This is a genomic window from Amycolatopsis sp. NPDC045836 (assembly GCF_056431745.1).
In genome coordinates this window covers 450381-500281 of sequence record NZ_JBWKKF010000004.1, presented here as the reverse complement: position 1 = coordinate 500281, position 49901 = coordinate 450381, and the positions used below count along the sequence as shown (strand labels likewise).

At 73.0% G+C, this 49901-nt stretch carries 47 protein-coding genes (1 of these 47 only partly in view); 24 read left to right on the top strand and 23 right to left on the bottom strand.

The genetic code is table 11. The features are described 5' to 3' along the window. The 4 genes from AC07EG_RS09720 to AC07EG_RS09705 all read left to right on the top strand — a co-directional run. On the top strand, positions 1-635 hold a 635-nt coding region (locus AC07EG_RS09720; protein ID WP_478252602.1), incomplete at its 5' end, for an FtsX-like permease family protein. 85 nt (positions 636-720) lie between these two features. Beyond that, entirely contained in the window at positions 721-1506 is a 786-nt protein-coding gene (locus AC07EG_RS09715; protein ID WP_478252601.1) for a DUF899 family protein, read from the top strand. Beyond that, the gene (locus tag AC07EG_RS09710) at positions 1503-1889 is read left to right on the top strand and encodes a hypothetical protein (RefSeq protein WP_478252600.1); all 387 of its coding nucleotides are present in this window, start codon (positions 1503-1505) and stop codon (positions 1887-1889) included. The genes AC07EG_RS09715 and AC07EG_RS09710 overlap by 4 nt, the downstream gene beginning before the upstream one ends. A 58-nt stretch (positions 1890-1947) precedes the next feature. Further along, the gene (locus AC07EG_RS09705) at positions 1948-2355 is read left to right on the top strand and encodes a contact-dependent growth inhibition system immunity protein (RefSeq protein ID WP_478252599.1); all 408 of its coding nucleotides are present in this window, start codon (positions 1948-1950) and stop codon (positions 2353-2355) included. Between the two features lie 56 nt (positions 2356-2411). Here the strand turns inward: AC07EG_RS09705 and AC07EG_RS09700 are convergent, their stop codons facing one another. From AC07EG_RS09700 to AC07EG_RS09680, 5 genes are all read right to left on the bottom strand, one after another. Further along, complete coding sequence (locus AC07EG_RS09700; RefSeq protein WP_478252598.1) at positions 2412-2732, bottom strand: hypothetical protein; 321 nt, start codon at positions 2730-2732, stop codon at positions 2412-2414. A gap of 231 nt (positions 2733-2963) precedes the next feature. After that, the gene (locus AC07EG_RS09695; protein WP_478252597.1) at positions 2964-3218 is read right to left on the bottom strand and encodes a hypothetical protein; all 255 of its coding nucleotides are present in this window, start codon (positions 3216-3218) and stop codon (positions 2964-2966) included. A 127-nt stretch (positions 3219-3345) separates the two neighbouring features. After that, positions 3346-5133: an RCC1 domain-containing protein gene (locus tag AC07EG_RS09690; protein ID WP_478252596.1), complete on the bottom strand. Its 1788-nt coding sequence runs from the start codon at positions 5131-5133 to the stop codon at positions 3346-3348. Between the two features lie 254 nt (positions 5134-5387). Further along, entirely contained in the window at positions 5388-5960 is a 573-nt protein-coding gene (locus AC07EG_RS09685) for a hypothetical protein (RefSeq protein WP_478252595.1), read from the bottom strand. 145 nt (positions 5961-6105) lie between these two features. Beyond that, positions 6106-6618, bottom strand: coding sequence for a TetR/AcrR family transcriptional regulator (locus tag AC07EG_RS09680; protein ID WP_478252594.1), 513 nt, complete (start codon positions 6616-6618; stop codon positions 6106-6108). A 52-nt stretch (positions 6619-6670) separates the two neighbouring features. Between AC07EG_RS09680 and AC07EG_RS09675 the strand changes: the two genes are divergently transcribed. From AC07EG_RS09675 to AC07EG_RS09640, 8 genes are all read left to right on the top strand, one after another. Beyond that, positions 6671-7021 (top strand): VOC family protein, encoded by a 351-nt coding sequence (locus tag AC07EG_RS09675; RefSeq protein ID WP_478252593.1) that lies wholly within the window; start codon positions 6671-6673, stop codon positions 7019-7021. A 252-nt stretch (positions 7022-7273) separates the two neighbouring features. Beyond that, positions 7274-7945, top strand: coding sequence for a DUF4190 domain-containing protein (locus AC07EG_RS09670; RefSeq protein ID WP_478252592.1), 672 nt, complete (start codon positions 7274-7276; stop codon positions 7943-7945). Between the two features lie 98 nt (positions 7946-8043). Then, positions 8044-9510, top strand: a complete 1467-nt coding sequence (locus tag AC07EG_RS09665) for a S1 family peptidase (protein ID WP_478252591.1) — start codon at positions 8044-8046, stop codon at positions 9508-9510. After that, entirely contained in the window at positions 9507-11537 is a 2031-nt protein-coding gene (locus AC07EG_RS09660; RefSeq protein ID WP_478252590.1) for a tetratricopeptide repeat protein, read from the top strand. Before AC07EG_RS09665 ends, AC07EG_RS09660 begins: the two co-directional genes overlap by 4 nt. Positions 11538-11545: 8 nt before the next feature. Further along, a complete protein-coding gene (locus tag AC07EG_RS09655; RefSeq protein ID WP_478252589.1) occupies positions 11546-12931 on the top strand; it encodes a VWA domain-containing protein in 1386 nt (461 codons plus the stop codon). After that, complete coding sequence (locus tag AC07EG_RS09650) at positions 12901-14019, top strand: hypothetical protein (RefSeq protein WP_478252588.1); 1119 nt, start codon at positions 12901-12903, stop codon at positions 14017-14019. Before AC07EG_RS09655 ends, AC07EG_RS09650 begins: the two co-directional genes overlap by 31 nt. Continuing rightward, positions 14016-15311, top strand: coding sequence for an ABC transporter substrate-binding protein (locus AC07EG_RS09645; protein WP_478252587.1), 1296 nt, complete (start codon positions 14016-14018; stop codon positions 15309-15311). The genes AC07EG_RS09650 and AC07EG_RS09645 overlap by 4 nt, the downstream gene beginning before the upstream one ends. A gap of 10 nt (positions 15312-15321) precedes the next feature. Next, positions 15322-15693: a CU044_2847 family protein gene (locus AC07EG_RS09640; RefSeq protein WP_478252586.1), complete on the top strand. Its 372-nt coding sequence runs from the start codon at positions 15322-15324 to the stop codon at positions 15691-15693. Between the two features lie 74 nt (positions 15694-15767). On the opposite strand, the gene AC07EG_RS09635 is transcribed toward AC07EG_RS09640, so the two are convergent. Next, the gene (locus tag AC07EG_RS09635) at positions 15768-16280 is read right to left on the bottom strand and encodes a 2'-5' RNA ligase family protein (RefSeq protein ID WP_478252585.1); all 513 of its coding nucleotides are present in this window, start codon (positions 16278-16280) and stop codon (positions 15768-15770) included. A 17-nt stretch (positions 16281-16297) separates the two neighbouring features. After that, positions 16298-17632, bottom strand: coding sequence for a serine/threonine protein kinase (locus AC07EG_RS09630; RefSeq protein ID WP_478252584.1), 1335 nt, complete (start codon positions 17630-17632; stop codon positions 16298-16300). Positions 17633-17779: 147 nt separating this feature from the next. On the opposite strand from AC07EG_RS09630, the gene eccD reads away from it, so the two are divergent. Together eccD and eccB are read left to right on the top strand one after the other, a co-directional pair. Next, entirely contained in the window at positions 17780-19159 is a 1380-nt protein-coding gene (gene eccD, locus AC07EG_RS09625) for a type VII secretion integral membrane protein EccD (protein WP_478252583.1), read from the top strand. Between the two features lie 4 nt (positions 19160-19163). Then, entirely contained in the window at positions 19164-20564 is a 1401-nt protein-coding gene (gene eccB, locus AC07EG_RS09620) for a type VII secretion protein EccB (protein WP_478252582.1), read from the top strand. A 10-nt stretch (positions 20565-20574) separates the two neighbouring features. Here the strand turns inward: eccB and mycP are convergent, their stop codons facing one another. Genes mycP through AC07EG_RS09595 form a run of 5 tightly spaced genes read right to left on the bottom strand, consistent with a single transcriptional unit; the run spans position 20575 to position 24801 of the window. After that, entirely contained in the window at positions 20575-21867 is a 1293-nt protein-coding gene (gene mycP / locus AC07EG_RS09615; RefSeq protein ID WP_478252581.1) for a type VII secretion-associated serine protease mycosin, read from the bottom strand. Positions 21868-21871: 4 nt separating this feature from the next. Further along, entirely contained in the window at positions 21872-22210 is a 339-nt protein-coding gene (locus tag AC07EG_RS09610) for a hypothetical protein (protein WP_478252580.1), read from the bottom strand. Next, complete coding sequence (locus tag AC07EG_RS09605; protein ID WP_478252628.1) at positions 22210-22578, bottom strand: YbaB/EbfC family nucleoid-associated protein; 369 nt, start codon at positions 22576-22578, stop codon at positions 22210-22212. Before AC07EG_RS09605 ends, AC07EG_RS09610 begins: the two co-directional genes overlap by 1 nt. Before the next feature lie 27 nt (positions 22579-22605). Beyond that, a complete protein-coding gene (locus AC07EG_RS09600; RefSeq protein ID WP_478252579.1) occupies positions 22606-23124 on the bottom strand; it encodes a hypothetical protein in 519 nt (172 codons plus the stop codon). Between the two features lie 12 nt (positions 23125-23136). Beyond that, positions 23137-24801 carry a hypothetical protein gene (locus tag AC07EG_RS09595; RefSeq protein ID WP_478252578.1) on the bottom strand — a complete coding sequence of 555 codons (1665 nt, stop codon included), beginning with the start codon at positions 24799-24801 and terminating at the stop codon, positions 23137-23139. Here AC07EG_RS09595 and AC07EG_RS09590 point away from each other — a divergent pair. After that, positions 24753-27056: an alpha/beta hydrolase gene (locus AC07EG_RS09590; protein ID WP_478252577.1), complete on the top strand. Its 2304-nt coding sequence runs from the start codon at positions 24753-24755 to the stop codon at positions 27054-27056. The genes AC07EG_RS09595 and AC07EG_RS09590 overlap by 49 nt on opposite strands. A 67-nt stretch (positions 27057-27123) precedes the next feature. Here AC07EG_RS09590 and AC07EG_RS09585 read toward each other — a convergent pair whose 3' ends face one another. From AC07EG_RS09585 to AC07EG_RS09570, 4 genes are all read right to left on the bottom strand, one after another. After that, positions 27124-27753: an SMI1/KNR4 family protein gene (locus AC07EG_RS09585; protein ID WP_478252576.1), complete on the bottom strand. Its 630-nt coding sequence runs from the start codon at positions 27751-27753 to the stop codon at positions 27124-27126. Next, on the bottom strand, positions 27750-29837 hold the full coding sequence (locus AC07EG_RS09580; RefSeq protein ID WP_478252575.1) for a hypothetical protein: 2088 nt from the start codon (positions 29835-29837) through the stop codon (positions 27750-27752). Before AC07EG_RS09580 ends, AC07EG_RS09585 begins: the two co-directional genes overlap by 4 nt. A 146-nt stretch (positions 29838-29983) precedes the next feature. After that, the gene (locus tag AC07EG_RS09575) at positions 29984-30274 is read right to left on the bottom strand and encodes a hypothetical protein (RefSeq protein ID WP_478252574.1); all 291 of its coding nucleotides are present in this window, start codon (positions 30272-30274) and stop codon (positions 29984-29986) included. Between the two features lie 46 nt (positions 30275-30320). After that, entirely contained in the window at positions 30321-30920 is a 600-nt protein-coding gene (locus AC07EG_RS09570; RefSeq protein WP_478252573.1) for a hypothetical protein, read from the bottom strand. A gap of 193 nt (positions 30921-31113) precedes the next feature. Between AC07EG_RS09570 and eccCa the strand changes: the two genes are divergently transcribed. Genes eccCa through AC07EG_RS09555 form a run of 3 tightly spaced genes read left to right on the top strand, consistent with a single transcriptional unit; the run spans position 31114 to position 36577 of the window. Further along, positions 31114-35097, top strand: coding sequence for a type VII secretion protein EccCa (gene eccCa / locus AC07EG_RS09565; RefSeq protein WP_478252572.1), 3984 nt, complete (start codon positions 31114-31116; stop codon positions 35095-35097). After that, positions 35090-35407: a hypothetical protein gene (locus tag AC07EG_RS09560; protein WP_478252571.1), complete on the top strand. Its 318-nt coding sequence runs from the start codon at positions 35090-35092 to the stop codon at positions 35405-35407. The genes eccCa and AC07EG_RS09560 overlap by 8 nt, the downstream gene beginning before the upstream one ends. A gap of 27 nt (positions 35408-35434) precedes the next feature. Further along, entirely contained in the window at positions 35435-36577 is a 1143-nt protein-coding gene (locus AC07EG_RS09555) for a hypothetical protein (RefSeq protein WP_478252570.1), read from the top strand. 868 nt (positions 36578-37445) lie between these two features. Here the strand turns inward: AC07EG_RS09555 and AC07EG_RS09550 are convergent. Together AC07EG_RS09550 and AC07EG_RS09545 are read right to left on the bottom strand one after the other, a co-directional pair. Further along, positions 37446-39341 carry a fibronectin type III domain-containing protein gene (locus AC07EG_RS09550; RefSeq protein WP_478252569.1) on the bottom strand — a complete coding sequence of 632 codons (1896 nt, stop codon included), beginning with the start codon at positions 39339-39341 and terminating at the stop codon, positions 37446-37448. A 54-nt stretch (positions 39342-39395) separates the two neighbouring features. After that, entirely contained in the window at positions 39396-40664 is a 1269-nt protein-coding gene (locus tag AC07EG_RS09545; RefSeq protein ID WP_478252568.1) for a sensor histidine kinase, read from the bottom strand. A gap of 35 nt (positions 40665-40699) precedes the next feature. On the opposite strand from AC07EG_RS09545, the gene AC07EG_RS09540 reads away from it, so the two are divergent. Genes AC07EG_RS09540 through AC07EG_RS09515 form a run of 6 tightly spaced genes read left to right on the top strand, consistent with a single transcriptional unit; the run spans position 40700 to position 46873 of the window. Continuing rightward, positions 40700-42391: an AfsR/SARP family transcriptional regulator gene (locus AC07EG_RS09540; protein WP_478252567.1), complete on the top strand. Its 1692-nt coding sequence runs from the start codon at positions 40700-40702 to the stop codon at positions 42389-42391. A gap of 10 nt (positions 42392-42401) precedes the next feature. Further along, a complete protein-coding gene (locus tag AC07EG_RS09535) occupies positions 42402-43700 on the top strand; it encodes a hypothetical protein (RefSeq protein WP_478252566.1) in 1299 nt (432 codons plus the stop codon). Next, positions 43700-44329 carry a helix-turn-helix transcriptional regulator gene (locus AC07EG_RS09530; protein WP_478252565.1) on the top strand — a complete coding sequence of 210 codons (630 nt, stop codon included), beginning with the start codon at positions 43700-43702 and terminating at the stop codon, positions 44327-44329. The genes AC07EG_RS09535 and AC07EG_RS09530 overlap by 1 nt, the downstream gene beginning before the upstream one ends. Beyond that, positions 44326-45993 (top strand): right-handed parallel beta-helix repeat-containing protein, encoded by a 1668-nt coding sequence (locus AC07EG_RS09525; RefSeq protein WP_478252564.1) that lies wholly within the window; start codon positions 44326-44328, stop codon positions 45991-45993. The genes AC07EG_RS09530 and AC07EG_RS09525 overlap by 4 nt, the downstream gene beginning before the upstream one ends. Then, positions 45990-46637 (top strand): helix-turn-helix transcriptional regulator, encoded by a 648-nt coding sequence (locus tag AC07EG_RS09520; RefSeq protein ID WP_478252563.1) that lies wholly within the window; start codon positions 45990-45992, stop codon positions 46635-46637. The genes AC07EG_RS09525 and AC07EG_RS09520 overlap by 4 nt, the downstream gene beginning before the upstream one ends. Before the next feature lie 53 nt (positions 46638-46690). Further along, positions 46691-46873, top strand: coding sequence for a hypothetical protein (locus tag AC07EG_RS09515; protein ID WP_478252562.1), 183 nt, complete (start codon positions 46691-46693; stop codon positions 46871-46873). A gap of 15 nt (positions 46874-46888) precedes the next feature. Here the strand turns inward: AC07EG_RS09515 and AC07EG_RS09510 are convergent, their stop codons facing one another. From AC07EG_RS09510 to AC07EG_RS09490, 5 genes are all read right to left on the bottom strand, one after another. After that, on the bottom strand, positions 46889-47173 hold the full coding sequence (locus AC07EG_RS09510; protein ID WP_478252561.1) for a hypothetical protein: 285 nt from the start codon (positions 47171-47173) through the stop codon (positions 46889-46891). Continuing rightward, a complete protein-coding gene (locus AC07EG_RS09505) occupies positions 47115-47489 on the bottom strand; it encodes a DUF3040 domain-containing protein (RefSeq protein ID WP_478252560.1) in 375 nt (124 codons plus the stop codon). Before AC07EG_RS09505 ends, AC07EG_RS09510 begins: the two co-directional genes overlap by 59 nt. Then, a complete protein-coding gene (gene ctaD, locus AC07EG_RS09500; protein WP_478252559.1) occupies positions 47486-49267 on the bottom strand; it encodes an aa3-type cytochrome oxidase subunit I in 1782 nt (593 codons plus the stop codon). Before ctaD ends, AC07EG_RS09505 begins: the two co-directional genes overlap by 4 nt. A 91-nt stretch (positions 49268-49358) precedes the next feature. Continuing rightward, positions 49359-49892, bottom strand: a complete 534-nt coding sequence (locus AC07EG_RS09495) for a cupin domain-containing protein (protein WP_478252558.1) — start codon at positions 49890-49892, stop codon at positions 49359-49361. Then, a protein-coding gene (locus tag AC07EG_RS09490) for a DUF4383 domain-containing protein (protein WP_478252557.1) crosses the window boundary here: on the bottom strand, positions 49889-49901 show its 3' end. 443 nt of this gene lie beyond the right edge of the window; only the last 13 of its 456 coding nucleotides appear in the window; its start codon lies off the right edge, out of view; its stop codon occupies positions 49889-49891. Before AC07EG_RS09490 ends, AC07EG_RS09495 begins: the two co-directional genes overlap by 4 nt.

Sequence of the window (49901 nt, the reverse complement as noted above, 5' to 3'; positions counted from 1 at the left end):
TGGGCGTCGTGGCCACCTACGACGACCTGCCCGGCTACGAGCACCTGATCCTGCCCGCCGACCTGCTCGCCGCGCACACCACCGCCCGGGCACCCGCCACCCTGCTGGTCGCGGCGTCCGAAGGCACCTCCACCGACGCGCTCCTGGCGGCGGTGCAGGGCGTCGCCGGCAACGCGCAGGCCGGCCTGACCGTCGGGGACCGGGAGGCCCTGGAAACCGCATTGCAGGCGGGGCTCGACGTCAACGCCCTGATCAACACGCTCATGCTGCTGGTCGTGCTGGCCTACGCGATGATCGCGGTGATCAACACCGTCGCCGTCTCCACCCTCGGCCGCCGCCGGGAACTGGCCATGCTCCGCCTGGCCGGTGCCACCAGGGGCCAGGTCCGCGGGCTCCTGCTCACCGAGACCGCGATCGCCGCCGCCACCGGCCTCGGCGCCGGGCTCCTCGTCGCCTGCGCGGCGATCCTGCCCACCGCGGTCGTCGTCGGCGCCAACCCGGTCGGCACCGCCCCGCTGGCGATCCTGGCCGCCATCGGCCTGGCCGTCGCGCTCATCACGCTGCCGATCACCGCCACCGCGGCCCGCCGGGCCATGACCGGGCGGCCCGCCGACACCATCACGCGCACCGCCTGAGCGCCTTGACGCAACCAGTTGGTTGCCTTACTTTGGCAACCAACTGGTTGCTACACGGATGAAGCACGAGTTGGAGGCGGCAGAGATGACGGAGACCCACCCGCGGCCCCCGGTGGCCGACCGCGGCACCTGGCAGGCCGAGATCGACGAGCTCCGGCGCCGGGAGAAGGCGCACACCCGGGAAGGCGACGCGATCGCCGCGGCCCGGCGGCGCCTGCCCGTGGTCGAGCTGGACGCCGGTATCGAGTTGATCGGCCCCGGCGGACCGGTCAGCCTGCTCGACGCGTTCGACGGGCGACGCCAGCTGATCGCCTACTACTTCATGTGGCACCCGGGCCGGCCCGCGCCGGAGCAGTGTGAAGGGTGCACCTGGTGCGCCACCCAGGTCGCCGAACTGTCCTATCTGCACTCGCGTGACATCACCTACGCGGTGTTCTGCCAGGGCCCCTACGGCGAAAGCAGGCGCTACCGCGACTTCATGGGCTGGCGGATGCCGTGGTACTCCGCGCAGGATTCGCTCGGGGAACTGCTCGTCGGGCGGCAGATCGGCATGATGCACCTGGTCTGCTACCTGCGTGACGGCGACCGCGTCTTCGAGACCTACTGGACGACGCGCCGTGGCGTGGAAACGATGGACAACAGCTACGCCCTCATGGACCTCACCGTCTACGGACGCCAGGAGCCGTGGGAGGACTCGCCCAGCGGCTGGCCACAGCACTGGGGGACCGGTTCCGGGCACGTCACGCGCATCGGCGGGCGTCCCATCGCCCAGTGGCCCCGCCTCGAAGCCGGCCACTCCGACGACCTCGGCCGCACCCCGGCTGATCCCGCGGCGGCACCGCTCCACTGCTGCGGGCCGGAGCGGTCGTGACGGCCACGATCGGCACGGCCTGCCGAGGGGGTCTGCTCGGAGCCGCGGGAGCGTACGTGCGCGGTTTCGACCACGAGTCGCCGATGAGTCCCTGCGCGGCCGACGACGAGTCCGGAACGCCGTACGTCACGGTGTGCCTGTGGCGCCAGCACGCCGACACCGGCTGGCTGTTCGCCCTGCTGACCGACGGCACCCCCGAGGCGTACCGGGAGTGGGCGCAGGACTACTACGAAATGCCGGTCGGTCTCGACGCGGTGCGGCACGTCTACGCCGGGCAGCCGCTGACCGCGGACGTGGTGACCGCGCTCAACCCCGCCACCACCCTGGCGGAGATCGCTGACAGCGTTACCGCGACCGGTTTTCCGATCCGCCGGCGGCTGTAGGGCCGGGCTCGAGAAAATCTTGAGTGAGCGGGGTACCGGACAGTTGACACGAGGAGCCATGGACGGAGCGCGCACCCTCGAGCAAATCGAAAACCACCGCTGGGGCAACCCACCGGCCGGCGCCACCAGGTTGGTGGAAACCGTCTACGAACTGCGTCACAAGCCGATCGGGGCCATGGACGCCGAAGACCTCCGCGTCCTGCTGCTCCAGCAGGAAAGCCTCGACACGCTGGTCCCCGTCGCGCTGACCCACCTCGAGTCGGCCCCACTCGCCGAAGGCGCTTTCTACCGCGGTGACCTGCTCACCGCGGTGCTGAAGGTCCCGCAGGATTACTGGCAACGGCACACCGGCCAGCACCGCCGCGCCTCGGCCGTGATCGAAGCCGTCGAGGCCCTCGGCAACCTCGACGACCACGACGCCCCACACGACACCGTCTGGCAGCAGATCAACGCGTTCCGGAACTGATTCCCACCGCGTCGCTACGGTGGTCGGGGTGAGTTCCGAGTTGCTGCGCCGGGCGCTCACCGATCCCGGGGCTGCGGTTGTTGCCGGACCGGGCCGCCGGCCTGCTCGGAACCCTGCACGCCCCACCACGGTTGGCCGCGCACCTGCGTGCCGTGCACGACGTGGCGTGGCAGCTGGCCGACTGGGTGCAGGAGCACCACCCGGCAGCCGGGTTCGACCGGTCGTCCGTGTTGTTCGGCGCCGCGACGCACGACATCGGGAAGGTCGTCCACGTCGAGGAACTTTCCGGGCCGGGGAGCCGGCACGAGCAGGCGGGCTACGAGCCGCTGCTCGCTCAAGGCGTCGGCGAACGGCTGGCCCGGTTCGCCCGCACCCACGCGTCGTGGACCGCTGCGGACGTCACCTTCGTGGGCCACCTCGCCGCCCGGAGCGGACTCCCGCCCTGGCGGGTTTTCCTGACGCTGGACGACGAACTCGACCAGATCGCGGCGGACGCGCCCCGCAGACCCGCCTTCCAGGCGAGCCGCCCGTCACTTGAGCCATCCGGCACCGACCGCGCCGGCCACGGGCCGGTCGCCGGGCGGTCGGTGTCCGGAGTGGACAGAGAACTAGCGGAGCACGGACAGTACGACGTAGGCGTTGCCTTCGGTCTGGACGAACGTGCACCGGTGGTCGTCGGCGATGCCGATCTCCACGTAGTCGTGCCCGTCCTCATGGCATTCCCGCCAGCCGGAAGCGGTGGCTTCGTAGTAGGCCCACGTCTCCCAGTCGTGCTGCACGGCGGTCGCGGCGCCGGCCACGGCGGGGCAGACCAGCAGCAGGGCACCCGTGGCGAGCGCGGTGAAGATCCGACGGACGATCATTTTGCGTTACCTCCACGCCGCCGGGGCGGGTGCGCGGGTCGCACCCGGTTCACTCCGGGCGGCTCGTTCGACGGCTACCCGGTGCCCCCACGGCTACCGCACTCGTTCCGGTGAAACAAAAAAGGAATCAGGAGCGCAGGGGTGCCCACTTCTGGTTCGCGCCGTCGTGGCAGGTCCAGAGGATGACGTCGGTGCCGTCCTGGTTGCCCGAGCCGCGCACGTCCAGGCACTTCGACGTGCCGTCGAGCCGGATCCGGTAGCGGTTGTCCTGCCGGGGCTCGAGAACGAACTGGTTGCGGTCACCCGGCGAAGCGAATTCGTCCTGGTTCTGGCTCTGGCAGGGGGACTGGACCACGATGCCGCCGTTGCCGGCTTCCTGCTCCGGCACGCTCAGGCACCTGCCGCTGTGGGTGGCGACGATGTGGTACGAGCCGTTCGGCTGCTCGTCGAGGACGAACCGCTGGTTGCCTTCGCCGTGGCAGTGCCACTGCTGGAGGCGGGCCCCGTCGATGGTGGCGGCGTCACCCACGTCGAGGCACTTTCCACTGTGCTCGGACTGGAACTTCCAGCCCGCACCGTTGTTGGTGGGATCGTCGAGAACGGAGCCGGTGGAGGCGGCGCCCTGGATGGCCAGGAGGTGGTACACGCCGGTGCCGACCTCGGTGATGCCCCGCGGCACCTCCCCGTTTTCCCGCTTCACGACGGCGGGTGAGTAGGCCGGCGCCGTGGCGTCGCCCGTGAGCCTGGCCCCGTCGTTGCCGGTTCCCCAGACATAGGCGATGCCGCGGCTGATCGCGACCGTGTAGTACCCGTTGGCGTCGATCTTCTCGACATCGGTGAGCGGTTCCCGGTCGCACGAACCGGTGCCGTTCACCTCGCAGACCGTCGCCGCTTTGCCACTGGTGTTGTCGTAGGTGTTCTTCCCGTCACCCACCTGCCCGTGTTCGTCCGATCCCCAGGTCTTGACGGCCCCGGTTTCGAGCAGTGCCGCGCTGTGGCTCGCGCCGGCCGCGACGGCGATGACGGCGGGCTGGTTGCCCAGGACGCTGAGGGGCACCGGCTTGGTCACGCTGGCCGAACCGGGACCGAGCTGCTTGTCGCGGTTTTCGCCCCAGCCCCAGACGGTGCCGTCCTGCATGATCGCCAGGCTGTGCGAGTAACCGGTGGCGATGGCCTTCGCCTGGCACGGCGATTCGGACAGGTCGTAGTCGCACCACACCTTGCGGGGTTTCGACCGGCTGTCTGTGGTGCCGTCCCCGAGTTGCCCGTAGGAGTTGTTCCCGACGGCGAGCACCTCGTTGTTGTTCAGCAGGATCAGGCCGAAGGAGTCGCCTGCCGAGACGGCTTTCGCGCCGGACGCGCAGATGTGGTCCACGGTCACGTCGCACACGTAGCGGGGGTCGGAGCCGCCGCCCTCCAGCAGGCCCCAGACGACGACCGAGCCGTTGTCGAGGATGGCCAGAGTCGCGTCGTCCGATGAGGAGATGGCTTTCACCCCCCTGAGCGGCTGGCAGGTCTCCGACACCGGGCCGACGGTGCAGACGGGGGCGGGAACGCGCGTGTCCTTCCGGTACCGGCCGAGCTGCCCGGTGTCCGACTCGCCCCACGTCAGCACGATGTTGCCCCGGTCGCCGTCCCGGACCAGCGCGACGCTGTGCCCGCTGCCCCCTTCGACGTCGATGGCGCCGGTCAGCGGTGCCGAGCAGTTGCTGTCCCGGCAGACGGGTGTCGGGTTCACCTCGTAGCTGGAGGTGGTGTAGTGCCCCAGCTGCTGGGCTTTGCTGTCTCCCCAGGCCAGTACCTGGCCGTTCGGGGCGGGGGTGGCGTGGGCCACGGGGGCGGCGGCGGCTGCCAGCGACAGCGCCAGCGCCGCGGCCGCGGTGAACGCGGCTCGGGAGCGGTGTTCTGCTTTCATCGATGTCCTTGTCCTGGTGAACTGGAGGTGAGCCTGGTCGCAGGCGAAGGGAGGAACGGGCGAGCGGAGACGGGCTCGGAAGCCGTTTCTCGCCGCCCAGGAAAGTATCCACCGCGGTGACGGTTCCTCATGGGTGAACCGTCGTGTTTTTCGAGTGAAGAAGGTCGTTGCTCTTTCAAGGAATTGAACGCAGTCGCCCGTCGGTGGCACGGCTTGTCATCCGTGCCACCGACGGGCGAAGGTGTCTTGACGGGTTACTTGACCTCTTTGCAGTTGTTGTTCGAAGGCAGGTCGTCGTCGAACGCGACCGAACCGTAGCCGCCGTCGCTGTACTTCAGCGTGTCCTTCACTTTCTCGCCCGGGGGCACCGAGATGCAGATGCTGTGACCCGGGCCGGAGACGAAGTTCCACTCCAGGAAGTGGATGGTCCGCTGGGTGTTGTTGACCACCGAGAAGACCCGGTTGGTGGCGCTCGGCAGGAAGGGCTTGCCCGTATGGGGATCGAGGTCGAAGTGCTTCCACTCGTCGTTGTGCATCCAGACCTGCTTTTCCGCGCTGCCGACGTTGTAGTTGGTGGCGGCGTAGAAGCAGTAATAGAGTCGCGCGCACGCGGCGACGCCTTCTCCCTGGAACGCCATCGGCCCGCGTTCCGCGGCAGCCGCGGAACCGGGAGCGGCCAGGGCGAGAGCGGCCAGGCCGCCGAGTGCGAGAGCCAGCTTTCGATACATCGGAAACCCCATTCGATCGATCGGCCTGGTGCCGCACCTGGGCACCAGGTGTGCCGCGCGGTCGCGCCGCACCACGTCCGGATGGCCGCGGTCGATCAACGAAAACCCGGCTCCAGGCGAATTCACACCTCCGGGCGTCCCGGCGCTTCGGGTCTTTTTCGGGCGTGGCAGGGAAATCGGCGGTTCACGCATAGTGCCCGCCCGGGGAGCAGGGGGGTGACGGCGGTTCCTGAACGCGTTTCGCTTACTGGGGACCGAGGACGTAGTGCAGGGACGCCCGCGCCGCCGAGGAGGAGGTGCCGGTGGCGACGGTCAGGAGGGCGGCTCGCCAGGCCGCGGCCAGCATGTCCGCGGCGGGGGCCTTGTGCTGGGTCAGCAGCGGCCGCAACGCGCCGGCGACCGGATCGTCGCGATCCACCGGGGCGGGCTCGCCGAGGATGCGGCAGACGGTGAACCGCACGGCGGCGTCGAAGGCCACCAGGAGCGCGGCCCGCACCGCGGGGTGGCCTCGGCTGCCCGCCGCCGCGGCCGCGCCCTCCATCCGTTCGACGATCCGCTTCTCCATCTCCTCGCGGACGGTCAGGTACAGGCCGAGCTTCGAGTCGAAGTGGTGGTACAGCGAGCCGGTGGTGACGCTCGCCTTGGCGGCCACGTCGACGACGTTGGCGGCCTCGTAGCCGGAGAGTTCGAACTGGTGGATGGCCGCTTCGAGCAGGCGGGCCTTCGCCGAACCGGGGACCGGTACCCAATCACGCATGGGCCGAGCATAACCCGTTGACGGTCGAACATAAACCGTTTACGTTCGGCCCATGAAACTCACGTTCCTGTACCAGCCCGTGGCGGACCTCAAGGAGTCGGTCGCCCTCTACCGCGACACGCTCGGCTTCGAGGAAGCCTGGCGGGAGGGCGAATCGACCGCGGCGTTCCGGATCCCGGGTTCGGAGGTCGAGCTGATGCTCGACGTGCCGCCGGACGACGGGCCGCGCTGGGGCGCCGGCGGCTTCTACGCCGTCGACAGCGTGGACGACTTCCGCCGGGAGCACCCGGAACTCGACTGGCAGGGCGAGATCGCGATGCCGGACGGCAAGGGCGCCACCTTCCTGGACCCGGCCGGCAACGCCGTCCACCTGTTCGACCAGAGCGCGGCCGGACCCGAATAGCGCCTCTGGACTGGAGGAGGTTACGCCGTACGAGTGATATTGAAGTTTCAACTTCTAGCTCTGCGTAACGGGCGAGTTGAGGGTCTGACGGTCGGTCACCAGGCGAAAGATCGCGAGCTTGATCCCCTCGACCCCGGTCCGTTATCCCCGGACGCCCCGCCCCGCTGTGACGCGCACGGCCCACCGGACGACGGAGGGCGCAGAGCGCGACCGCGTTCGGTCGCGCTTTCGCTCCGTTGAAAGAGGAAACCCGTGTCCTACGCTCCCACGCCGCCGTCACCGGCGATGCAGATGCCGTCGCAGCACAAGAACGGGCTCGGTACCGCCGGGTTCGTGCTGGGGCTGGTCGGCCTGATCTTCGCGTTCATCCCGCTCATCGGGGTCATCGCCTGGCCGCTGACCATCCTGGGCCTGGTCTTCGGCATCGTCGGATTGCTGCGGGCCAACCGCGGGCAGGCGGGCAACAAGGGCATGGCCGTCGCCGGCCTCGTGCTCTCGGGCATCGGCCTGGTGATCTGCGTGATCTGGACGGCCGCGTTCGGCAAGGCCGTCAGCGACACCGCCGGCGGCCTGCCGACGCCGGTCGCCCCGCCCGCGGTCGTGGACGCGGGGGCCGCCCCCGCCGACGCGGCGGCGCCCGCGGCGTCAGGGCAGCACACGATCGTGCTCGAGGTCAGCACGGGCGCCAAGGCGAACGTGCGGTGGAGCAGCGGGTTCAGCGCGAACTCGCAGGAGGTCCTGGAAGAGGGCAAGACCTGGAGCCAGACCCTGACGACGGCGGACCCGGCCTTCACCTCGGTCACCGTCACCCCGGTCGAATTCGAACCGGGCAGCAAGGACAACACCTGCAAGATCACCGTCGACGGCAGAACGGTCGTGGAGCAGTCCAACAGCATCGGCGCGCTGTGCACCTACCAACCCTGACCGGCCATCCGCAGAACGGGTGATCTCACCCCGGTGCGCATTACGGATGCGTGAAGACAGCGGCAGGCCACCCCGCCACCGCCGTAGGGTGGCCTGCGGTGAGGGGGAACGAAGGCGCGACCCGAGGCACTGGAGCCGGGCCCGCGGGGGAGCCGTGGCGGATCAGCATCGTCGATCCGGCGGGCTGGACCCTGGGGGCCGGCATGTTCCTGGGCGAACACACCGCGCTGACCTGTGCCCACGTGCTCTCCCGCGACCCCGGCGCCGATCCCGCCGCGTTGTCCGCCGCGGTCCGGTTCGTCGGGCTGCCGGGGCAGCCGTCGGTGGCCGCGACCGTGGTGGCCTGGGTGCCGCCCGCCGCGGACGGCGGCGGTGACGTCGCTCTGCTGCGGCTGGCCGAATCGCCGCCGGTGCCGGGTGCGCCGCTCTGCTACACCTCGATCGTGCGTGACCGGCTGGTGCACACCTACGGTTTTCCCGAGCCGCACGAGCACGGGGTCTGGGTGAACGGCGCCGAACTGGCCGGTCCGGCCGGTGAGTGGGTGCAGCTGAACTCGCCGCTGCCCGGCGAGCGCGTGCGTGGCGGGTTCAGCGGGGCCGGGGTGATCGACAAGGCCAGCGGTGCGGTGCTCGGCATGGTGGTCACCGAGTACACCGATCAGAGCACCGGCCTGGCCTACATGGTCCCGGTCCGGGTGCTCACCGGGTACGTGCCCGAACTCGCCGAATTCGTCACCAGGGAACTGCCGGAATCGCCCGGCGCGCTGGCGGTGCTGATCAGCGACCGGGACACCGCGATGGACAGCGGGTTCAGCGAGGTGGCCGAAGAGGGCAACGGCGGCCGGATGGTCACCATCGACACCACCGGGATGAGCCCCGCCGAGGTGTCCGCCCGGATCGAGGAGGAACGCGGGCGGGCCGGGTGGCCGGGCACCGTGGCGCTGGCCGGGGTGGACGGGTCGAGCCAGCCGGAGCGGCTGCTGCGCGAAGTGGTGCTGCCGCTGCTCGGAGCGGGGGTGCAGGTGATCGTCCAGTTCAGCGCGGACAACGCGCCCGGCGCGCGGCTCGCCCGTGACTGGCAGCGCGAGGAGAACGCGGCCCGGCTGGACCGGCTGCGGTCGCTCGCCGCCACCTTCGAGTCCGAAGAGGACGGTGTGCGGACGCGGGTGCGGAGGCTGGGCAGGCGGATCCAGCCGCTGCCGGAGTACCGGCCGCGCAGCGCCGAACTGGCGTTGCTGCTCGGCGCGACCGGCTCGGCCGAGCCCACCCGGGTGAACCGCCGCCTGGTCTCGCTCGAGCGGTGGCTGCGGCGGCAGCGCGACCAGCTGACCGCCTACCGCCGCGAACTGGACGCCAGGGCCGAGCAGTTCGACGAACTGCGCGGGCAGCTGAGCGCCTACAACGCGATGGCCGTGCGGTACGGGCTGATGGAGGACGAGGAGCTGGCCGAGGTGTACCTGCCCGCCAAGGTGGCGCTGACCGCCCGGCCGTGCTCGCTGCCCGACGCGGTCCCGCTGGTGCACTCCTACGCCAGCGCGGTCCGGCGGAAGCTGGGGCGGGCATGAGCGCCGGGGTGCTGACCTGCCACGGCCGTCCCGTCGGGCCGGACGGTTTCTGCGACGTGTGCGGGCACCGGCGGGTCGCCCGCCCCGCCGAAGCGCCGGTGAGCTCCCGGCGGGACACCGACAGCGACCTGACCGGCGACCACGAGTTCTGGTCGCTGCCCGCCGTCGAGGCCCCCGACCCGGCCACGCTGGTGCTGGCCGACCCGCAGTACCCGGTGGACCACCAGTTCTGCGGCAGGTGCGGTAGCCCGGTCGGCCGTCCGTTCCGGGGTGAACCACCGCTGCGGCACGGGTTCTGCGAAGAGGACGGGGAGCCGTTCGACTTCCGGCCGAAGCTGGCCGCCGGCGAGCGCGTCGGCGGCCAGTACGACGTGCTCGGCTGCCTGGCGCACGGCGGGCTGGGCTGGGTCTACCTGGCCACCGACAGCCACCTGCCGGACAAGTACGTGGTGCTCAAGGGCGTGGTCGACCAGCACAACGCCAGGGCCCGCCGCCTCGCGCAGGTGGAGCGCGACGTGCTGACCCGGCTGGACCACCCGAACATCGTGCGGATCGTGGACTTCGTCGAGCACTCCGGCGACGAGTACATCGTGATGGACCACGTCGGCGGCCTGTCGCTGCAGGCCGTGCTGAAGCGGCCCGAACTGCTGCGGGTCGAGCACGTGATCACCTACGGCAGGGCCGTCCTCGCCGCGCTGGACTACCTCCACGGCGAGGGCCTGCTCTACGTGGACATGACGCCGAACAACGTCATCCACGGCGACAAGCGGGTCAAGGTGATCGACCTCGGGGCCACCAGGGCGATCGGCGACCACGAGAGCGTGGCCGTGACCACCGCCGGTTACCGGATCGACGACGACGAACGCCGCCAGCACGGGCTGACCGTGCGTTCCGACCTCTTCTCGGTCGGCCACACGCTGAAAACCCTGCTCAAGGCCACGCCGGGGGGATCAGCCGACGACGTGGGCACCGAATCGCTGCGCAAGGTGATCGAGCGCGCGACCGACACCTACGACCGCCGGTTCGCCAGCGCCGCCGAGATGTCCGAGCAGCTGGACGGGGTCCGGCGCGAGGTCCTGGGCAGGCGGCCGCGGCGGTCGGTGCGGTTCGAGAACACCCCGGAGCTGCTCGACGCCGGGCTCGGCGTGGTGCCGGGACTGGCCCACTGGACCGAGCCGGATCACGTGCTGGACAGCGGCAGGCCGTCACCGGAGGTGGCCGCGTCGAAGTTCCCCGTGCCGCAGCCGGACTCGCTGGACGACGCGGTGGAGGCCGAGCTGACCCGGGCCCGCGCCCGGATCGCCCTGCGTGACCCCGGCGCCGCCCGCGAAGCCATCGGCCGGGCCGAGGTGCTGCTGGGCGGCACCGCCGGGTACGACTGGCGGATCGCCTGGCACCGCGGGCTGCTCTGCCTGGCCAGGGGCGCGGCGGGGGAGGCGCGACGGCACTTCGGCGCGGTGCGGAAGGCGTGGCCCGCCGAGGACGCGCCCAAGCTCGCGCTCGCCTACTGCGCCGAGGACGCCGGCGAGCCGGAACAGGCTCAGCGCCTCTACCAGGCCGTGTGGGCGCGGGACGACGCCCAGGTGGGGGCCGGGTTCGGCCTGGCGAGGTGCCTGCTCGGGCTGGGGGACAAGGCGGGTGCGGTGGCCGCGCTCGACCGGGTGCCCGGCACCTCCCGCCACTACGACGCCGCCCGGATCGCCGCGGTGCGCATCCGGGTGGCGGGCCCGGTCGATCGGGCGGACCTGGCCGACGCCGTGCGGCGGCTGCCGGAGCTGTTCCTCGACGGCGAAGCGGCGGAACGGCTCAAGACCCTGGTCCGCCAGGCCGCGCTGGACCACGCCGGGGCCGTCTGCACCGGGGAGTGGGACGGCGGTGAACTGCTCGGGCACCCGGTGACCGAGCACGGCCTGCGGCGGAAGCTGGAAGCCTCCTTCCGCGTCATCGCCCGGCAGGCCCGCGACGAGATCCAGTACGGCGACCTGGTCGACCGTGCCAACGAAGTCCGCCCGATGACGCTGAGGTGAGCACGGCGATGACCACGGACCAGGCACCGGAGTTCGAAGTCGAACTGAGCCAGAACAAGTACCTGGCGGCCGGGGACGAGACCATGCACGTGGTGGTCACCGTGCGGGCGGTGGGCGGGCAGCCACCGGCCGAGGCCGCCGAGGTGCTGCTGGTGGACTGCTCGGCGTCGATGGACTGGCCGCCGACGAAGATCGCCGCCGCGCGCCAGGCCACCGCGGTCGCCATCGACGCCCTGCGCGACGGCGTGCACTTCGGCGTGGTGAGCGGCACCAGCCGCGCGTCGATGGTCTACCCGGCACACGGCCTGGTGCGGGCCAGCGGCGAAACCAGGGCCGCGGCGAAGGCGGCGCTGCCCGGACTGGTCGCGGGCGGCGGAACGGCGATGAGCACCTGGCTCACCCTGGCGGCGGAGTTGTTCGAAGCGCACCCGGACGCGGTGCGGCACGCGATCCTGCTCACCGACGGCAAGAACGAGTCCGAGCCGCCGGAACGGCTGGCGCAGGCCCTCGCCGCGTGCGAAGGCCGGTTCGACTGCGACGCACGCGGCATCGGCGACGACTGGCAGGCGGCGGAACTGGAGCGGATCTGCGGCGCGCTGCACGGCCAGGCCGACGCGGTGCTCGCCGAAGCCGAACTGGCCGCGGACTTCCGGCAGCTGATCGAGTCCGCGATGGGCCGGGTGCTCCCCGAACTGCGGCTGCGGATCACCACCATGCCCTACACCTCGCTGCGCTTCGCCAAGCAGGTCTACCCGTCCAAAGTGGACATGACAGCGCAGGTGCGGGCGCTCGGCGAGCACGCGCACGAACTGCCGACCGGCGGCTGGGGCGCCGAGCAGCGCGAGTACCACCTGTGCTTCGAAGTCGACACCGGCCGGCTGACGCTGGGCGAGGACCGGTTGCTCGGGCGGATCGCCCCGGACGGGACCGGGGTGAGCGGTTCCGTGCTCGGCCACCTCACCGAGGACCCCGCCCTGTCCAGCCGGGTGGACGAGCGGCTCAGCGGGCACGTCCGGCAGGCCGAACTGCGCACGCTGGTCGAACTGGGCTGGCGGGCGCACGACTCCGGGGCGCTGCCGGAGGCGGTCCGCCAGTGGGGTGGCGCGCTGCGGCTGGCGGCCGAGATCGGGGACGAGAACCTGCTCACCCGGCTGCGGCGGCTGGTCGAGGAGGACGGCCGCGGCGGCTTCCGGCTCCGGCCGGGCCTCCGCCCCGGCGAGGTGAACTCCGCGGTGCTCGGCTCGGGCATGTCGGTGGCCACCACGTCCCAGCCGGAGCCCGAACCCGACGGGGAAACGGGGGAGGCGGTGCGGTGCACCGGGTGCCAGCGGCAGCTGCGGGCCCGTGCGAAGGTGTGCGGCCGGTGCGGGACGCGGGTGGGCGCGGCCGGATGAGCACCCTGCGCTGGCTGACCCGGCTGCGCCTCGGGCTGGTCGCCGCCACCGTGGTGGCCGCGCTCGCGGCGCTGCTCACCTTCACCGGGGTGCAGGCCACCGTGGCCGACGTGCGGGCGAGGACCGCACCCGCGGTGCTGGCCGTGGTGGCCGCCCAGGACGCGCTGGTCAAGGCGGACAACGCGGTGGTGAGCAGTTTCGACACCGGCCAGGTCGAGCTGATCGGGCCGGGGGAGCGGCACCAGAGCGAGCTGGTGATCGCCCGCCAGAGCCTGGCGCGGGTCGCCGAGCACAACGCGGCCGGGGACGAGGGCAGTCTCGGGCTCCAGGTGGTCGAAGGACTGCTGGCCGGGTACACGAACTTCGTCGAGCAGGCCGACGCGCACTACCGGCAGGACGGTGGCCGGATGCTCGGCACCGCCGACCTCTGGTACGCCTCGCGGCTGATGCACGCGGCGGACAACGGCATCCTCGCCCGGCTCGGCGCGCTCGCCGACCTCCAGCACGGCGCCCTGCGCGCCCAGCTCTCGGACGGCTGGCTGGCCACCGCGGTGGCCTGGCTGTGGCTGCTGCCCGCGCTGCTGCTGGCCGGGCTGCTGGGCTGGGCGCAGCGGGGCCTGCGGCGGCGGTTCCGGCGGCGCTGGAACTTCTGGCTGCTCGGCGCGTCCGGGCTGCTGCTCGGCATGGTCGTGACCACCTGGTTCGCCTTCGGTTCGGCGGCGGGGGCGCGGGAGGCCGGTGGCACGGTGGACACGGCGGTGGCGCAGTGGCGTGCCGGGATGACCGCCGAGGCCGCCGCCGGGCGGCCGAAACTGGTCGGTCTGGTCCGGGAGCACTGCGCGGGTGCCTGCGGCCCGGTGGCCGACCAGCTGGCCGCCGGACTGCCCGCCGGTCCCGCGGCCCCGCCCGCGGTCGCCGGTGAACCCGCCGAGGAGGGCCGCCGGATCGACGACCAGCTCGCCGCCGCCGACGTGCCCGTCCTGTTCGAGTACCTGATCGCCGGGCTCGGCCTGGCGATCACCGGCCTGGTGCTGGCCGGTTTCCACGAGCGCATCGCCGAGTACCGCTTCGACCGGAGGTCCGCATGAGGTGGTTGAGGGGCCGGGCGCTGCTCGGGGTGCTGCTGCTCGGCCTGAGCGCCTGCTCGGCCGGGCCGCCGGGGACCGAGACGCTGACCGTGCTCGCCTCGTGGGAGGGCGCCGAGGGGGCCGCGTTCGAAACGGTGCTCCAGCGGTTCGAGGAGGAGAGCGGGATCGAGGTCGACTACCGCGGGACCCGCTCGGTCACCCAGGTGCTGCGCTCGGAGGTGCAGCAGGGCAAGCCGCCGGACATCGCGGTGCTGCCGAACCCCGGGGAACTGGCGGGGTACGCGGCCGGTGGCGACCTGCACCCGATCGAGGGGGACCGGGCCGGGGAGCAGGGCGGGGCGCAGTGGCTGCCGCTGCGGCGCCTCGGCACGCAGGCGGACTACGCGGTGGTGGTGAAGGCGGACCTGAAGAGCCTGGTCTGGTACCGCACCGGCACGCTGCCCGGCCCGCCCCCGCGCACCTGGGCCGGCCTGGTCGCGCTCGGCGACGAGCTGGGTGCGCGCGGGCGGACCCCGTGGTGCCTCGGCATGGAGTCGCAGAGCACCTCGGGCTGGCCGGGCACCGACTGGATCGAGGACATCCTGCTGCGGCGCTCCGGTCCGGAGGTCTACCGGCGGTGGGCGGCCGGTGAGCTGCCGTGGACCTCGCCGGAGGTCCGGCAGGCGTGGGCGGACTGGGGCAGGCTGGTCACCCCGGCCGGTGCGGTGCGCGGTGGCACGAACGGCGCGCTGCTGCTGGGGTTCGGGAACAGCGCCGAGCCGATGTTCGCCGAACCGCCGGGGTGCGTGCTGGACCACTTCGCCTCGTCCAGGATCAGCGGTTACCAGCAGTACCGGGCGAAACCGGCGGTGGGGCAGTTCGACTTCTTCCCGTTCCCGGTGGTGGACCCGCTCGCCGACCCGGCCGCGGAACCGGCCGTGGTGTCGGCGGACCTGGCCGGGATGTTCACCGACTCACCCGCCGCCCGGTCGCTGATGCGGTACCTGGCTTCGGACCGCGGGCAGGCGGTGTGGCCGTCCGAGGCGGCCAGTTCCAGCTTCTCGATCAACCCGAACCTGGTGGCCCAGGGGGTGTACCGGGATCCGCTGAGCGTGAAGGTGGCCGGACGGCTGACCTCGGGGGCGTGGTGCTTCGACGCTTCGGACATGATGCCCGCGACGATGAGCGACGCCTTCCACCGGGCGGTGCTGGACTACCTCGCCGATCCGGCGCAGCTGGAACGCTTGCTGGAGGTGCTCGAACGGGTCCGCCTCGCACCCGAGGACGGGCTCGACCTGCCGTGCGGCCGATAGGAGGGTGTCAGTGACGGAGTTCGTGCGGTTCCCGCTCGACGACGGGGGTTCGGTGCTGGTCGAAGTGGAGGTCCCGCATTCGGTCGAACGCGCCGGTCGCCCGAAGAACCTGCTCCGCGAGGCGGGGGTGTCGTTCGAACGCGCGCTGGACGAGGTGCGCGATGCGGCGGCGGCCGCGCTGGCGAAGTTCCGGGCGATGGGCCCGGACGAGGTGGAGCTGAAGTTCGGCGTGAAGCTGGACGCGCAGGCGGGCGCGGTGATCGCGAAGACCGGGCTGCAGGGGCAGTTCGAGGTGAAGCTGAAGTGGCTGCGTGATCCTTCGCAGGTGCGTCCGCCGGAGGAGACGGTGGAGGATGGCGGGTCTGCCGGGGAGCATGGTTGAGGGTCCGGACGTGGGGCCACCTCGCTCTTTCAGCGTGACTACGGCGGGTATCGGGGCGGGGCGGGGAGCGCTGCTCAGTGGGCGGTGAAGGGGAATGAGGCCAGCGGGCGCCAGGGGCCGCCCAGGTACTGCCAGAGGTCGAGGCCGGTGGCGGTGGCCTCGGCCGGGGTGAAATCGGCCAGCAGCAGGGTGAGGGTGTCGGCGGCGGCCTGCGGGCTCACCTTGTTCTGCACGGTGACGTGGGGCTTGAACGGCTGGGCGTCCTGGGCGGTCAGCCACGGGCGCCAGCGGCTCTGCAAGCTCTGGTGGAGTCGCGAAAGGACCGTCGACGAAACGGTCAGCGCGGTGCCCCGGCCGAGGGAGCGGATTCCGTCCACGGCGAGGGGGAAGGGCGAGGTGCCGGCGGCGGTTTCGGCGCAGGTGGTGGTGATCGCGCCGGTCCGGGTGCCCGGCAGGGCGTGGAAGAGGGTGAGGTGGGCCCCGACGAGCAGGCGGTCGGGCGGGAACCAGGTCCGGCGCAGCTCGTCCCAGGTGTGCTGGGTTCCCTCGTCCACGGCGAGGGTGAGCACCAGGGGTGGAGCGGTCACGAAACCTCCGCGTGGAGCTACTCGTCGGTGCAGGTGGCTTCCCGGATCGGTTTCGGCTGGCTCTGCACGAAGCCGGTGGAGGTGGCGCCCTGGACCAGGAAGCAGTACCGCAGCACCGGGTCGATCCGGTCTCGGTAGGTGGTGGCCCGCTCGACGAACTTCGACTGCGCTTCCTGCCCCTCCGGCGCGATGATAACCACGAAGTCCAGCGGTTCGCTGCTCCGCCACGACAGTTCGACGTAGTTGCCCTTGTCCACCGGATCGGCCAGTTCGAGGAGCACCGCCTGCGCGCCGGGCGGAGCGGGCGCCGGGGCGGCGACCCCGGCCGGGCCGATCGGCACGTCGAGCTTCGCGGGCCGGTTCAGCAGCAACAGCACCACCGCGACGGCCAGCACCGACAGCGCACCGGCGGCGGCGAGCGCGGCACCGGCCTTCGGCTTGCGCCGCGCCTCGTCGCCGGGCCCGTACTGCACCACCAGCTCTCCCCGGGGCTGGGGGGCGGGGACGGGCGGCTGCGGCGGCGGCTCGGCGGGACTCGCGAAGGCGTCACCGAAGTCGTCGAACACCGGCTGGGTCTGCGGTGGGCCCAGCCTGGCGGCCACCGTCGCCGCGTCCAGCGGTCGCGCGTCCGGGTTCTTGGCCAGCAGCGCGGACACCAGCTGGCTCAGCCCCGGCGGCAGGTCCGTGCGCTCCAGCACGGGCACCTCGCCGCTGAGCGTGCGCAGGAGCCGTTCGTCCACCGGTTCACCCAGCCGCCCCTGGTGCGGTGACGAACCAGCCAGCGCGAAGTACAGCACGGCACCGAGCCCGTACAGGTCCGTCCGCTCGTCCCTGGTGCCGTCCCGCACGGTCTCCGGTGCCAGGAAGTCCACCGCCGCGGCCACGTCCGGCGGGAAGGCGTGGCGCAGGGTGAGGCCGAAGTCGGCGAGCACCGGCTCCCCGGACGGCCGGAACAGCACGTTGCCGGGGGTGACCCCGCCGTGCACCACCCCCAGGGCGTGGGCGGCCGCGAGCGCCGCGGCCAGTGCGCTGCCCACGGCGAGCGCGTCCGGAACGGTCAGCGGGCCGACCGAGCCGATGAGCTCCGGCAGCGACTGGGTGCACAGCTCCATCCGCAGCGCGCACCGGCCGCCGGGCAGTTCCGCCACCTGGTCGGCCACCAGCACGTGCGCCCGCGTGCGCAACTCGCCCAGCCTGCGCAGTTCGGCCTCCAGCAGGCCGCGGGTCCGCCGGTCGATCGGCCCGGGGTAGACCTTGAGGGCGAATGCGGTGTCCCCGTCAACCCCGGCGAACACCGTGGCCACCGGGCCGTCGCCGAGGGGGACCAGTTCGTCGTCGCCGGGATTCGTCATCGTGTCCCCTGTGGAAATGGGTGTCCGGTAGCTGCCGTGGCCGTTCCCCCGGACCGTTCGCTCTCCCATCGTAGGAACGGGAAGTTCCACGGTGGCGCTCGCGGCAGGATGCTGCCGCGGCCCCGCGAGGCCAGGAGGACGACGCGGATGACGACGAACCTCGTCAGGGTGACCATCGACGCACCGGCTCGGCGGATCGACCTGGCGCTGCCGGAACGCGCGTCGGTGGCCGAGGTCCTGCCCGGCCTCCTGCGCCGCGCCGGGGAGAGCCTCGCCGACGACGGGGTGACCGACGGCGGCTGGCTGCTGCGCCGCACCGACGGCACCGCGCTCGACCTCGGCACCTCGCTCGGCACCTGCGGCATCCGCGACGGCGAGGTGCTGCACCTGGTGTCCCGCCGCCTGCACTGGCCCGAGCTGGAGTACGACGACCTCGCCGACACCATCGCGCAGGGCGCCGGGCGGACCGGCAGGCCGTGGGGGCCCGCGCACACCCGTGCCGCGGGACTGCTCACCGGCGCGTTCTCGGCGATCCTCGCCCTGGTGGCGCTGCTGCGAGCCGGGCCACCGTGGACGGCGGCGGCGTGGGCCGCCTTCTGCTGCTGCGTGGTCCTGCTCGCCGCCGGAACGGCGCTGGCCCGCGCGCTGGGGGACGCGGGGGCCGGCGCGGTCGTCGCCGCGCTGGGCTTGCCGTTCGCCTTCGCCGGTGGCGGGCTGCTGCTCGGCGGTGGCCCGCCGGGCGCCGGGTTCGGCGCACCGCACCTGCTCGCCGCGTGCTCGGCGCTCGTGGTGGCCTCCGCGCTGGGATACGCCGGGGTGGTCGAGCGCGCCGAACTGTTCATCGCGGGGGTCACCGCGGGCCTGCTGGGCGGGCTCGCGGCCTGGCTGGCCGGGCTGGACGCGCTGGACGGGGTGGACGGCGCCGCGGTCGCGGCCGCGGTGGTGCTGCTGTGCTCACCGCTGTTCGGCCCGCTGGCCACCCGGCTGGGCCGGGTTCCGATGCCGGTGCTGCCACGCAGCACCGCCGACCTGGTGCGGGACGACCCGCAGCCACCGCGGCACGCGGTGTACGCCGCGGTGCTGCGAGCCGACCAGCTGCTCACCGGCGCCATCGGCGGGGCCGCCACGGTCGCCGTGCTCGCCCAGTTCGCGGTGGCCGGGCAGGCGAGCGCCTCGGTCGTCGTGCTGCTCTGCGTGCTCTCGGTCGGCTTCTGCCTGCGGGCCCGGCTCTACCCGGCCGTGCGGCACCGGGCCCCGTTGCTGCTGACCGGTGTGGCGGGCGCGGGGGCGCTGGTCACCGGCCCGCTGATGGCCGAAGGGGACAGCCTGCTCGCGGTGACCACACCCGTGCTGATCGCCGTGGCCGGCCTGGCGATCCTGCTGGGCCTCGGCTACAGCAAGCGGTTGCCGAGCCCGTTCTTCGGCCGGTTCGCCGAACTGCTGGAAATCGGCATCGTGCTGGCGTGCGTGCCCGTGCTGTGCGCGGTGCTGGGCCTGTACGGGCTCGTGCGCGGACTGAGCGGCTGAGGCGATGGCGTCCAAACGCGACCTGCTGCAGGCGCACCAGTTCCTGGCTCAGCGGGCGATCTCGGCGCTGGTGACGCGCGAACCGGACCCGGAGCAGCCGCCGTTCCGCCGTCCCGGCGGCGCCGCGATCGGCAGTGTGGTCATCGGGGTGCTGGCACTGGTGGGGTTCTGGGTGTACGGGCTGGTCAACCCGGGCGGGAACACCTCGTGGCGGGAGCGGCCGTCGGTGATCGTGGCGCAGGAGTCCGGGGCGCGTTACCTCTACCTCGGCGGCGTGCTGCACCCGGTGACGAACTACGCCTCGGCGCTGCTCGCCCTCGGTGAGCACGCCGAAACGGTCTCGGTGGCCAGTGATTCGCTGGCGGGGGTGCCGCGCGGGCCGTGGATCGGCCTCGCGGACGCGCCGGACGCGCTGCCCGCCCCGGACCGGCTGCTCACCGGTGGCTGGAGCCTCTGCTCGCGGCCGGTACCCGACCCCAGCGGGTCCACCGTGGACGAATCGCTGCTGCTGGTGGGCACCGGCGCCCCCGGTGGCAGGCCGCTGGCCGACGCGGCGGTGCTCGCCGAGGTGCCCGCCAGCGGGGAGACCTACCTGATCGCCGGTGGCCACCGGCACCGCATCGAGCAGCCGGGCATCGTGTCGGCGGGGCTCGGGCTGGGCACCGAGCCGAGGACGCGGGCCGGGATGCCGCTGGTGGACATCCTGCCCGCGGGTGCGCCGATCGGGCCCCTCCGCCCGGCGGGCACCGGCTCGCCGTCCACGGCCGTGCCGGGCCTGACCGGCCTGCGGGTGGGTCAGCTGCTGGTCGTGCAGACCTCCGGCGGGCGGGAGCACTACCTGGCCGAGGCGGACCGCCTCCGGCCGATTTCCCCGCTCCAGTACGACATCCAGCGCGCCGATCCGGAAACCGCGCGTGCCTACGACGGCGGCCAGCCGGTGGACGTCCCGCTCGGCCCGGCCGCGGCCGCCGCGGCGCCCAAGGCGCCCCCGGTCCCGGCCGAGCCGGGCGCGGCACCCGTGGTGCGTCCCCGGTTCGCCGGCGGGGGCACGCTCTGCGCCACCTACCAGCCCGCCGCGGCGGTGCCCGAACTGCACGTCGACGTCCAGGTGCCCGGCGGCGCGACCATGGCCACCCCCGGCCGGGGTGCGCACGGGATGCCGATGGCCGACCGCATCCACGTGGAGCCGGGGCGGGCGGCGGTGGTCGAGGTGATGCCGAGCGCGGGGGCGTACGCGGGCACCCTCGTGCTGGTCACCGACCAGGGCCGGGCGTTCCCGCTGGCGAGCCGCGAGGTGCTGGCCATCCTGGGCTACGGCGAAGCGACGCCCGTCCGGCTGCCCGCCGGCCTGGTCGACCGGGTGCCGCTGGGCAGCGGCCTCGACCCGGCCGCGGTGCTCCGGTGAACCGTGCTGGTCAGCGTTCCGCCGGTGGGGGCGGCACCACGAACATCTCCTCCGGCAGGTCGTCGCGCCCGCCGTGCCGGGGCTCGGCGGGCGGGAGGACCGCGCGGCGGGGGCGCCAGCCGGTGCGGCGCCCCCGGCCGAGCACGAGCGCGGTGAGCGCGCCCAGCGCGGCCAGCGCGCCGGTGAGCACCGCGATGAGCCGTGCCGCCGAGGTGCTGCCGTCCCACCATTCGGCGAGGCGCACCTGCGCCGGGTCGGGCACGGGACGCCGCACGGCGGGCACCGCGGCCGGGCCCGCGGTCACCAGGCCGTCGGTCAGCGCCCGGTACGGGTTGACCAGCCCGGCCCCGTAGGCGGTGCTGTCCCGGCCACCCGGCGCCGGGCTCGCGGTGGCGAGGATCCGCCGCACCACCTCCGGGGCGGACAGCTCCGGCCGGGCCGATCGCACCAGCGCCGCGGTCGCCGACACGAACGGCGCCGCGAAACTGGTGCCGTCGCGGTACTGGTGCCCGCCCGCCCGCGCGGTGCTGAGCACCCCGGCCCCCGGGGCCACGAGGTCCACCTGCGGCCCGATCTGCGAACTCGGCAGCCGGGTGCCGGTCATGTCCACCGCACCGACCCCGAGCACCCCGTCGTAACCGGCGGGGTAGCTCGCGGGGCCGGGCGCGGCCCCCTGCTGGGCGTTGCCCGCGGCGGCCACCACGACCACGTCCTTCGACACCGCGTACCGGATCGCGTCGCGCACGTAGGTGTTGTCGAGTCCACCCGCGACGGACAGGTTGAGCACGTCGGCACCCTGGTCGGCCGCGTACCAGATGCCCCTGGCCAGCACCTCGGGATCGATGGCCTGGCTGGCGCCGTCGGTGGTGTCGCTCTCGCTGACCCGCACCGGCAGGATCGTGGCGTCCGGCGCCAGGCCGGTGAACCCGATGCCGGGGGCGGGGGCCGCCGCGATGAGGCCGGCCACCCCGGTGCCGTGCGAAACGCAGTCGAAGTCGCCCGGGAGGTCGCCGACGAGGAAGAAGTCCTGGCCGGGCGCGACCTTCCCGGGCTGGCGCAGCTGCGGGTGGTCGGCGTCCACCCCGGAGTCGACCACGGCGACCACCACCCCGGCGCCGGTGCCGTGCTCGTGCACGGCCTTCGTGTCGAGCGTCCGCTGGGCCCACGGCACCTCGGTGACGGTGGGGCTCGCCGGGTCGGCGTCACCGCAGGCACCCGGCGGCGGTGCCGCCGTGGCCACGCCGGGGTGGACCACCAGGGCCGCGGTGACCACGGCCGCCGCCGTCAGCCTGCTGCCGGTCATGGCGTCAGGCCGGTGTTTCCCGGCCGTCGGTGCCGGTGAGCCGGTCGACCGCGCCGGTGCCCTGTGCGTCCGCCGCGAGGTAGTCCGCCACGCAGCCCATCGCGTCGTCGCACAACCCGCGGTACGCGCCGGGGATGCCGTCGGCCTTCGCCGTCAGCTGCTCGGCGAGCGGCAGGTACTTCTCCAGGAACGCCTGGGCGAGGGTGTCCCCGCCGATGCCCGCCTGCCCGGCCTGGATGGCCCGCTTGTGCGTTTCCCACGCGCCCCCGAAGTCCTCGCCGACCGCACGCAGCCGGTTGATGCCGCGGGTCACCGCGTCCGGGTCCATGTCGTAGTCCGCCATCAGAACTCTCCCTTGATCTTCCGGTCCAGCTGGTGCAGGAAGGGGCCGGTGTGCACGTCGGTGTCCTCGAGCTTCGCGGTGGGCGGCAGGTACTGGCGGGTGATCTCGAACAGCTGCTCCTGCGACTGCGCCACCGCGTCCCTGATCGTGTCCACGATGGAGGCGGCGAGCGCCTTCGAATCGTGCGTCCGGTAGATCCTGGGGTCGAGGTAGAGCTCGCTCAGCTCACCGCGGCCGACCACCGTGGCGCTGACGAGGCCGTCCGGCGAGTCGGCCACGGCCTCGATGTCGGCGATCTTCTCCCGGATTTCGAGCAGGTCGTCGCGCAGCCGTTCGTAGTCCGCCTTCCGCGCGGCCGGGTCGATCATCGGCTTCACCGTGGGTTCTCCTCGGTCTCACTGGTTGTTCTCTTCGGGTGACGAACGGGTGTGCCGGGGGACCGGCTGCTCGAGCTCGGCCGCGCTCCCCGGCCTCAGGCGAACGGTGTCGAGGAACTGCTGGAAGTCGCCCACCAGGCCCCCGGCCTCCTGCCTGGTCGTGGCCAGCACGAACCGCAGCACCACGCGCACGCCGCTGCCGCCGCCGTCGAGCACCGCGAGGAACGCCTGGCACTGCACCACCTGCCCGCCGGGGCCCAGCAGCAGGATCTGCGCGAGCCCCGGTGAAGCGGAACCACCGACCTCCGTCCGGCTCAGCACGTCGACGTGCGTGCCGGACTCGCGCAGCGTGGCGACGGCCTCGTCGGCGATCTCGGGCAACCCCGTGTCGTCCGCCCGGAACTCGCCGGTCGAGGCGATGGTCGCGGTCAGCCCGGGTCGCACGGCGACGACCGCGCCCGCGGCCTCCTGCGGCAGCGGGGGCCGCCAGCCGGGTGGCATGGTGAACTCGATCGGGAAGGACAGGCTCGCCGGCACCGTGGCTCTCCACTAGAAGTAGGTGGTGTGGGGGATCGCGGGACCCGGGTTCCGGAAGCCGTCGACGATGGCCGATCCGAGGTCCCGCAGGGTCTGGCCCGCCTTGTCCGGGTCGATGACGAGCTGGCCCTCCAGCTTCCCGCCGAGGCCGAGTGCGGCGCCGATCTTGCCGCCGATCACCCAGTCCCCGTCCTTCTTGCCGAAGGTCACCCCCGCGTCGAGCCCGATGCCGAACCGGGCTTCGGCCCTGCCACCCGCACCGAAGCCACCGACTTCGGTGAAGCCGCCCGCGCTCACCTTGGCCCCGGCGAAGCCACCGGCCCCGGCACCGAAGAACTGCGAGCCGACGTCGAGCTTGGCCTCGGCTTCGGCACCGGCCAGCGCTTCGAGTCTCGCCCGCCCGGAGACGTCGCCGACGTCGGCACGCACGTCCGCCGACCCGCCCAAGCCCCAGGCCGCCTTCCCGTCGAACCGGCCGCCCTTCGGGGTGGGCGTGTCCAGGAACTCGGTGTAGAGCGAACCCTGGTGCGGCAACGAGTCGCTGCGCCACCCGGTGACGTCGGCGGTGAGCCGGGCAGGCACGTCGTTGCCCGCCAGTTCCAGGTTGCGCAGCCCGGAGTCGACCTGGAACGACGCGTCCCGCACCGCGTCGTAGTTGCGCACCAGCGACGGGTCGCTCAGCTTGCTGCGCTCGACCTGGTCGTCGGTTTTGTTGGCACCGAAGAGCTTCTCGTGGTTCCGGCCGCCCTTTTTCTTCCCGGTTTCCACTTCGAGCCGGTGTCCGGTCACCACGGGAGCGCGTTCGTGCTGGATCGGGGTGACCTGCCAGCCGTCGAAGGTGTCGCGCACCTGCTGGGCGGCCTGGTCGGTCGCGTTCCGGCCGCGCTGGACGAGGTCGTTCACCAGGCGGTCGGCGACGAAGTTGCCTTCCGCCGGGGGCATCGTCTGGCTCACCGCGTGGATCGGACGGCCGTCATCGATGTCGGCCAGCCGCTCCCGGGTGAGCGTGTCCACGGTGTCGGCGCCGCGGGAGAGCCCTTCGCCGAGCCTGACCATGTCCTCACCGGCCGCCCTGGTCCGTTCGGCCTCGGCGGTCGTCTGCTCGCCGAACTGCTCGCCGGGACGGCCACGCCAGTCCTGCTCGGTTGCGTACGCGACGCTGAGCGCCTGATCGGCGGCGTCCCGCCCGCGGGCGCCGGTCTCACGCAGCCCGTCGGCGGCGGTGCGGATCACCCCGGTGTCGGTTTCGGGCAGGGGTGCCTCGGCGAGCACCCGCTGGGTGAGTTCGTCGGTTCTGTCTTCCGGTGCCGTGGACCGTTGCTCCTGACCGGCACCTTCGCCGCCGGTGCGCCCGTCGCCCGGCGGCCCTTGGCCCGGGGCCGGCGTTCCGGCGGCGTCTTCGTTCCCGGTGGTTTCGCCCCGCGCTTCGGTGCGGTCCCCGTTCGGCTCCTGAGCGGAGGCGGTGTTCTCGTTCCCGGAGGTTTCGGTGCGGGTCTCGTCCGTGCGCGCCGCTGGGTCCTGGCCGGTGTCTGCGGCCGCGGGCGCCTTCTCCTCGGCACCCGTTTCCGTGGTCCCCGCGCCCGATCGCTTCTCCGCGGGAGCCGGGTCGCCCGCACCGGAATCCGCCGGTGCGGGGGAGGCGGACGCGGTGGGACCGTCTCCTGCTGTTTCGGCCATCTGGGCACTCCCTGAACTCTTGCCGGAGCCTTGGTGATCAGTGTCGCGCCGGTGCGGGTGGTGCGGCGGCTGCTGGCCTGTTCCGGCCACCCGCCTGCTGGCCGGAACAGGTCAGGCGCCGTCACGGCCGTTCTCGGCGCGCGAAGCTGGGCTCCCACCGTGTCGATCGAGGAGTTCCGCTGATGGCAGAGGACTCGGGTGGCGGCACCGCCACGGCTGCAGCACCTTCGGCACCCGCCGCGTCCAAGGCGGAATCCGCTGCCCCGGCGGAAAAGAGCACGCCCGAGCCGGCTCGCGGTCCGGAGTCTGCGGAGAAGGCGGACGCATCCGGGCCGGAGCCGCGGAACGGCGAGCCGGCAGGTTCCGGCGAGCGTGCGAGCGACGGCACCCCGGAGCGAACCGAGGCCGGTGACGAGAGCGAACTGAAAACAGCCGTGCGGGGACAGACCCAGGAAGTGACCCCGCCGGAGCGGCTCGAGGCGGTCGGCGACGAGGTGGGCAAGGTCGGCGAAACGGCCGCGACGGCTCGCGGCGAGAGCGAGCAGGCCACGGCCGCCGTCGACCGGGCCTGGCACGACCCCGCGGGCGAGGCGACGCGGAACCGCGCCGATTCGGTGGCCGCCGAGGTCGACACCGTCGAGCAGGAAGCCGCGGCCCTGACCGACTACACGAACGCGGCCGCCGGCCACGTCCGGGACGGCATCGAACGCCGGGAAGCGGTCGTCAGCTCGAACGACGCCCCCTACGAGCTTTCCCACCTCCTCCCGGACGCGGACCGGAACGTCGCCAGGAGCCAGATCGAGGCCGCCACGGTGCGCGACGTCAACCGGGAAGACGAACGCACGGCGGCCAACATCCGCCACCTCGAGGCCGGGGCGCCGGCTGAGCCGGCGCCCGGAGCGCCTTCCGCCCCGGTCCCGGTGCCGGCTCCGGACGGCGAAGCGCCGCAGGGCGCGGTCGCGCAGCCGGCCACCGCACCAGCCACGCCGACGACCGCGGGGAACGGCCCGGCGGTCCACCCCGGTACGCCGGCCGTGCAGCCCGCGGCCGCCGACCTGGACAACGCGCAGGCCGTGCTCCACGACGCCGGACAAGGCGGGACTCAGCTACCCCGGCCCCCCGAAGGAGCGAACCGGGAGGAAATCGACGAGCACTGGCTGGCGCTCGCCGGGCAGCACCCGGAAATCGTCGGCAACCAGGACGGTGCACCGGCGGTCGCCCGCGACAAGGCCAACCGCATCCTGCTGGAGCGGGAGCTGCCCCGGGTCGAGGCCGATCTCGCCGCCGGCAAGGCGGAGCGCGACCGGCTCTTGGCCGAACGGGAGAACCTGCAGGGCCCAGGGCACGACGTGGAGCGGCTCCACGTGGAACAGCGAATCCGCGAGCTCGACGACAGGATCGCCGAGCTCAGCGGAATCACCACCATTCACGACCGCCTGGAGGAGACCGAGGGGAACGGGGAACACGACCGGTTCTACCTGCTCGGCTTCGACCCGCGGGAAGACGGTAGCTTCATCGTGGCGCGGGGAAATCCGGACATCGCCGAACACGTCGCGACCTTCGTTCCCGGCGCCATGGCGGACCTCGGCGACGCCGGGAACCTGATCGGCGACGGCGACGCCATTCACCGGGCCGCGCTGGCCGCGCTGGCCCCCGAGACGCCGCCGGGCCAGGCGCCGCCACCGGTCTCGGTCATCACCTGGCTCGGCTACGACGCACCGGACAGCATCTTCCCGCACGCGGCATCGCCTTCCTACGCGATGAACGCCGCGGGCGACCTCGCCGGTTTCCAGCAGGGCCTTCGCGACAGCCACTACGAAGGACGATCGCACAACACGCTCATCGGGTACAGCTACGGCGGCACCACCGCCGGATTGGCGGCCCGGGAGAACCCGGGCCTGCCGGTTGACGACTTCGTTTCGGTCGGCAGTCCCGGTCTCGGCGTACACGACGCCTCGCAGCTCAATCTGTCTCCCGGCACCCGCGTGTGGGCCACGGAGTTCGAAGACGACTGGATCGGCGACATCGGGTCGGTGTCCGCTCCGCTCGACGGGGTTCCGGTCACCCTCTCACCGCTCGGGGCCGATCCGACCGGTGCGGGATTCGGCAATCAGACGTTCCGCGCCGATCCGCTGCCCGGGCAAGGCGTCCCCGGGTTCGGCCGGCACGTCGACTACTTCAGGGAAGAAGACCACAACTCCGCGCTCACCAATCTCGGCGACATCGTGGCGGGCAACCAGCCCAGCGTGCGGTGACCACCGCCGCCGCGACCCGCCCCGGCCATCGGCGCGTTCCAGGAGGAAGGTCCGCGCGAGGTTCGCCTCAGGTGATGACGAACGAGATCTGGGTGCCGTCGGGCAGGTCGCGCAGCTGCTGGGCGAGCGGGCCGCGGATTCGCATGGCGGTCACCGCATCGCGGACGACGAGGTTGTCCAGCGCGTATTCGCCGCCGAGCACGAACGGCTCGATCGGCAGCAACCGCTCGCCGTGCCCGAGCGCGCCGTGCGTGTCCTGCCAGAGCGCGGCGAACGACCGCGCACCGTGCACGTCCGGCTGCTCCAGCAACCAGCCGGCCCAGCTGTCGAGATCCGGGCCGACGCTCTCCCGTTCGCCCGTCTCCGGATCGAAGGTGACGATCCGCCGGCCCTCCTCGATGGCGAACTGGACGCCGAACAGGTCCTGCGCGAAGCACAGCAGCCCGCCGGCCAGGTCGCCGTAGGTGTCCTTCCAGGTGTCCGCGGCGTTCCAGGCACCGAGTTCCGGGCCGAGCCCGGATGGGCCGGCGTGGAACACCTGGACACCGTAGTCGAACAACGCGAACCCGTTCAGCTCCGCCAGCAACGCGCCGAGCTCACCCGGCAATCCGGCGCCGAAGTCGCCCTCGACCGGTGGCCCCAGCGGGCCCCTGGCCCGCTCGAGCAGTTCCGCCAGTCCCGCCTGTGCCGTGCTCATCGGAAAGTCCTCAATTCGATCCAGTCCCCGTCATCGACGCGGCCGTCACCGAAGAACGGTAGCCCGGTGCCTTCGAGCTGGCGCTGGATGGAGGCGTCGCGCCCGTTGATCTGGTTGCCCATCGACGAACCCGCGCCACGGTTGTCGGAGAACGGCAGGTTCTTCACGCTCTTCTCCCCGGTGGTGTCCGCGACCGCGGGCGGGTACTCGTCCCGGTCGTATTCCGAGCTGGACGGGAGCGAGCCGAGAGCAGCCGCGCGACGGTCGGCGGCACCAGGACGATCGACCTGGAAAACACTTCCCAGCCCGGATCGGGTGTCCCGGTATTCGTCACCGCGCCAGATCCTCCCGCCCTGGGCTTCGTCCACGTGCTGCGCGGACGCCGGGTAGCGTTCGTGGGAGATGTAGACCGTCCGCGGCCGGTCCTTGCCGTCCAGGCCCTGCGCGGCGTCGTAGATGCTGTTCCGCACCCCCGCGCCGTGCGCCGTCGTCTGCTCGGCGACGGCGTCACCGGCCGCATCGGCCATGCTGGTGACGGTTTGCCCGGCCGTCGCGAGTTCCAGTGCTTGGAGTGCGCCGCCGACAGCGGATCCGGCGCCGTCGATGAGATCGTCGGCGCTTTCGCCCAGGTACGACGCGGAGTCCACGGCCGCGTCGCCCGCGTCGCGCATCGCTTCGGTCGCCTCGTCCAGCAAGCCGGCCGCTTCCGCGACTTCGAGTGTGGTTTCGCCGATGTTCGCGACATCGTCGGCCACCCCGTCGGTGACGGCGTCGACCATGTCGTCGCGTGTCTCCAGCCAGTGTTCGACGGTTTCGCCGACGCCTTCCCCGTACGCGGCACCCACTTCCCCTGGGATGCTCAACGGGTCGCCATCGCGAATGCCGTCGCCGATCGCGTCGGAAACCCCGCCGAGCGTCTCCAGCCCGGTGCCGACCGTGCCGGCGAGCCCGTCCACGGCCTCGCCCGCCAGTTCTCCGGCTGTCTCCAACTCGCCGCCGAAGGCGTCGCCGACCCCTTCCCCGAGCGCCCTGCCGACCGGACCGCCCAGGAATTCGCCCGCGGACTCGAACGCGCCGCTGACGCCGCCGGCCAGCGCATCGCCGGCGTCACCGAGCGCTTCGTCCGCCTGGTTGCCCGCATCCCTGACGGCAGCACCGGCGTCGTCGACCAGGTCGCCACCCTCGTCGAACAGTTCTGCCCAGACCTGCCGGATTCCGGCTTCGGCGGCGGCGTGGTTCTGCCGGGTGGCGTTCGCGGTGGCCGTGGCGAGTTGTGTCTCGGCGACCTGCCTGTACCCGTCCGGCAGCAGGGCGCGAGCGGAGTTCCAGTCGCCCTCGCCGTCGGTGAGCAGTTGCTCGTCGGTGAGCCTGGCCTGCTCGGTGTGGCCCGCGCTCTTCGCGGTGGCTTCACTCACCGAATTCGCCAGGCGGGCGGCATCGTTGCCCTGCTCGGCCAATTCGGCCGCCCGCCGGTCCGCCTCCTCGGCGGGCGCGCCGGTCCACTCCGCCTTGGTGGCGGCCCACGCCGCGGCTCCCTCTTCGGTGGTGGTCTTGAGCGTCTCGGCGGCTCGGTCCGTGTCGGCGGCCACCTGGTGCATCGAGTCGGCTGGGCTGATGGGTGGTTCTTGTTCGTGAACCGACTGGCGGAATTCGCTTTGTTCGCCGTTGCCGGCGGGTGTGGCCGAGGTGCCTTGTACTTGTTCGCCGTTGTCGGTCGGTGTGGTTGTGGTGCTTCGCTCTTGTTCGCCTTTGTCGGCGGGCGTGGTCGAGGCGTTTTGCTCTTGTTCGCCTTTGTCGGCGGGCGTGGTCGAGGCGTTTTGCTCTTGCTCGCCTTTGTCCGTGGGCGTGGTCGAGGCGTTTTGCTCTTGCTCGCCCTTGCCGGTGGGTGTGGTCGAGGTGGCTTGTTCCTGCTCACCGTTGTGCTGCGCGGACTGGGTGGCGTCTTGCTTCTCCGCCGAACCACCGGAGTCCGAGTTCACCTGTCCCGCGGAATCGGCGGGCTTGGCCGCGGGCGCTGAACCCTCGCCGGATTTCTCCGCGGACGCGGGCGATCCGGTGGACGGTGCCGCACCAGGTTCGGACATCGCAGACCTTTCATCCGGCCAGCGCCGGTTCGCCGAGCTGTTCCCCACTGTGCTGGACGCGGAGCCGGCGTGGCCGCCGCTGACCTGTTGCTGCCACGGTGCCCCGGTGCGCGGGGGCGCACCGGGACACCTTCAGCGGGCACCGCTCACGCGGAGCCCAGCCGCCCGCAGGAACGCTGCACCGCGGCCATGTTCTCCGAGTTGCAGGACTGCACGCCCTGGTTCATGGCCTGCATCAGTTCCTGCCCCGCGACCATCACCTGCTGGCAGGCGCGGCTGATCTCGGCGAACTGCCCGCCTGCCTGGTCGGTCCAGTCGGCCTGGGTCATTCCCGAGGCGTTGCCCCAGGAGTCGATCGACTGCTGCACGCCGTTGACGCAGCCGTTCATGCTGGCCGAAAGTCCGTCCAGCGCACCGAACATCGCGAGTTTGCGCACGGGTCCTCTCCTTTCCGTGATTCGTGTTGCTCAGCCGGGTGGAAGGTCACAGGGCGCGGAGCACCCCGGCGAAGGCGTAGGTGCTGCCGGAAGATCCGGAGCCACCGCCACCACCGCTGCCGGAGTCACCGCCGGAATCGCCACCGCCGCCGTCACCGGAATCGCCGCCGCCACCGCTGCCGGAGTCACCGCCGCCGATGTCGCCGAGACCGCCACCGAGGTCACCCCCGAGCGCGTCCCCGAAGCCACCGCCGAAACCGCCACCGAAGCCGCCGCCGAAACCACCACCGAAGCCACCGCCGAAGCCCGCTCCACCACCGCCGCCGAAACCGCCGCCACCTTCGGCGCCGTTGAAGCACTGGACGCCCTGGTCGTCGGCGTTGATGTAGTCGTTCATCGCGAACTGGGTGTCGCCACCCAGCTTTTCCAGCTTCTGGCACAGGTTGCGAATGGCCATGTCCCACTTCTTGTGCGCCACGAGCAGCGCCTGGGACTGGTTCATGTTCCACTGCGCGGGGATGACGCTGTTCACTTCACCCTCGAGCTTGCCGCGGTGCCCTTCGATCTCCTGCACGACCACCGCGGCCATCTGGACCACTCTCGCGAGCGTGTCCGTGTTGGCGTCCATCAAACCGCTACCGGTCATCGGAGCCTCCTTTCCTGTCTGCGGCTCACGCCGTCTTCCCCGCCCGCCATCGGTGCCAGCATTGACAGGGCGATTTCGACGCTAGTTCGGGCGGTGCCGCCCGCTGAGCCGCGCGGCACGTTCCTGCCAACGGCCCCACCACCCCGCGAACCGGGGTGAGAATCGTCGGCGTCCGGTGGATGGAGGGAGCGGGATGGCGACGGTCGTGGTGCGCAGGCCGGTTCGCCGGCCCGCTCCGGAACAACCCTCCGGCGAACTGATCCTCGATCCGCCGCCGGAAATCCCGCAGCCGGGTGGGCGGCAGTGGACCCAGGTCCTCATGGTGATCCCGATGATCGCCATGATGGCCGCGATGATGCTGATGTTCTCCGGCAGCTTCGGCGCCGGTGCCGGGGTGCTGCGGCTGGTCGTGATGGCCCTGTTCGGCGTCGGCATGCTGGGCATGGTGGGCGTCGCGCTGCTCAACTCCTCCGGGCCCGGCAAGCGCGAGATGGGCCAGGAACGGCGTGGTTACCTCCGCCACCTCGGGCAGCAGCGGCTGCGGCTGACCCGGTCGATCCACAAGCAACGCGACGCGATGGTCTACCTGCACCCGGAACCGGCCGCGCTGCTCTCCCTGGTCGCCAGCTACCGGCTGTGGGAACGCCGCCCGGTGGACGCCGACTTCGGGGTCGCCCGCATCGGCACCGGCGAGCAGCGGCCCGCGATGACCCCCGTCCCGCCGGAGGCCAAACCGCTGGAACAGCTGGAACCGTTGTCCGCGCTGGCGTTGCGCCGGTTCCTCACCACCTACACCGCCATTCCCGGGCTGCCGCTGGCCATGGCCGTCAACGGGTTCAGCCGGATCTACGTCCGCGGCGACCGGACCCGTTCGACCGCGCTGGTGCGCGCGGTGCTCACCCAGCTGGCCTCGCTGCAGTCCCCCGACGACCTGCGGATCGCGGCCTGCCCCTCGGCGGTCGCGCACGCGGAGTGGGAGTGGCTCAAGTGGCTGCCGCACGCACTGCACCCAGAGCGGGCCGACGCGGTGGGGCCGCTGCGGCTGGTGGCGGGCTCCATCGTGTCGATCGAGGCGATGATCGACGACCTGCTCGGCGAGCGCCCCCGGTTCGACCTCGCGGTGGACAGCCGGGCCGCCCTGCCGCACGTGGTCGTGGTGCTCGACGGCGGATCGACGGCGGGCTCGGACACGCTGATGGCCGAGGGCGGCCTCGAAGGCGTCACGGTGATCGACCTGCGCGGGGTGCCACCCCGTGCGCTCGACCCGGCGACCATCGTGCTGCACGTCGGCGAGGACGGCGCGCTGGCCAGCCAGACCCTGGACGGCACGGTCGAACTCGGCTGGGCGGACGAGCTGGACGTGCCCGCCGCCGAGGGCATCGCCCGGCAGCTCGCCCCGCTGCGGGCCAGCGCGGGCGGGCGCGGCGAGCAACCGCTGAGCACCGACCTCGACCTGGCCGAGCTGCTGGAGATCGGCGACCCGCGCACCTTCGACCCCGCCGAGACCTGGGTGCAGCGGCCGACGCGGGACCGGCTGCGGGTCCGGTTCGGCATCCGCACCGACGGCACACCGGTGGAGCTGGACCTCAAGGAGTCCGCGCAGGACGGGATGGGGCCGCACGGCCTGCTCATCGGCGCCACCGGTTCCGGCAAGAGCGAACTGCTGCGCACGCTCGTGCTGGCGCTGGCGGTGGCCCACCCGCCGAACTCGCTGAACTTCGCGCTCGTCGACTTCAAGGGCGGCGCCACCTTCGCCACCCTGGACAAGCTCCCGCACACCAGCGCGGTGATCACCAACCTCGCCGACGAACTGCCACTGGTGGACCGGATGACCGACGCGATCACCGGTGAGCTGCTGCGGCGGCAGGAACTGCTGCGGGCGGCGGGCAACTTCACGTCGCTGCGCGAATACGAGCGCGCCCGCGCCACCGGGGCCCCGCTGCCGGAGGTGCCGACGCTGCTGGTGATCTGCGACGAGTTCAGCGAACTGCTCTCGGCCAAGCCCGACTTCATCGACATGTTCGTGCAGATCGGGCGGGTCGGCCGGGCGCTCGGCGTGCACCTGCTGCTGGCCAGCCAGCGGCTCGAGGAAGGGCGGCTGCGGGGCCTGGAAACCCACCTGTCGTACCGCATCGGGCTGCGCACGTTCTCCGACCTGGAGAGCCGGACGGTGCTCGGTGTCGGTGACGCCTTCAAGCTCCCCCGCGCGCCGGGCCACGGTTTCCTCAAGACGGACGACCGGTCGATGGTGCGGTTCCGCTCGGCGTACGTCTCCGGCACGCACCACACGCGGGAGCCGGGCCCGCTGGACACCGGGGACGACGGCGCGGTGGAGCTGCCGGACTACTCGACGCGCTACCTGGCGCCCGCGCTCGACCCCGCGGAAACCGAGCAGGCGCCGGACGAGGAGGCGGTGGGCGAGAGCCTGCTGGACATCATCGTCGAGCGGATGCGGGGCCGGGGCACGCCCGCCCACCAGGTGTGGCTGCCGCCGCTGGACGCCTCACCCACGCTGGACGCGTTGCTGCCGAACCTCGTCGCCCACGAGGAGCGGGGCTTCGGCTCCGCGCACGAGCGGCTGGCCGGTGCGCTGCGGGCCGTCGTCGGCATCCTGGACCGGCCGCTGGACCAGCGGCGCGACCCGCTGGTGCTGAACCTGTCCGGCTCGGCGGGGCACGTGCTGGTGATCGGCGGGCCGCAGTCCGGCAAGAGCACCGCGCTGCGCACGATCGTCACCAGCCTCGCGCTCACCCACACACCGCGTGAGGCGCAGTTCTACTGCCTCGACTTCGGCGGTGGCGCACTGGCGTCGATCCGCGGCCTCCCGCACGTCGGGGTGGTCGCGGGCAGGCAGAACGTGGGTGCGGTGCGGCGCACGATCGCCGAGGTGCGCACGCTGATCGCGCAGCGGGAACGGGTTTTCGCCGAACGCGAGATCGACGGGATGGCCGCCTACCGGCGGCTGGTGCGCGAAGGCGGCGGCCCGGACGGGGACCCGTGGGGCGACGTGTTCCTGGTCATCGACGGCTGGGCCACGCTGCGGAGCGAGTTCGACGACCTGGAGGCGGTGGTGGCCGACATCGCCGCCCGCGGCCTCTCCTACGGCGTGCACGTGGTGGTGTCCGCGGCGCGGATGTTCGACCTGCGGATGAACATCAGGGACCTGTTCGGCAGCAAGCTGGAACTGCGCATCGGCGACCCGGTGGACAGCATGGTGGACCGGGCGTCGGCGATCAAGGTGCCCGAAGGCGCGCCGGGCCGCGGCGTGACGATGAGCAAGCACCAGCTGCTGGTGGCGCTGCCCAGGATCGACGGCGTCGAGGACCCGGCCGGCCTCGCCGACGGGGTGCGCGAGCTGGTGGACACCGTGGCCGCGGCCTGGCCGGGCCGGCCCGCGCCCGCCGTGCGGCTGCTGCCCGCCCAGCTGCCCTACGCGAAGCTGGCCCGCGCCCACGACGCCGCCGCGCACCGGCTGGCCGTCGGCCTCGCCGAAGACGACTTCGGCCCGGTGCGGCTGGACTTCGGCGCCGACCCGCACCTGGTGTTGTTCGGGGACACCGAATCCGGCAAGACCACGTTCCTGCGCACGCTGGCCAGGGCCATCACGGACAGCTACCAGCCGAGGCAGGCCAGGATGATCATCGTCGACCACCGGCGCGGCCTGCTCGGCGACGTCACCTCCGAGCACCTCATCGGCTACGGCACCGACCGGGACTCGACCACCCGGCTGATGCGGCAGGTGGCCGAGGAGATGACGGCGCGGCTGCCGGGGCCGGGCGTCACCCCGGACCAGCTGCGCGACCGCAGCTGGTGGCAGGGGCCGGAGCTGTACCTGCTGATCGACGACTACGACCTCGTGGTCAGCCAGCTGGAGAACCCGTTCCTGCCGCTGCTGGACTTCCTGCCGCAGGGGCGGGACATCGGGATGCACGTGGTGCTGGCCCGCCGCACCGGCGGCGCGAGCCGGGCGCTGTTCGAACCGGTCATCTCGCGGCTGCGTGACGTCGGCTCGCCCGGCCTGCTGATGTCCGGCGACAAGGAGGAGGGCCCGCTGCTGGGCGGGTTGAAACCGGAACCGCTGCCGCCGGGCCGCGCGTGGCTGGTCGGCAGGCGGCACGCCGCGAGACTGGTCCAGCTCGGCTGGCTGGCGAAGGACGAGGGGAGCAGCCATGGGTGAGGCGCGTCACGAGATGCACGGCGACCCGGAGGCGATGCGCGGCTTCGCCGAACGGGTCGCCTGGCCCGATGCGGTGACCGCACCGGACGCGGTCCCGCCCGCCGCCGCGCCCTGTCCGGCCGGGATGTCCGCGTGCGCGGGGTTCACCGCCGCCGACCTGGCCGCGACGCTGTCGCTCAGCCAGTTCCTCGCCGAGACCCGGGACGCGATCGCGACGCTGAAGGCCGCGGCGGCGGTGGCCGCCGACGACTACGAAGCCACCGACCAGGCGGGCGCGCGAGCGGTGCTCGGCGTCGTCGAGCGGGACTGAGCGATGGACTACGCCCGCCTGCCTCCGATGGTCCAGTTCGCCCTCGTCGACGTGGAGGCCCACGCGCACCTGGCCCGGGTCGAGCAGGCCGGCCGGATGTGGCGCGCGGTCGCGGCCGAACTGGGGGAGCTCGCCGACTCGCTGCGGCGTGAACTGGACACCCTGAAGCCGAACTGGAACGACCCGACCGGGACCGAGTTCGCCCGCCAGGTGACGCTCCGCCGGATGGCGGTCGAGGAGGCGCTGTCCCGGGTGAACCGGCACCGGCCGTGGCTGGCGCTGGACGAACTGGCCAGGCAGTTGCTGCTGACCAGGACCAGGCTGACCAGCGCGGGGGAGGACGGCGGCGACGAGTCAGCCGCTCGTCTGGGCGAACTCGACCGCTACTTCCTCGCGGCCGCCGAGGCGGTGCTCGGCGCGGCCGGCGCCGAAGCGGTGACCGGCAGGCTGGCGGCGGATTGCTGTTCCGGTGAGCCGGCCGTGCAGCTCGCGGGTGCGCCCGCTCCGGTACCCGGGGTGGTGCCGGACCCGCCGGGGGCGGCGCTGCCGCCGGGCAGCCTGTCGATCCCCGGGCTCGTCGCCGTGCCGCCGGGCGGTTCGCGGGCGGGTGCGCGCCGGCCGTCCAAGGGCTCGTCCGGTGGTTCGCGGCCGGGTGGCGGGTTCAAGGCGAGCGGAGCCGATGGGTCGGTGCCGGCTGCTGCCGAGGGGCCGCGGCGGATCGAGCGGGCGGCCGATCCGGTGCCGCTGAACAGTTCTCGCGCCACCCCCGAGGCACCGCAGCCGCCCGCGGCGCCGGGCACGGGCGAACCGGGGCCGGCGCGGGGGCAGGGACGGATGATCCCGCCCATGATGATGATGCCGCCGATGATGGCGGGTGGGGCCCACAGCCGCCACCGCCCGGCGCGCTCACTGGAGGACGGCGAGCGCCGCACCCGGGTCCCGCCGGTGACGCCCGGGGTGCCGCCGCGGCTGCGCGGGCGGTCGGCACTGGCCGACCCGGCGGGCAGCGGTTACCGGCCGGTGGCCATGTCGGGCAAAGCCGGTCCGCCGGCCGGGGAGCCGCTCGACCACGAGGTCTGGCAGGTCACCAATCCCGGCGCGACCACCCCGCTGAAGCCGGAGCCGGTGGAGCAGGAACAGCCGAGAAGGGTCCGCCGCCCGAGAGCGTGACCCGGCGCGGCTTCCCCTGCGGTGGCCGACTCCGGGGTTGCCGCGAGGCGGTGGGGCGCCGCGTCCGTGCCCGCAGGCGAGTCCGGCGCCGGATGTTGTGCTCCCGGCCCCGGCCCCGGCCCCGGCCCCGGCCCCGGCCCTGGCCCCGGCCCCGGCCCTGGCCCCGGCCCCCGGCCCTGGCCCCGGCCCCCGGCCCTGGCCCCGGCCCCCGGCCCTGGCCCCGGCCCTCGGCCCTCGGCCCTCGGCCCCCGGCCCTGGCCTCGGCCTCCGGCCCTGGCCCAGCCCCGGCCTCGGCCCGGCTCGGTCTTGGTTCCGGTTCTCGCTTTCGCCCTGGCCTTGGTCCTGGTCTTGCTTCGCTCTGGCTCCGGCCTTGGTCCTGGTCTTGCTTTCGTCCTGAACTCCGGCCCTGGCTTTGGTTTTGGGCTCGGTTTTGGCCCTGGTACCGGCTCTGATCCAGCTCTGTCCTAGCCCGGCCCGGTCTTGGTCCCGGCCCTGGCCTGGCCTCAACTCTGGTTTTGGGCTCGGTCTGGTCTTACTTGGCTCTGGCTCCGGCCTTGGTCTGGCTCTGGCTTTGGTCTTGGCTCTGGCTTTGGTCTTGGCTCTGGCTTTGGTCCTGGCTCCGGCCTTGGTCTTGCTTGGGCTCTGGCTCCGGCCTTGGTCCTGCTTCGCCCTGGCTCCGGCTCTGGGTCCGTTCCGTTTCTGGGCCGAGTTCTGGCTCCGGCATGGTCTTGGTCCGGGCCTTCGCCCTGGTCTCGGTCCTCGCCCTCGCCTTGGTCCTGGGCGACGCGTCAGCGCCGAGGGGGCGAGCGATGTCTGGTCACGATCGGCATGTCCCCGGGTGGCCGGGCGGGCTGGGCCACCCGGGGACTCAGCCGCCGGGCCAGGTGTAGCGCGGGGAGGTGGTGCCGGTCTCTTCGATCACGACCCACACCTGGTAACCCGGCTCACCGAAGTCGATGTTCTCGAAGTCCACCTTGCCGTTCGCGTCGGTGGTCCAGCTCGAGCCCGGGTTCTTCCAGGTCGGGTGGTTCGAGAACGGGTTGAACTCGTACTCGGTCTTCGGTTCCAGGCCGCTCGCGCGGATGCGGATCTTGTGGCACGGCGGCCCGCAACCGTCGTACTCGCTCGGCTTGCCGCGGCTCACCGTGATCGTCGGGCCCGGGGTGGTCACCTGGGTGCTGGCCGCGGAGCCTTTGCCGGCGCTGTTTTCGGCGACGATCGTCACGGTGTAGCTGGTGCCGGGCTCCAGCCCGGGCAGGCTGGCCGAGCGGGCGCTGCCGGGCCTGGTCAGGCTGCCCGCGCCGTCGGCCGGTTTCCAGGACACGTGGTACGCGGTCACCGCACCGCCGTTGGGCGCGGCGGCGCTCCAGGTGAGCTGGACGGTGGTGCCGCTCACCTTGGCGGTGAGATTGGTGGCGACCCCCGGCGGGCTCGCCGGGAGCGGCTTCGGCGGTGGCGGCGGCTCGGGCTGCGGTTGGGGCTTCGGCTTCGGCTGTGGCTGTGGCTGCGGTTGGGGCTTCGGCTGTGGCTGCGGCTGCGGTTGGGGTTGTGGCTGCGGTTGTGGCTGCGGAGCCGGAGCCTGCTGCTGCGGCGGCCCGGCCTGCGTGGGCGGATCGTGCGGCGGCGGTGCCCCCTTGTCCGGCGGCTGCTCTGGCGGCGGTGCCTGCGGCTCACCGGGTTTCGCGGCGTCTTCCAGCGGCACCTGGCTCACCGCCCCGCGCTCGTCGACGACCATGACGTGCCCGCCCTTGTCCCCGTCGACGTACACGCGCCCGTCCGCCCCCCGGCTCAGCCTCGGCGCACCGGTCTCCGGCGGCACCGGGGTGACCGCCTGCGGCTTGCCGTCATGGGTGTAGGTGTGCACCGCGTTGCCCCGCCGGTCGAGCAGCACCACCGACGAACCGCTCGCTTCCGCGCTGGTGTACTCGCCGTCGGGCAGCGGCACGGTCACCGTGTCCGCGGCCGGGCCGCCGGAACCGAGACCGGCCGCGTCGATCAGGTGCAGCCGCCGCGCGCCGGGGTCGACGACCGCCACGCGCCCCGCCGCGTCCGCATCGGCGACGGTGGCCGTTTGCGGCAGGTCCACGCCGACGTTCACCGGCGTGCCGAGCCCCTGCTCGGTCACCGTCTGCACGGTGTCGGCGCTGGTGTCCACGAACGCCACCGCGCTGCCCACCACGGTCAGCTCACCGACGTGCCCCGTCGGCGTCACCGTCGGGCAGGACACCTGGTCGGCGGCCACGGGCAGGGTGCACACCACCCCGGTGGCCATCCGGTGCAGCCAGAGCGAGCCCTCCGGGGTGGCCACCGGGTCGCCGAGGCCGGTGCCCGCGCGGATCGTGGCGGGCCGCTCGCCGAGCCGCACCACCGTGCCCGCCTCGCGGTAGACGAGGTAGGGCCCGCCAGGGGCCTCGATCCCGGCCGCCTGCTCACCGGTCGGCGCGGTCACCTCGTTCTCCACCTGGAGGCTGGACTTGCCGAACTCCCTGATCCGCGAGTCGCCGACGACGAACACGCTCGACTCGCCCTGGTAGACCCGGTCGCCGGGGTCCAGCGCCAGTCCCGCCCGCGTGTCCACCGCCGCGGTCGCCCCGTCGACGTGGAACAGGACGTCCAGTTCCGGATTGCCGATCCAGTGCCCGGACGGCACAAAAGCCAGTCCGCCCAGTGCCCCGCTCGCGCCGGAGACCGCGACCGCCACCGTGCCCGCGCAGGCGGCCACGAGCAGTACCGCCGGTAACCGGTGCCGCAGCTTGCTCGTCACGCGGCGAGGATAGGGCGACCCGGTACAAAACCGGTCCAGCGCGGAAGCCGGGGCTCACTCGGCGAGCGGGAAGGTCAGCTCGAAGATGGCCCCGCCCTCCTCGGCGTTGTAGACGCGCAGGAAACCGTCGTGCGCCTGCGCGGTCCAGCGCACGATGGACAGGCCGAGCCCGCTGGACCCGCCGCTGCCGGTGAACCGGTTGAACGTCTCCTCCGCGACGGCGGCGTCGATGCCGGGACCGTGGTCGGCCACCGTCACCCGGCCGCCCGCCACGGTGATGTGCACGATCGCGGGTGCCCCCGGCTGGTGGCCGTACCGCAGCGCGTTGTCCAGCAGGTTGCCCACCGCCCGCTGCACCAGGCCGGGATCGGCGAGCACCTTGCTCGGCGCCGCGGTCACGGTCACCTGCGCCCCGCCGGTCGGCGTCTCCTGCACGAGACCGGTGACGAGCTGGTCCAGCCAGACCGGCTGGATCGCCAGCTTCTCCACCCCGGCCGCGAGCCGGGCACGCACCAGCAGGTCGTCGATGATCGAGCCCATCCGCACCGACAGCCGGACCGTGCGGGGCAGCAGGTCCGGCCGCTCGGCCGGGTGCTGCCACGCCGTTTCCGCGAGCGCCCGCAGCGCCGCCACCGGGGTGCGCAGGTCGTGCGCGGTCTCGGCGAGCAGCACCTCCTGCTGCTCCAGCGCCCTGGCCGCGGGCCGGACGGCGAAGCCGGAGAGCACGTGCCCGCCCACCCCGACGGCGGCCACCAGCAGCACGCAGCCGCCGATCACCCACAGCACCACGCCGCGGTGCCTGGACAGCTCCGCCGTCGCGTCGGTGACGGTGACGATGGCGCCGACGTACTGCCCGTGCGTGTTCAGGAAGGGCTGGGCGAGCACCCGTGCCAGCCCACCGCCGGTGGTGCCGGTGTCTATGAAGCCCTCGATGAACCGCCCGCTGGAAACCGCCTGCTGGGCCAGGCCACGCAGGCGGGCCGGGTCCACCGGGGCGCAGTCGCGCTGGGAGAAGTACTCGCCGAACCGGCCGGTGCCCGCGGGCAGCACGGCGAACTCGGGGCAGCTGGTGGCGACCTGGTCCTGCTGGATGAACTCCGTGGTGATGCTGTCGTCGGCGTGGCGCTGCACCAGCCGGGACACCGCCGCGGTCACCTGCCGGAGTTCACCGTCCATCCGCAGCTCGCCCTGCTCGCCGTCCTGCTCGACGAACAGCCACGCGAGCACGAGCAAACCGGCGGCGTTGAGCGCGGTGAACAACCCGGTGAGCAGCCAGCGCAGCCTGCGCAGCCGAGCGGCGGCCGGTTGCGCTGTGGCTGTCATCAAAACCTCATGTTCGGGCCGGGATGGTGGGCGGCATGCTGTTCTGCACCCTGGGGCCGCTGGAGGTGCACGGCCGCGGTGGCGAAGTGCACCGGCTCGGCCACGGCAAGGCCGCGACCCTGCTGGCAACGCTGTTGCTGCACCCTAACGCCTGGCTCACCAGTGCCCAGCTGATCGAAGCGACTTGGCAGGATGCGGCCGCGCCCGCCTCCGCGGAGTCGAACCTGAAGACCTACGTGTGGCAGCTGCGCCGGGCGCTGCCGGACGGCGGCGCCCGGATCGAGAGCGCTCCCGGCCGCTACCGGCTCCGGCTCCGCCAAGGAGAACTGGACACCCAGTACGTCGGCGAACGGGTGGCGGCGGCCCGCGCGGCCGTCGCGGCGGGGGAGTTCGGCACCGCGGTCGCCGCGTACGAAACGGCGCTCGGCTGGTGGCGTGGCGACGCCTTCGACGGCCTGTCGGTGGGCTGCGCCGCCGAGGAGTTCGCGGAACTGCGCAGGCAGTTGCGGGAGGAACTCGCCGAGGCGCAGCTCGGGCTCGACCGCCCCGGCGACGCCGTGCACACCCTGCGTGCCCTCACCGAGGACGCCCCGCTGCGCGAGACCGCGTGGGCGAGCCTCGTGCGCGCGCTGCACACGCTGGGCAGGCGAGCCGAGGCGGTGCGCGCCTACCGCCAGGCGAGCCAGGCGCTCTCCGCCGAACTCGGCCTCCGTCCCGGCCGCGCCCTCACCGCGGCCTACCTGGCCGCGCTCGAGCCACCGCGCAACCGCAGGGAACTGCCCCGCGACACCCCGTGGTTCACCGGCCGCGCCGCCGACCTGAGCACCATCGGGCGCGCGTCCGGGGTGGTGCTCATCGACGGCCAGCCCGGCATCGGCAAGAGCGCGCTCGCCGTGCACGCCGCGCACACGCTCGCCGCTGCCTTCCCCGACGGCCAGCTCTTCCTGGGCCTGCACGGCAGCACCCGGCCACTGGCCGCGTTCGACGCGCTCGGCACGCAGCTGCGGCGCATCGGCGTGCCGGACGCGCTGCTGCCCGGCACGGTGGACGAGCGGGCCGCGCTGTGGCGTTGCGAACTGGCGCACCGCCGGGTGCTGCTGGTGCTCGACGACGCCGACGGCCCCGGCCAGGTCGAACCGCTGCTGCCCGCGGGACCGGGCAGCCGCACGCTGATCACCACCCGCAACCGCGACTGGCACGTCGACGGCGCGGTGCGGATCGCGCTCGGCCCGCTGTCCCGGGCGGAGGTGGCCGCACTGGTGCGGGCCGCCGTCGGCGAAGCGCGTGGCAGCACGAACGAGGCCCTGCTCGCGCTCTGCGACGGCATACCGGCCGCGCTGCGGGACGTGCTCGCCAAGCTGTGCACCCGGCCGAGGAGAGCCCCGGACGGGGAGCAGGCGGCGAGCCCGTGCCGCGTCCTCGGCTGCGCCAAGGGCGGTTACCGGCGGGCACTGGCCACGGCGCTGGCGCCGCTGCCCCCGGCGGGACGTTCGGCGCTGCGGGCACTCGGCGAGCTGCCCGGCGAGTTCGCCGCCGCCGATGCCGCCCGCACGCTCGGCGGCAGCCCGGATGCCGTGCGCCGGACCCTGGAGGCACTGGTGGACGCGGGCGTGCTCGACGCGCTGCCCGACGGCCGTTACCGCGGCCACCGGCTGGTGTTCCACTACGCACGCTGCCGGGAGTGCGCCTCGGCCTCCGCCACGGCCACGGCCGCGTGGGTGGCATGAGGTGCCGGCGGTGACGGCCGAGCAGCGGCAGCGGGCGGACGAGGCGGAGCGCGCCGCCGCCACCCAGCGCGCCGCCGCCACCCAGCGCGCGGCCACCACGCAGGGCGCGGCGCCATCGGCGTCCGCCGTCCCCGTCGCGACCGTCGCCGCCGCACGGGTCGCCCCGGCCCGGCCACGCCCGGCCGCTCCGACGGTGAGCACGGCCCAGCCCGGCCCCGCCCCGGCGCCCGCGCGAGCCCCGGTGGCCGCACCGGTGAACCGGATCGAGCCGCCACCCCCACCGGCCGGCCGCCGCCCGCTGGAGCTGCCGGTGCTGCGCATCGTGTGCTGGCAACTGGCACTGGTGCTGGCGTTCCTGGCGATCGGCAGGCCGTGGCCCGTGTGCACCGGCCTGCTGCTGGCCGCCGCGGGCTTGCTGACCTGGACCGCCGTGCGGGTCCGTGGCCGCTGGCTCTCCGACGAACTGGTGTCCGGGGCGCGGCTGCTGGTGCGGCGCCGCACCAGGGACCTGCCCGACACCCACGGTGCGCGCGCCCTGCTGAGCGCCTTGGCGCCGGGGGCCGGGGTGCGCACCGCCGAACTCGCCGGAATTCCCGCCGGGGTGATCAGCCGGGTCGAGGAACTGCTCGCCGTGCTCCGCCCCGTCGACCCCGCCCCGGCCGCGTTCGCCGCCTTTGCGCTGTCCGGCGTGCCGCTGGCCGACACCGGTGACACCGGCGCCACCCCGCCCGCCGTCCGAGCGCAGCTGGTGCTGCACCGCGGTCCCCGTCCCGGCGAGGAAACCAGGGTGTGGCTGGCCGTGCGGATGCTGCGCGAGCCGAACTTCGCCGAAGACGGCGAGCTGCTCGTCGCGCTCGGCAACACGGTGCGCAAACTGCACCGCAAGCTGCGCGGGGCCGGCCTGACCGCGGCGGCGCTGGCCGAACCGGAGGTGCTGACCACGCTGGCCGGGCTCAGCCACACCGGGCCCGGCCGGGGCGCGATCCGGGAGGAACGGCGGTACTGGCGCGCCGGACCGGTGGCCCAGGCGGGCCTGCGCCTCTCCGGCCTCGGCACCCGCTCGCTGCCCGCGCGGCTGGACGCGCTGCACCGGCTGCTCGCCGCCGTGCCGGGGGTGGCCTGCACCGTCGCGATCACCCTGCCCGAGCACGCTGCGGTGCTGCGGGTGGCGGCCACCACCGACGCCGCCGTGGACGCCGCCGCCGACCGGCTGCTGCGGCTGGCGGTGCCCGGGGTGCGGCTCGACCGGATGGACAACCAGCACGCGCTCGCCGTCGCCGCGTCGCTGCCGATCGGAGGGAACCCGTGATGTCCCCGCCCCGAGAGCTGTCCCAGGAACCACTCCGGCACGCCAGGGTGGCGGGCACCCTGGTCACCGCGCGGCGGGACGTGCTGGTGGTCAGCACGCTCACCGGCCCGGTGCACCGGATCGAGCAGCCGGGCCGCGGGATCCGCTACCGCATGCTGGTGCCCGACCACGTGCGGACCACGGCCGAACCGGCGCGGTGGCTCGCCGAGCTCGCCCGGCAGGGGGTGCTGATCCGCACCGTGCCCGCGGTCCCGGTCGACGCGCTGGTGGTCGACGGGACGTTCGCGATCCTGCCCGGCGAGGGCACGCACGACGTCGCCGTGCTCCGGCTGCCCAGCGTCGTGTCGACCATCACCGAGCTGGCCGAGCGGCTGTGGCCGGTCGCGGTGCCGTTCGCCAGCAGCGACCTGCCGGAGGCCGCCGAACCGTCCGGCCGCGACCGGGAACTGCTCACGCTGCTCTGCGCCGGCCGGACCGACGAATCGGCCGCGGCGGCGCTCGGCGTCTCGGTGCGCACCGTGCGCCGGATGGTGGCGAGCCTGATGAACCGGCTCGGTGCCCGCAGCCGGTTCCAGGCCGGGGTGAAGGCCGCCGACCGCGGCTGGCTGATCGAGGAGGCACAACGATGACCACGTCCGCAGGCCGCACGCTGCTGGTCGACCCCGCCGGGCACGGCGCCTACCCCACCCTCGGCGAGGCGGTGCTCGAGGCACCCGACGGCGCGTGCGTCTCGATCGCGGCCGGGACCTACGCCGAGACCCTGGAGCTCACGGAACGCTCCCTCACCCTGCGCGCGGCGGGCGGCGCCGAGGTGCTGCTCGACGGCACCGGCGCCGACGTGCCGGTGCTGCTCGCCCGCGGTGGCGCGCTCGCCGTGCACGGGGTGAACGTGCGTGGCGGGGACGCGGCGGCGGTGCAGGCCGAGAACGCCGAACTGACCCTGGCCGGCTGCACCGTGCAGGCCGGCCGGGGGACCGGGGTGGCCGTCCGCGGGCCGGGGCCGCTGACCATCAGGGACGTCACCATCACCGGCGCGGAACAGGGGCTGGTGCTCGAAGGCGCGTCCGGCTCGGTGGAGAACGTCACCATCGAGGACGTCGCCGCGGACGGCGTGATCGTCGGGCTCGGCGCCGACCCGGTGCTGCGTTCCTGCACGATCAGCGGCTGCGGCCGTCGCGGCCTCTACATCTACCAGCACGCGCGGCCCACGGTGCAGAACTGCCGGATCAGCCGCACCGGGCAGGCCGCGATCGTGGTGGCCCACCGCAGCGAACCCGTGCTGAAGCACACCTCGGTGCGGGACGCCCGCGGCGTCGGCATCGACGTGGGCCCCGGCTGCGGCGGCTCGATCGAGGCGTGCGACATCGGCAACACCGCCGAACCGGCGATCCGGCTCGACGCCACGGCGACGGCGCGGGTGGTGACCGAACCCACCGAGCTGCTCGGCGGGGCCGGTGCGCTGGACACCCTGCTCACCGAACTGGACGGCATGGTCGGGCTGCCGGGCGTCAAGGCCGAGGTCCGTTCGCTCGTCGACGAGATCCAGGTGAACGGGTGGCGGGCGCGAGCCGGGCTGGCCACCGGCGCGCTGAGCCACCACCTGATCTTCGCGGGCGCCCCCGGCACCGGGAAGACCACCGTCGCCCGCTCCTACGGCAAGCTGCTCCGCGAACTCGGCGTGCTGCCGCGGGGCGAGTTCCGCGAGGTGTCCCGCCGCGATCTGGTCGGCCAGTACATCGGGCACACGGCGGAGAAGACCGCGGTGGTGTTCGAGCAGGCGCTCGGCGGGGTGCTGTTCATCGACGAGGCCTACACGCTGTCCCGGCAGTCCGGCAGCGGCGGCGACTTCGGGCAGGAAGCCATCGACACGCTGGTGAAGCTGATGGAGGACCACCGGGAGGAGATCGCGGTGATCGTCGCGGGCTACACCGACGAGATGCGCCAGTTCCTCGCCGCGAACCCCGGCCTCTCCTCGCGGTTCGCCAAAACCGTCGAATTCGAGGACTACACCCCGGACGAGCTGGTCGGCATCATCACCAGGATGGTCGAGGCGGGCGACTACGAACTCGACCCGGCCGCCGCACCCGCGCTCACCGAGCACTTCCGGCGGCTGTCGGCCCAGCCGGGCTTCGGCAACGCCCGCGACGCGCGCAAGCTGTTCGACACCGTGCGCAAGGCGCAGTCGGGACGGCTGCGCGGGCTCGGCCGGATCCCCGGCCCCGCCGAACTGCGCGAGCTGCGCCGCGATGACGTGCTGGCCGCCATCGGCGCCTCATCCGGGTCACGCCCATGACCGCATCGATGCAGGCAGCCGCGGTGTCCCAGCCACTTTCCCCCCACGCGGGCGTGCAGGCGCGCCTGGTCTCGGCGAAGCGGGACGTGCGGCTCGCCGCCGGGCTCGGCAATCCGGAGCGCTACCTCGCGCAGCTCGGCCGCAGCCGTCTCCGGCCGGAGGTGCGCTACCGCGTCCTCGTTCCCGACCGCGCACGCACGATCCCGGCGCTGGCGCTGCGACTGGGTTCGCTCGCCCTGGCCGGTGCCGACGTGCGCACGGTGCCCGATGAGCTCGCCGACGCGCTGGTCATCGACGGTGAACTGGCCGTGCTGCCGGGGCCGCAGGCCGACGTCGCGGTCTTCCGCCTGCCCGCGGTGGTGGGTTCGGTGGTCGCGTTGTTCGAGCACCGGTGGGCGGGCGCGGTGCCGCTCGTTCCCGGCGGTCCCGGCGTTGAGGCGGAGCTGACCGAACGGGAATCCGAGACGCTGGCGCTGCTTTCGGCCGGGTACACCGACGAGGCCGCCGCGGCGAGCCTCCGCGTCTCGGTGCGGACGGTGCGCAGGATGGTGGGCGCCCTGATGGACCGGCTCGGGGCGCGCAGCCGGTTCCAGGCCGGGGCGAAGGCCGCCGAGCGGGGCTGGCTGACGGCGCCGGACCGGTAGCCGTCAGCCGATCGATACCCCTTGCCCCGGTGGTGGCCGGGTAGTCGTGGGCCATGAGCGAACGCGACCACGAACTGCTGAGCCCCGACCAGCCCCGTTCGCCGGGCACCCCGCGGACGGCGGCGATCGAGGCGGGACTGGCGGCGGACCCACCCGAGTCGAGGTCGCGGATCGGTGGCGCCGGTGGCGCCGGTGGTGTCGGTGAGGCCCCGGAAGTCGCCGAACCGCCGGACTGAGCACTCCGGTCCGGGTCAGGGGCGCGGATTGGTCCTGGTCCACCGCCGCCGGTCGGCGCGGCCACCGGCGGCGGCCGTGCAGCGGTGGCACGGTGACATCCGCTCGCCGGAGGTGTCCGCCAGCCACAGCGCGTCGATCCACAGCACGTGCGGGAACCGCGCCAGGCGGGCCTTGTGCAGCGGCAGGCCGCACAGCGTCTGGTTGGTGCCGCGCAACCAGGCGTGCACGTCACCACCGGGTTCACGGACTCCGTCGGCGTCGATCCACTGCGAAGAGGCGGCCACGGCCGTGCGGTTCACAACTCCTCCCTTCGAGCCGGTGCGGCGGCGTCTCGCGGGTGGCCGAGCGCCGGCGGGCCTGGGTCCGGCTGTGGTGGGTGCAGTGCAGGCAGGCGCCGACCATCAGGGCGGTGATCCCGGCACCGGCCCAGCCGACGTTGGTCAGCAGGGCCAGCACGGTGCCGGCGGTGCCGGTGACGTCCAGCCCGGCGGCGAGCACGGGGTGGTCGCGCCCGGCCCAGGAAACGCGGCCGAACCGGCCGGCCAGCGCGGGGTCGGTGCGCTCCAGCCCGCGCTCGATCGCCCGCAGCTGACGGGTTTCCCGGCGGTTGGTCATCGGCCGCGCGGGTCGTCGCCGGGGCCCTGCTCCTCCGGCTGGGTGGCGGCGGCGGCGAGTTCGCCGGGATCGGCAGAACGCTTCTTGCCCTTCGGTGTGCGGTGCCCTTCGTCGCGCATTCGCTGGATCATGTGCGGGTAGTGCAGTTCGAACGCGGGGCGTTCGGAGCGGATGCGCGGCAGTTCGGTGAAGTTGTGCCGGGGCGGTGGTGAGGTGGTGGCCCACTCCAGCGAGTTGCCGAAGCCCCAGGGGTCGTCGGCGTTGACGGGATCGCCGTAGCGGTAGCTGCGCATGACGTTGTAGATGAACGGCAGCACCGAGAGCCCGAGCACGAACGAGGCGACGGTGGAGATCAGGTGCAGGGTGGTGAACTGGTCGGTGGCCAGGTAGTCGGCGTAGCGCCGCGGCATGCCGGCGCTGCCCAGCCAGTGGTGGACCAGGAAGGTGCCGTGGAAGCCGAGGAAGGTCAGCCAGAAGTGCAGTTTGGCCAGTCCTTCGTCCATCATCCGGCCGGTCATCTTCGGGAACCAGAAGTAGATGCCGGCGAAGGTGGCGAACACGATGGTCCCGAAGAGCACGTAGTGGAAGTGCGCGACGACGAAGTAGCTGTCGTGGACGTGGAAGTCGATGGCGGGCGCGCCCAGCAGGACCCCGGTGAGCCCGCCGAACAGGAACGTGACCATGAACCCGACCGCCCACAGCATGGGGGATTCGAAGCTCAGCCGCCCGCGCCACATGGTGCCGATCCAGTTGAAGAACTTGATGCCGGTCGGCACGGCGATCAGGAAGGTGAGGAAGGAGAAGAACGGCAGCAGCACCGCGCCGGTGGCGAACATGTGGTGGGCCCAGACGGAGAACGACAACGCGGTGATGCCCACGGTGGCCCAGACCATGAGCTTGTAGCCGAACAGCGGTTTCCGGCTGAACACCGGGATGATCTCGGTGACGATGCCGAAGTAGGGCAGCGCGACGATGTAGACCTCGGGGTGGCCGAAGAACCAGAACAGGTGCTGCCACAGGATGGAGCCACCGGTGGCCGGGTCGAACACGTGCGCGCCGAGGTGGCGGTCGGCCAGCAGCCCGAACAGCGCCGCGGTGAACACCGGGAAGGCGGCCAGGATCAGGATGCTGGTGAACAGGATGTTCCAGGTGAAGATCGGCATCCGCCACATGGTCATGCCGGGCGCGCGCAGGCAGACCACGGTGGTGACCATGTTGACCGCGCCGAGGATGGTGCCGAGCCCGGTGACGATCAGCCCGGCGACCCACAGGTCACCGCCGACCCCGGGGGAGTAGGTGGCGGTGGACAGCGGGGTGTAGGCGAACCAGCCGAAGTCCGCGGCGCCACCCGGGGTGAGGAACCCCGAAACGGTGATGATCGCGCCGAAGAGGTAGAGCCAGTAGGAGAAGGCGTTGAGCCGGGGGAACGCCACGTCCGGCGAGCCGATCTGCAGCGGCAGGATGTAGTTGGCGAAGCCGAACACGTTGGGGGTGGCGTAGAGCAGCATCATCACCGTGCCGTGCATGGTGAACAGCTGGTTGTACTGCTCGGCGGAGAGGAACTGCAGCCCCGGCACCGCCAGCTCGCCCCGCATCAGCAGGGCCATCAGCCCGCCGATGAGGAAGAACGCGAACGAGGTCGACAGGTAGAGGATGCCGATCTGCTTGTGGTCGGTGGTCTTGAGCAGCCGCAGCAGCGCGTTGCCCTTGGCCCCGCGCTGCCGGGGGGCGCGGGGCAGGATCGGCGTGGGCACCGGGCGGGCGCCTGTCTGGGTCATCGTGCGGCCCCGTTCGTCGGAGGCTGGGACGGTGCGCGGGCTACCCACCCGGGCCCGGGTTATGCGTCGCGATCGGGTTGTGCTCGGCGGGTCATCGCCCGTCGCTCGGTGTGCCCTGCCCACCGTGGGGTTTGAGCTGGTCCTCGGCGGGGCTGGGCACCCGGTGGAGGATGCCGTCGTGCCCCTCGCCGTACTGCCCGGTCTCGGTCAGCGGCGGTGAGTAGGCGTGGATGGTGACCGTGGGGCCGGCGCCGGGTTCGGGGCGCATCCGGTGGATGAGGGTGTTGTCGAAGCAGAACCCGTCACCGGCGGGCACCGCGGTGCCGACCGGTTTGTGGCCCAGCCGCAGGTGCTCGTGCCGGATCGCGCCCTCGACCACCTGCACCGCACCTCCGGAGACGTCGTGGTCGTGGAAGCCGGTGTCGTGGGCGTCCTCCACCCACGAAATCGCCCAGACCCCGAGGTGGTCGTTGGTGAAGACGTCGACGTAGGTGCGTTCCCGGCTGGTCCGGACCAGTTCGTCCTGCCACAGTTCCGGCTGGGCGGCCACCTGACCGGCGATCTCCCGCAGTTCGTCCAGGCCCAGCTGCCGCTCCGGCGGGTGGAAGGGCAGCCGGCTGCTCACGTCCGGCTC

Excerpts from the sequence above, each read along its gene's own strand:
- AC07EG_RS09715 (WP_478252601.1), top strand. The coding sequence starts at position 721 with ATGACGGAGACCCACCCGCGGCCCCCGGTGGCCGACCGCGGCACCTGG.
- AC07EG_RS09705 (WP_478252599.1), top strand. The coding sequence starts at position 1,948 with ATGGACGGAGCGCGCACCCTCGAGCAAATCGAAAACCACCGCTGGGGC.
- AC07EG_RS09695 (WP_478252597.1), bottom strand. The coding sequence starts at position 3,218 with ATGATCGTCCGTCGGATCTTCACCGCGCTCGCCACGGGTGCCCTGCTG.
- AC07EG_RS09690 (WP_478252596.1), bottom strand. The coding sequence starts at position 5,133 with ATGAAAGCAGAACACCGCTCCCGAGCCGCGTTCACCGCGGCCGCGGCG.
- AC07EG_RS09680 (WP_478252594.1), bottom strand. The coding sequence starts at position 6,618 with ATGCGTGATTGGGTACCGGTCCCCGGTTCGGCGAAGGCCCGCCTGCTC.
- AC07EG_RS09675 (WP_478252593.1), top strand. The coding sequence starts at position 6,671 with ATGAAACTCACGTTCCTGTACCAGCCCGTGGCGGACCTCAAGGAGTCG.
- AC07EG_RS09660 (WP_478252590.1), top strand. The coding sequence starts at position 9,507 with ATGAGCGCCGGGGTGCTGACCTGCCACGGCCGTCCCGTCGGGCCGGAC.
- AC07EG_RS09655 (WP_478252589.1), top strand. The coding sequence starts at position 11,546 with ATGACCACGGACCAGGCACCGGAGTTCGAAGTCGAACTGAGCCAGAAC.
- AC07EG_RS09645 (WP_478252587.1), top strand. The coding sequence starts at position 14,016 with ATGAGGTGGTTGAGGGGCCGGGCGCTGCTCGGGGTGCTGCTGCTCGGC.
- AC07EG_RS09630 (WP_478252584.1), bottom strand. The coding sequence starts at position 17,632 with ATGACGAATCCCGGCGACGACGAACTGGTCCCCCTCGGCGACGGCCCG.
- eccD (WP_478252583.1), top strand. The coding sequence starts at position 17,780 with ATGACGACGAACCTCGTCAGGGTGACCATCGACGCACCGGCTCGGCGG.
- eccB (WP_478252582.1), top strand. The coding sequence starts at position 19,164 with ATGGCGTCCAAACGCGACCTGCTGCAGGCGCACCAGTTCCTGGCTCAG.
- mycP (WP_478252581.1), bottom strand. The coding sequence starts at position 21,867 with ATGACCGGCAGCAGGCTGACGGCGGCGGCCGTGGTCACCGCGGCCCTG.
- AC07EG_RS09610 (WP_478252580.1), bottom strand. The coding sequence starts at position 22,210 with ATGGCGGACTACGACATGGACCCGGACGCGGTGACCCGCGGCATCAAC.
- AC07EG_RS09605 (WP_478252628.1), bottom strand. The coding sequence starts at position 22,578 with ATGATCGACCCGGCCGCGCGGAAGGCGGACTACGAACGGCTGCGCGAC.
- AC07EG_RS09595 (WP_478252578.1), bottom strand. The coding sequence starts at position 24,801 with ATGGCCGAAACAGCAGGAGACGGTCCCACCGCGTCCGCCTCCCCCGCA.
- AC07EG_RS09585 (WP_478252576.1), bottom strand. The coding sequence starts at position 27,753 with ATGAGCACGGCACAGGCGGGACTGGCGGAACTGCTCGAGCGGGCCAGG.
- AC07EG_RS09580 (WP_478252575.1), bottom strand. The coding sequence starts at position 29,837 with ATGTCCGAACCTGGTGCGGCACCGTCCACCGGATCGCCCGCGTCCGCG.
- AC07EG_RS09570 (WP_478252573.1), bottom strand. The coding sequence starts at position 30,920 with ATGACCGGTAGCGGTTTGATGGACGCCAACACGGACACGCTCGCGAGA.
- eccCa (WP_478252572.1), top strand. The coding sequence starts at position 31,114 with ATGGCGACGGTCGTGGTGCGCAGGCCGGTTCGCCGGCCCGCTCCGGAA.
- AC07EG_RS09560 (WP_478252571.1), top strand. The coding sequence starts at position 35,090 with ATGGGTGAGGCGCGTCACGAGATGCACGGCGACCCGGAGGCGATGCGC.
- AC07EG_RS09555 (WP_478252570.1), top strand. The coding sequence starts at position 35,435 with ATGGTCCAGTTCGCCCTCGTCGACGTGGAGGCCCACGCGCACCTGGCC.
- AC07EG_RS09545 (WP_478252568.1), bottom strand. The coding sequence starts at position 40,664 with ATGACAGCCACAGCGCAACCGGCCGCCGCTCGGCTGCGCAGGCTGCGC.
- AC07EG_RS09540 (WP_478252567.1), top strand. The coding sequence starts at position 40,700 with ATGCTGTTCTGCACCCTGGGGCCGCTGGAGGTGCACGGCCGCGGTGGC.
- AC07EG_RS09530 (WP_478252565.1), top strand. The coding sequence starts at position 43,700 with ATGTCCCCGCCCCGAGAGCTGTCCCAGGAACCACTCCGGCACGCCAGG.
- AC07EG_RS09525 (WP_478252564.1), top strand. The coding sequence starts at position 44,326 with ATGACCACGTCCGCAGGCCGCACGCTGCTGGTCGACCCCGCCGGGCAC.
- AC07EG_RS09520 (WP_478252563.1), top strand. The coding sequence starts at position 45,990 with ATGACCGCATCGATGCAGGCAGCCGCGGTGTCCCAGCCACTTTCCCCC.
- AC07EG_RS09515 (WP_478252562.1), top strand. The coding sequence starts at position 46,691 with ATGAGCGAACGCGACCACGAACTGCTGAGCCCCGACCAGCCCCGTTCG.
- AC07EG_RS09505 (WP_478252560.1), bottom strand. The coding sequence starts at position 47,489 with ATGACCAACCGCCGGGAAACCCGTCAGCTGCGGGCGATCGAGCGCGGG.
- ctaD (WP_478252559.1), bottom strand. The coding sequence starts at position 49,267 with ATGACCCAGACAGGCGCCCGCCCGGTGCCCACGCCGATCCTGCCCCGC.